Annotated in this window: 50 protein-coding genes and 1 pseudogene (1 of these 51 running past the window's edge); 40 read left to right on the plus strand and 11 right to left on the minus strand. The window is 71.7% G+C overall.

What is annotated here, in order from left to right:
- Positions 1 to 508: 508 nt before the first annotated feature.
- On the minus strand, positions 509 to 1,135 hold the full coding sequence (locus AC07C1_RS31310) for a TetR family transcriptional regulator (RefSeq protein ID WP_478944458.1): 627 nt from the start codon (positions 1,133 to 1,135) through the stop codon (positions 509 to 511).
- Positions 1,136 to 1,280: 145 nt separating this feature from the next.
- On the opposite strand from AC07C1_RS31310, the gene AC07C1_RS31315 reads away from it, so the two are divergent.
- The 3 genes from AC07C1_RS31315 to AC07C1_RS31325 all read left to right on the plus strand — a co-directional run bounded on the left by AC07C1_RS31315 (position 1,281) and on the right by AC07C1_RS31325 (position 3,266).
- Positions 1,281 to 1,448, plus strand: a complete 168-nt coding sequence (locus AC07C1_RS31315; protein WP_478944460.1) for a hypothetical protein — start codon at positions 1,281 to 1,283, stop codon at positions 1,446 to 1,448.
- A 31-nt stretch (positions 1,449 to 1,479) separates the two neighbouring features.
- Positions 1,480 to 1,773 (plus strand): DUF4190 domain-containing protein, encoded by a 294-nt coding sequence (locus AC07C1_RS31320; RefSeq protein WP_478944462.1) that lies wholly within the window; start codon positions 1,480 to 1,482, stop codon positions 1,771 to 1,773.
- Positions 1,774 to 2,096: 323 nt separating this feature from the next.
- Complete coding sequence (locus AC07C1_RS31325; RefSeq protein ID WP_478944464.1) at positions 2,097 to 3,266, plus strand: cysteine desulfurase family protein; 1,170 nt, start codon at positions 2,097 to 2,099, stop codon at positions 3,264 to 3,266.
- 259 nt (positions 3,267 to 3,525) lie between these two features.
- Here AC07C1_RS31325 and AC07C1_RS31330 read toward each other — a convergent pair whose 3' ends face one another.
- Positions 3,526 to 4,206 (minus strand): N-acetylmuramoyl-L-alanine amidase, encoded by a 681-nt coding sequence (locus tag AC07C1_RS31330; RefSeq protein WP_478944466.1) that lies wholly within the window; start codon positions 4,204 to 4,206, stop codon positions 3,526 to 3,528.
- A 59-nt stretch (positions 4,207 to 4,265) separates the two neighbouring features.
- Here AC07C1_RS31330 and mnmA point away from each other — a divergent pair, with 59 nt between their 5' ends.
- Entirely contained in the window at positions 4,266 to 5,396 is a 1,131-nt protein-coding gene (mnmA, locus tag AC07C1_RS31335; protein WP_478944468.1) for a tRNA 2-thiouridine(34) synthase MnmA, read from the plus strand.
- A gap of 413 nt (positions 5,397 to 5,809) precedes the next feature.
- On the opposite strand, the gene AC07C1_RS31340 is transcribed toward mnmA, so the two are convergent.
- Together AC07C1_RS31340 and AC07C1_RS31345 are read right to left on the minus strand one after the other, a co-directional pair.
- On the minus strand, positions 5,810 to 6,592 hold the full coding sequence (locus tag AC07C1_RS31340; RefSeq protein WP_478944470.1) for an alpha/beta fold hydrolase: 783 nt from the start codon (positions 6,590 to 6,592) through the stop codon (positions 5,810 to 5,812).
- A gap of 63 nt (positions 6,593 to 6,655) precedes the next feature.
- On the minus strand, positions 6,656 to 6,979 hold the full coding sequence (locus tag AC07C1_RS31345; protein ID WP_478944472.1) for a DUF427 domain-containing protein: 324 nt from the start codon (positions 6,977 to 6,979) through the stop codon (positions 6,656 to 6,658).
- Between the two features lie 65 nt (positions 6,980 to 7,044).
- On the opposite strand from AC07C1_RS31345, the gene AC07C1_RS31350 reads away from it, so the two are divergent.
- The 5 genes from AC07C1_RS31350 (at position 7,045) to AC07C1_RS31370 (ending at position 14,064) form a co-directional block, all read left to right on the plus strand.
- Positions 7,045 to 7,608 carry an LOG family protein gene (locus AC07C1_RS31350; protein WP_478944474.1) on the plus strand — a complete coding sequence of 188 codons (564 nt, stop codon included), beginning with the start codon at positions 7,045 to 7,047 and terminating at the stop codon, positions 7,606 to 7,608.
- Between the two features lie 7 nt (positions 7,609 to 7,615).
- Positions 7,616 to 8,314, plus strand: coding sequence for an SDR family oxidoreductase (locus tag AC07C1_RS31355; RefSeq protein WP_478944476.1), 699 nt, complete (start codon positions 7,616 to 7,618; stop codon positions 8,312 to 8,314).
- Between the two features lie 31 nt (positions 8,315 to 8,345).
- Entirely contained in the window at positions 8,346 to 9,353 is a 1,008-nt protein-coding gene (locus AC07C1_RS31360) for a methionine synthase (protein WP_478944478.1), read from the plus strand.
- A 15-nt stretch (positions 9,354 to 9,368) separates the two neighbouring features.
- Entirely contained in the window at positions 9,369 to 11,564 is a 2,196-nt protein-coding gene (gene ligA / locus AC07C1_RS31365; RefSeq protein ID WP_478944480.1) for an NAD-dependent DNA ligase LigA, read from the plus strand.
- A gap of 259 nt (positions 11,565 to 11,823) precedes the next feature.
- A complete protein-coding gene (locus AC07C1_RS31370; RefSeq protein WP_478944482.1) occupies positions 11,824 to 14,064 on the plus strand; it encodes a putative bifunctional diguanylate cyclase/phosphodiesterase in 2,241 nt (746 codons plus the stop codon).
- A gap of 65 nt (positions 14,065 to 14,129) precedes the next feature.
- Here AC07C1_RS31370 and AC07C1_RS31375 read toward each other — a convergent pair whose 3' ends face one another.
- Positions 14,130 to 14,708, minus strand: coding sequence for a TetR/AcrR family transcriptional regulator (locus AC07C1_RS31375; protein ID WP_478944484.1), 579 nt, complete (start codon positions 14,706 to 14,708; stop codon positions 14,130 to 14,132).
- A 97-nt stretch (positions 14,709 to 14,805) separates the two neighbouring features.
- Here AC07C1_RS31375 and AC07C1_RS31380 point away from each other — a divergent pair, with 97 nt between their 5' ends.
- The 6 genes from AC07C1_RS31380 (at position 14,806) to gatB (ending at position 19,305) form a co-directional block, all read left to right on the plus strand.
- Positions 14,806 to 15,117, plus strand: coding sequence for a DUF4267 domain-containing protein (locus tag AC07C1_RS31380; RefSeq protein WP_478944486.1), 312 nt, complete (start codon positions 14,806 to 14,808; stop codon positions 15,115 to 15,117).
- Between the two features lie 26 nt (positions 15,118 to 15,143).
- Positions 15,144 to 15,638 (plus strand): cupin domain-containing protein, encoded by a 495-nt coding sequence (locus AC07C1_RS31385; protein WP_478944488.1) that lies wholly within the window; start codon positions 15,144 to 15,146, stop codon positions 15,636 to 15,638.
- Positions 15,639 to 15,731: 93 nt separating this feature from the next.
- Entirely contained in the window at positions 15,732 to 16,028 is a 297-nt protein-coding gene (gene gatC, locus AC07C1_RS31390; RefSeq protein ID WP_031117542.1) for an Asp-tRNA(Asn)/Glu-tRNA(Gln) amidotransferase subunit GatC, read from the plus strand.
- Positions 16,029 to 16,033: 5 nt separating this feature from the next.
- The gene (gene gatA / locus AC07C1_RS31395; protein ID WP_478944490.1) at positions 16,034 to 17,536 is read left to right on the plus strand and encodes an Asp-tRNA(Asn)/Glu-tRNA(Gln) amidotransferase subunit GatA; all 1,503 of its coding nucleotides are present in this window, start codon (positions 16,034 to 16,036) and stop codon (positions 17,534 to 17,536) included.
- Positions 17,533 to 17,775: a hypothetical protein gene (locus AC07C1_RS31400; protein ID WP_478944492.1), complete on the plus strand. Its 243-nt coding sequence runs from the start codon at positions 17,533 to 17,535 to the stop codon at positions 17,773 to 17,775. The genes gatA and AC07C1_RS31400 overlap by 4 nt, the downstream gene beginning before the upstream one ends.
- 15 nt (positions 17,776 to 17,790) lie before the next feature.
- Positions 17,791 to 19,305, plus strand: a complete 1,515-nt coding sequence (gatB, locus tag AC07C1_RS31405; protein WP_478944493.1) for an Asp-tRNA(Asn)/Glu-tRNA(Gln) amidotransferase subunit GatB — start codon at positions 17,791 to 17,793, stop codon at positions 19,303 to 19,305.
- A 50-nt stretch (positions 19,306 to 19,355) separates the two neighbouring features.
- Here the strand turns inward: gatB and AC07C1_RS31410 are convergent, their stop codons facing one another.
- Entirely contained in the window at positions 19,356 to 20,153 is a 798-nt protein-coding gene (locus tag AC07C1_RS31410; RefSeq protein ID WP_478944495.1) for an SAM-dependent methyltransferase, read from the minus strand.
- 75 nt (positions 20,154 to 20,228) lie between these two features.
- Between AC07C1_RS31410 and AC07C1_RS31415 the strand changes: the two genes are divergently transcribed.
- The 6 genes from AC07C1_RS31415 (at position 20,229) to AC07C1_RS31440 (ending at position 25,854) form a co-directional block, all read left to right on the plus strand.
- On the plus strand, positions 20,229 to 20,543 hold the full coding sequence (locus tag AC07C1_RS31415; protein ID WP_478944496.1) for a hypothetical protein: 315 nt from the start codon (positions 20,229 to 20,231) through the stop codon (positions 20,541 to 20,543).
- A gap of 95 nt (positions 20,544 to 20,638) precedes the next feature.
- A complete protein-coding gene (locus tag AC07C1_RS31420; RefSeq protein WP_478944498.1) occupies positions 20,639 to 21,214 on the plus strand; it encodes a GNAT family N-acetyltransferase in 576 nt (191 codons plus the stop codon).
- A gap of 35 nt (positions 21,215 to 21,249) precedes the next feature.
- Positions 21,250 to 21,912, plus strand: coding sequence for a hypothetical protein (locus tag AC07C1_RS31425; protein WP_478944500.1), 663 nt, complete (start codon positions 21,250 to 21,252; stop codon positions 21,910 to 21,912).
- A 197-nt stretch (positions 21,913 to 22,109) separates the two neighbouring features.
- Complete coding sequence (locus AC07C1_RS31430; RefSeq protein ID WP_478944502.1) at positions 22,110 to 22,304, plus strand: hypothetical protein; 195 nt, start codon at positions 22,110 to 22,112, stop codon at positions 22,302 to 22,304.
- 218 nt (positions 22,305 to 22,522) lie between these two features.
- Positions 22,523 to 25,597, plus strand: a complete 3,075-nt coding sequence (locus AC07C1_RS31435; protein ID WP_478944504.1) for a helix-turn-helix transcriptional regulator — start codon at positions 22,523 to 22,525, stop codon at positions 25,595 to 25,597.
- Positions 25,598 to 25,635: 38 nt separating this feature from the next.
- Positions 25,636 to 25,854, plus strand: coding sequence for a DUF6191 domain-containing protein (locus tag AC07C1_RS31440; RefSeq protein WP_478944505.1), 219 nt, complete (start codon positions 25,636 to 25,638; stop codon positions 25,852 to 25,854).
- A 28-nt stretch (positions 25,855 to 25,882) separates the two neighbouring features.
- Here the strand turns inward: AC07C1_RS31440 and AC07C1_RS31445 are convergent, their stop codons facing one another.
- Positions 25,883 to 27,052 (minus strand): PQQ-dependent sugar dehydrogenase, encoded by a 1,170-nt coding sequence (locus AC07C1_RS31445; RefSeq protein WP_478944507.1) that lies wholly within the window; start codon positions 27,050 to 27,052, stop codon positions 25,883 to 25,885.
- 98 nt (positions 27,053 to 27,150) lie between these two features.
- Positions 27,151 to 28,149, minus strand: coding sequence for an aldo/keto reductase (locus AC07C1_RS31450; RefSeq protein ID WP_478944508.1), 999 nt, complete (start codon positions 28,147 to 28,149; stop codon positions 27,151 to 27,153).
- 76 nt (positions 28,150 to 28,225) lie between these two features.
- Between AC07C1_RS31450 and AC07C1_RS31455 the strand changes: the two genes are divergently transcribed.
- The 6 genes and pseudogenes from AC07C1_RS31455 to serA all read left to right on the plus strand — a co-directional run bounded on the left by AC07C1_RS31455 (position 28,226) and on the right by serA (position 38,216).
- The gene (locus AC07C1_RS31455; protein ID WP_478944510.1) at positions 28,226 to 29,188 is read left to right on the plus strand and encodes a 2-hydroxyacid dehydrogenase; all 963 of its coding nucleotides are present in this window, start codon (positions 28,226 to 28,228) and stop codon (positions 29,186 to 29,188) included.
- 386 nt (positions 29,189 to 29,574) lie between these two features.
- A pseudogene (locus AC07C1_RS31460) lies at positions 29,575 to 32,643 on the plus strand (putative bifunctional diguanylate cyclase/phosphodiesterase).
- Between the two features lie 243 nt (positions 32,644 to 32,886).
- Positions 32,887 to 34,737 carry an acetolactate synthase large subunit gene (locus AC07C1_RS31465; protein ID WP_478944512.1) on the plus strand — a complete coding sequence of 617 codons (1,851 nt, stop codon included), beginning with the start codon at positions 32,887 to 32,889 and terminating at the stop codon, positions 34,735 to 34,737.
- Between the two features lie 20 nt (positions 34,738 to 34,757).
- Positions 34,758 to 35,282, plus strand: a complete 525-nt coding sequence (gene ilvN, locus AC07C1_RS31470) for an acetolactate synthase small subunit (RefSeq protein ID WP_201843191.1) — start codon at positions 34,758 to 34,760, stop codon at positions 35,280 to 35,282.
- A gap of 120 nt (positions 35,283 to 35,402) precedes the next feature.
- Positions 35,403 to 36,401, plus strand: a complete 999-nt coding sequence (gene ilvC / locus AC07C1_RS31475; RefSeq protein ID WP_478944514.1) for a ketol-acid reductoisomerase — start codon at positions 35,403 to 35,405, stop codon at positions 36,399 to 36,401.
- 225 nt (positions 36,402 to 36,626) lie between these two features.
- Positions 36,627 to 38,216, plus strand: coding sequence for a phosphoglycerate dehydrogenase (gene serA / locus AC07C1_RS31480; RefSeq protein WP_478944516.1), 1,590 nt, complete (start codon positions 36,627 to 36,629; stop codon positions 38,214 to 38,216).
- A gap of 66 nt (positions 38,217 to 38,282) precedes the next feature.
- Here the strand turns inward: serA and AC07C1_RS31485 are convergent, their stop codons facing one another.
- Positions 38,283 to 39,812 (minus strand): MFS transporter, encoded by a 1,530-nt coding sequence (locus AC07C1_RS31485; protein WP_478944518.1) that lies wholly within the window; start codon positions 39,810 to 39,812, stop codon positions 38,283 to 38,285.
- A 97-nt stretch (positions 39,813 to 39,909) separates the two neighbouring features.
- Between AC07C1_RS31485 and AC07C1_RS31490 the strand changes: the two genes are divergently transcribed.
- The gene (locus tag AC07C1_RS31490) at positions 39,910 to 40,500 is read left to right on the plus strand and encodes a TetR/AcrR family transcriptional regulator (protein WP_478944520.1); all 591 of its coding nucleotides are present in this window, start codon (positions 39,910 to 39,912) and stop codon (positions 40,498 to 40,500) included.
- Positions 40,501 to 40,527: 27 nt separating this feature from the next.
- On the opposite strand, the gene AC07C1_RS31495 is transcribed toward AC07C1_RS31490, so the two are convergent.
- The gene (locus AC07C1_RS31495; RefSeq protein WP_478944522.1) at positions 40,528 to 41,817 is read right to left on the minus strand and encodes a PucR family transcriptional regulator; all 1,290 of its coding nucleotides are present in this window, start codon (positions 41,815 to 41,817) and stop codon (positions 40,528 to 40,530) included.
- Between the two features lie 163 nt (positions 41,818 to 41,980).
- Between AC07C1_RS31495 and AC07C1_RS31500 the strand changes: the two genes are divergently transcribed.
- From AC07C1_RS31500 to AC07C1_RS31525, 6 genes are all read left to right on the plus strand, one after another.
- Entirely contained in the window at positions 41,981 to 42,907 is a 927-nt protein-coding gene (locus AC07C1_RS31500) for a proline dehydrogenase family protein (RefSeq protein WP_478944524.1), read from the plus strand.
- Between the two features lie 39 nt (positions 42,908 to 42,946).
- The gene (gene pruA / locus AC07C1_RS31505; protein WP_478944526.1) at positions 42,947 to 44,578 is read left to right on the plus strand and encodes an L-glutamate gamma-semialdehyde dehydrogenase; all 1,632 of its coding nucleotides are present in this window, start codon (positions 42,947 to 42,949) and stop codon (positions 44,576 to 44,578) included.
- A gap of 132 nt (positions 44,579 to 44,710) precedes the next feature.
- Positions 44,711 to 45,283, plus strand: a complete 573-nt coding sequence (locus AC07C1_RS31510; RefSeq protein ID WP_478944528.1) for a GNAT family N-acetyltransferase — start codon at positions 44,711 to 44,713, stop codon at positions 45,281 to 45,283.
- Between the two features lie 323 nt (positions 45,284 to 45,606).
- A complete protein-coding gene (locus AC07C1_RS31515; RefSeq protein ID WP_015493350.1) occupies positions 45,607 to 45,738 on the plus strand; it encodes a hypothetical protein in 132 nt (43 codons plus the stop codon).
- A gap of 190 nt (positions 45,739 to 45,928) precedes the next feature.
- A complete protein-coding gene (locus AC07C1_RS31520) occupies positions 45,929 to 46,972 on the plus strand; it encodes a 3-isopropylmalate dehydrogenase (protein WP_478944529.1) in 1,044 nt (347 codons plus the stop codon).
- Between the two features lie 240 nt (positions 46,973 to 47,212).
- Positions 47,213 to 48,301, plus strand: coding sequence for a branched-chain amino acid aminotransferase (locus tag AC07C1_RS31525; RefSeq protein ID WP_478944531.1), 1,089 nt, complete (start codon positions 47,213 to 47,215; stop codon positions 48,299 to 48,301).
- Positions 48,302 to 48,503: 202 nt separating this feature from the next.
- Here AC07C1_RS31525 and AC07C1_RS31530 read toward each other — a convergent pair whose 3' ends face one another.
- Entirely contained in the window at positions 48,504 to 49,937 is a 1,434-nt protein-coding gene (locus tag AC07C1_RS31530; RefSeq protein ID WP_478944533.1) for a cytosine permease, read from the minus strand.
- Between the two features lie 144 nt (positions 49,938 to 50,081).
- Here AC07C1_RS31530 and ureA point away from each other — a divergent pair, with 144 nt between their 5' ends.
- From ureA to cimA, 6 genes are all read left to right on the plus strand, one after another.
- A complete protein-coding gene (ureA, locus tag AC07C1_RS31535; RefSeq protein WP_478944535.1) occupies positions 50,082 to 50,792 on the plus strand; it encodes an urease subunit gamma in 711 nt (236 codons plus the stop codon).
- Complete coding sequence (locus AC07C1_RS31540; protein WP_478944537.1) at positions 50,789 to 52,513, plus strand: urease subunit alpha; 1,725 nt, start codon at positions 50,789 to 50,791, stop codon at positions 52,511 to 52,513. Before ureA ends, AC07C1_RS31540 begins: the two co-directional genes overlap by 4 nt.
- 40 nt (positions 52,514 to 52,553) lie before the next feature.
- Positions 52,554 to 53,594, plus strand: a complete 1,041-nt coding sequence (locus AC07C1_RS31545) for an agmatine deiminase family protein (RefSeq protein ID WP_478944539.1) — start codon at positions 52,554 to 52,556, stop codon at positions 53,592 to 53,594.
- Positions 53,595 to 53,610: 16 nt separating this feature from the next.
- A complete protein-coding gene (locus tag AC07C1_RS31550) occupies positions 53,611 to 54,231 on the plus strand; it encodes a TetR/AcrR family transcriptional regulator (protein WP_478944541.1) in 621 nt (206 codons plus the stop codon).
- A 48-nt stretch (positions 54,232 to 54,279) separates the two neighbouring features.
- Positions 54,280 to 55,590, plus strand: a complete 1,311-nt coding sequence (locus AC07C1_RS31555; RefSeq protein ID WP_478944543.1) for an MFS transporter — start codon at positions 54,280 to 54,282, stop codon at positions 55,588 to 55,590.
- Between the two features lie 285 nt (positions 55,591 to 55,875).
- A protein-coding gene (gene cimA, locus AC07C1_RS31560) for a citramalate synthase (protein WP_478944545.1) crosses the window boundary here: on the plus strand, positions 55,876 to 57,154 show its 5' portion. 332 nt of this gene lie beyond the right edge of the window; the window shows 1,279 of its 1,611 coding nt (coding positions 1-1,279); it begins with the start codon at positions 55,876 to 55,878; the stop codon falls past the right edge of the window.

The following is a 57,154-nucleotide window of genomic DNA, read 5'->3' on the forward strand; positions in this document are numbered from 1 at the left end:
CGGGACGTCCGGCGGTTGTCCAGCGGGCTTCGGGCATGCGGGTGGTGCGTCCGGCCGGTCCGGTGGGCTCGCTCCGGTGCGCCCTGGGGAGCGCCGCGGCCGGGCCGATCGGCGCGCCGAGCACGTCCGGCGGCACGTCTGGCGGGACGTCCGGCGGTTGTCCAGCGGGCTTCGGGCATGCGGGTGGTGCGTCCGGCCGGTCCGGTGGGCTCGCTCCGGTGCGCCCTGGGGAGCGCCCACGGCCGGGCCGATCGGCGGTGTCGGCGGGGTATGGAGCGGGGATGCCTTCGGGCATGCGAGCGGTGCCCCCGGGGGCAGGGCGGGGATGGCGGGCAGGGTGGTCCCGAGGGGCGGTCAGGGCGGCGGCTGCGGGGGCCGGGTGGTGGGCCGGCCGGGGGTAGTCCGGGAGGCGGTCCGCGAGGCAGGCCCGGCAGGGCTGGGTGGAGGGTCGTACGAGCACGCGGGGCGGAGCGCCGGATGTGCGCCCCTGCCCGTGCGCCGTGGGGGCTCAGCCGAGCCAGTGGCTGCGGCCGATGCTGATGAGCCGCAGTTGCCGGGTGGCGAGCTGCGTCACCCGCTCCCGCTCCTCCTCCGGGGCCTCCAGCGCCTCGAGGAACAGGGAGGCGGTGATGAGCATCTGGTCGACGTAGAGGTGCGCGAGCATCAGCAGGTCGTCGTCGGTCCAGCCCGCGGCCTCCCGGTCCTTGGCCAGTTCGGCCTTCACCTCCTCGGCGAACCGGGCCAGTTGGTCCCGGATGGCCTCGCGCACCGGCTGCACCCCGCCGTGCCGCTCGCGGGCGATGAACCGGACGTGCGCCGGGTACGCGTCGACGTGGTGGGCGATCAACTCGACGGCACGCGCGATGCGTTCCTCGCTGTCGCCCGTGGTGGACACCGTCGTCCGCACCATCGGGTGCAGGCTGCCCAGCGCTTCGTCGACCAGGGCGACACCGAGGTCGGCGGTCGAGCGGAAGTGCCGGTAGAAGGCGGTCGGGGCGACGCCGACGGCCCGGGTGACCTCGCGCAGGCCCAGGCTGCTCAGGCTCTGCTCCTCCAGCAGGGTGAGCGCCGCGTCGAGGAACGCCTGGCGGGTCTTCTGCTTCTGGGCCTGCCGGATGCCGAGGGTGTGACTCATGTCATCCAGTTAACAACTGTTCTCTGGAATTGGAAAGCCGTGGGAGGCGCTAGACTCGAAATCAGTGAACAACTGTTACTACAACTGTTCACCCAAACTTCACACCGGCCGAACACGAGGCACCCCGGAGGGGGGATTCGATCCCATGCTGTTCCTCGTCGCCGCACTCATGCTGTTTGGCGTCGTGCTGGGCACCGTGGCCCACGCACCGCTGACCGTCACCGCCGTGATGGCCGCCGTCATCGCCGTCTGGCTCGGCGTCTTCGCGATCCGTGAACGCCACGGCCGCCGTCGCCGCACAACCGCCAACTGACCGCCGGAAAGGACTTCAGGAGCTGAGCATCATGCAACTCACCGCACCGGCCACCAGCAGCACCGACACCAGCCTCACCGACACCCGTCCGCGTACACGCGACGCCGACGGCATGGCCGTCGCGTCCTTCATCCTCGGCCTCCTCGGCCTGCTCGTCCTCAACCTCTTCCTCGGCCCGATCGCCATCGTCCTGTCCGCCGTCGCCCTCTGGCGCGGGACGGCCCGCCGCGGCCGTGCGTACCTGGGCCTGGCCCTGGGCGTGGCCGACCTGGCGGTCCTGGTGACCTCGATGCAGCTGTCCCACACCGTTTCGTGGAGCCTGTGACCAACGGCTGAGCGGCCCCGAGGACGACGGGGCAGCCAGGCGAGGCCCGGGCAGCCGATCCGCCATCGTGTGCCGGGCCGGGGCAGCCGATCCCCCACCGGGCGCCGGGCCGCAGCCGGTCTGCGCCGCCGTGGGCGGCAGTTCCGCCGGCGTGACGCGGGCCCTGTTCCAGCCCCTTCGAGAACGTGGCGGAGAGCGGGCGCGGCCGACCTAGCCGTCGAGGCCACGGGGCTCAGGCGCGGCCCACACAAGACGCCCGCCGGCCAACGGCAGCCACGCGCGGCCGGGGCCGACCGCGAGGGCCCCGTAGAATCGGGCTCACCATGGCTTACCTCGACCACGCCGCCACGACCCCGATGCTCCCGGAGGCGGCAGAGGCACTGACCGCCCAGCTGAGCATCACCGGCAACGCGTCCTCCCTGCACGCCTCCGGCCGCCGGGCCCGCCGCACGGTCGAGGAGTCCCGCGAAACCCTCGCGGAAGCGCTGGGCGCCCGGCCCAGTGAGGTCGTCTTCACCTCGGGCGGCACCGAGGCCGACAACCTCGCGGTGAAGGGCCTGTACTGGTCCCGCCGCGACGCCGACCCGGCCCGCACCCGCGTCCTGGCCAGCCCCGTCGAGCACCACGCCGTCCTCGACGCCGTGCACTGGCTCGGCGAACACGAGGGCGCCACCGTCGAGTACCTCCCCGTCGACTCCCACGGCCGCGTCCACCCCGAGGCGTTGCGCGAGGCCATCGCCCGTAACCCCGATGATGTCGCCCTGGCCACCGTGATGTGGGCCAACAACGAGATCGGCACCGTCCTGCCGGTCCGTGAACTCGCCGACGTGGCCGCCGAGTTCGGTATTCCGCTGCACTCCGACGCGGTCCAGGCCTTCGGGCAGGTCCCGGTCGACTTCGCCGCCTCCGGTCTCGCCGCGATGACCGTCTCCGGCCACAAGGTCGGCGGCCCGTACGGCATCGGCGCCCTGCTCCTCGGCCGCGAGTACACCCCCGTTCCCGTGCTGCACGGCGGCGGTCAGGAGCGGCACGTCCGCTCCGGCACCCTCGACGTCCCGGTCATCGCGTCCTTCGCCGTCGCCGGCCGCCTCGCCGCCGAGCAGCGCGGGTGGTTCGCGCGCGAGATCGGCGCCCTGCGGGACCAGCTGATCGACGCCGTCCGCGGCGCCGTACCGGACGCGATTCTCGGCGGCGACCCGGCACCCGAGGGCCGTCTTCCGGCCAACGCGCACTTCACCTTCCCGGGCTGCGAGGGCGACTCCCTGCTGCTCCTGCTGGACGCCCAGGGCATCGAGTGCTCCACCGGCTCCGCCTGCACCGCGGGTGTCGCCCAGCCCAGCCATGTCCTGCTCGCCACCGGCACCGACCCGGACCTGGCCCGGGGCACCCTGCGCTTCTCCCTCGGCCACACCTCGACGGAGGCGGATGTCGAGGCGGTCGCCAAGGCGATCGGCCCGGCGGTGGAGCGTGCCCGGGCGGCGGGGCTGAGCTGACGCACGAAGCGACCTACGAGGCGGGTTCCCTTCGCCGGCATTGCCCGGATCAGGTATCTGGGGGTCGCCGTCCGGTGCTGTCCCAGCCACTTTTCGGCCTCTCAGTCCGAGCGTCGACGTCGGCACCAGCGGAGGCGTCTGCCTCTCGCTGAAGTCGGCTACTCCGCTTGAACTCCCTCACTCGTCCCGTAGGTCTGGTATCAGCATAGAACGCCCAATACCGGACCAAAAGGGCTCTTTTCTTGATTTTTTGGCCGGTTCAGGCTCCGGCTCGGCGCGCCTGTCGCACCAGCCTCAGATAGCGACCCCAGTCCCAGTGCGGTCCCGGATCCGTGTGGTCCGTACCCGGCACCTCCACGTGGCCGATGATGTGCTCCCGGTCCACGGGTATGCCGTACCGCCCGCATACCGCCGCCGTCAGCCGCGCCGAGGCCGCGTACATGGCGTCCGTGAAGGAGGAGGCGGCCTCCACGAAGCCCTCGTGCTCGATGCCGACACTGCGCTCGTTGTACTCCCGGTTGCCCGCGTGGAAGGCCACGTCCAGTTCCCGGATCAGCTGGGTGACGTGCCCGTCCTCGCGCACGATGTAGTGCGCCGCCGCCGCGTGCGCCGGGTCCTGGAAGACCTTGACCGCCGACGCGTAGCCGCCCTGGGTGACATGGATGACCACCCGGTCGACCGGATAGTCGTCCGGCCGGTCCGCCCGCCGGTAGTTCGCGGCCGAGGCCGCCACCCAGCGCGCGCCCCGGAAGTCCACCGCGCCCACCACCCGCGGCTTCTCCACGCCGGGCAGCCGCCACCACAGCCGGGACAGCTCCTCCCGGGCCAGCACGGCCGTGCCCACGGCGGCCGCGGCCCCGCCGGCCAGCAGGGCCCGCCGCCCCAGCCGGCGGTCGGTGTCGTCCTTCGCCGCCCTCGCGCGGTCCTCGCTCGCCCCCATGTGCTCTCCAACGGATATCCGGCGGCCCCGGTTCCCGCGCCCCGTACTCTGGAAGGGCTATGACTGACACCCCGCCGCGCACCCGCCCCCTCCGCGTCCTCGCCGCCATGTCCGGTGGAGTCGACTCCGCCGTCGCCGCCGCCCGTGCCGCGGAAGCCGGCCACGACGTCACCGGCGTCCACCTCGCGCTCTCCGCGAACCCGCAGTCCTTCCGCACCGGCGCGCGGGGCTGTTGCACCATCGAGGACTCGCGTGACGCCCGCCGCGCGGCCGACGTCATCGGCATCCCGTTCTACGTCTGGGACCTCGCCGACCGCTTCCGCGAGGACGTCGTCGAGGACTTCGTCGCCGAGTACGAGGCCGGCCGCACCCCGAACCCGTGCCTGCGCTGCAACGAGAAGATCAAGTTCGCCGCGCTGCTGGACAAGGCGCTGGCCCTCGGCTTCGACGCCGTCTGCACCGGCCACTACGCCAAGGTGATCGTGGGCGAGGACGGCTCCCGCGAGCTGCACCGCGCCTCCGACATGGCCAAGGACCAGTCGTACGTCCTCGGGGTCCTGGACGACAAGCAGCTCGCCCACGCGATGTTCCCGCTCGGCGACACCGTCACCACCAAGGAGGAGATCCGCGCCGAGGCCGAGCGCCGGGGCCTGGCGGTGGCCAAGAAGCCCGACTCGCACGACATCTGCTTCATCGCCGACGGTGACACCCAGGGCTTCCTGGCCAAGCGGCTCGGCAAGGCCGAGGGCGACATCGTGGACGAGGACGGAAACCGCGTGGGCTCGCACGAGGGCGCGTACGGATTCACCATCGGCCAGCGCAAGGGCCTGCGCATCGGCACCCCGGCCTCCGACGGCAAGCCGCGCTACGTCCTCGACATCTCCCCGGTCACCAACACGGTCACCGTCGGCCCCGCGTCCGCCCTGGACGTCACGGCTCTCACCGCGATCAAGCCCCGCTGGTGCGGCACCGCCCCGGCCGGGCCGGGCACCTACACCGCCCAGCTGCGCGCCCACGGTGGCGAGACCGAGGTCACCGCGGAACCCGTCGACGGCGAACTGCGCGTCACCTTCACCGAGCCGGTCCGCGGCGTGGCCCCCGGCCAGGCGATCGTCCTGTACGACGGCACCCGCGTGGTCGGCTCGGCAACGATCGCATCGACCACGCGCGCGACAGCGGCGGCGGTGTAACCGCGCGGGCTCGCACGACGACGGCGGCGGCGGCGGTGATGTGATCCGGTGAGCGTGTCTGGCCGCCCCGCTCCGGCGCCAGGCCACCCCGTTCCGGCTTTGGGCAGCCCGGCTCCAGTGCCTGGCCGGCAGCCCTGCCCCGGCGTCAGGCAGCCCTGCCCCGGCGCTGCGGCCGCGCCAGGCCGCCCCCCGTCCCGGCGCCAGGCAGCCCCCATTCGGCCCCCGGCCACCCCGGCTCCCATGCCCAGGCGGCTGGGCCACCCCGGCTCCCATGCCCAGGCGGCTGGGCCACCCCGGCTCCCATGCCCAGGCGGCTGGGCCACCCCGGCTCCCATGCCCAGCCGCCCAGCCGCCCAGCCGCCTCGCTCCGGCCGCCTGGGTTCCGTCCGTCCGCCTCGGTTCCGTCCGTCCGGCTACCCGGTGAAGAACTCCGCCAGCACCGGTCCCAGTACGTCCGGCTCTACCATGTGGGTCTGCCCCTCCAGGATCCGGTACGTGCCCTGCGGCACTGCCTTCGCGACGGCCTGGCTCGCCCGGTGCATCCACTCCGGGCTCGCCCCGCCCGCGACGGACAGCACGGGCACGGAGATCGCGGCCAGCCGTTCCCGGGGGAGCAGGCCGTCGCCCATGACCGCGTCGTCGTAGGCGAGGCTCGGTGCCACCGCCTCCATGCCGGGCCACATCGGCGACTGTCGGGCGCCTTGGATCATCTCCTCGGCCAGGCCCGTCAGGCGCAGGAACAACTCCACCGCGTCGCCGCGCCGGCCCTCGGCGAGTGCCTTGTTCAGCTGCTCCTTGTACGTGGCCTCGCGCTCGGCGCCGCCCGCCAGGAAGTCGGCGAACGGCACCTCGTAGACGGCCACCTGACGCACCGGCAGACCGCTCGCCGCCGCCTCCAGGACCAGCGCGCCACCCGAGGAGACCCCGAAGAGCGCCGCGTCGCCGCCCACCGCGTCGATCAGCGCCGCCAGGTCCTCGATCTCTCGGGCGACCTCGTAGGGCGGGGTGTCACCGCTGGCGCCGCGGCCCCGGCGATCGTGGACGACGGCCGTGCAGCGGTCCGCGAGCCGCTGGGCCAGGGGCGCCACGGTGCCGCCGGTGGACATCGCGCCGCTCACCAGGATCACCGTGGGCCCCTGGCCGGTCACTTCGTACGCCAGGGAGGTGCCGTCGCGGGAAGTCGTCATCTTGTCCATGGCCGTGCAGACTGCCGCACGGCACGGGACTCATCGGTCACGACACGGCGATGCCACCGCCGTTCATGACACGTCGACCTCGTAGAAGCACAGGTGATCCTTGATCTGCGCCACCTCCGGCTTCGGGTCCGGGTACCCCCAGACGAGATCCGGCGCGCCCGGCCGCGACCAGTAGGACGCCGTGCCCTTGAACGGGCAGACGCTGTGCGTGTCGGAGGGGGTCAGGAGGTCGAGGCGTACGTCCTCGGCGGGGATGTAGTACCGCGCCGGACAGCCCGTCTCGCGCAGCACCAGGGGGCGGTCGCTGTCCGCGAGTACCTGGTCACCGTGCACCACGCGCACGTGCCGTTCGCTCTGCTCGATGGTGATCGTGTGTCCTTGGCTCATATGGGATGAGCACCGGGCGGGCCGCTCTTCTTCCCGTGCACGGCACGGGCCGTACGGTAGAGGCCATGAACATCTGCGTCTTCCTGTCCGCCGCCGACCTCGACGACCGTTACACGCGCCCCGCGCGCGAGTTCGCGGAACTGATCGGCAAGGCCGGTCACACCCTGGTCTGGGGCGGCTCCAACGTCGGCCTGATGAAGGTGGTCGCCGACGGTGTGCAGGAAGCGGGCGGCAGGCTGCTGGGTGTGTCCGTGGAGTTCCTGGCGAACAAGGCGCGGCCCGGCGCGGACGAGATGGTCATCGCCGGCGACCTCGCCGAACGCAAGAAGCTGCTGCTGGAGAAGGCCGACGCCGTGGTGATCATGGTGGGCGGCACCGGCACGCTGGACGAGGCCACCGAGATCCTGGAACTGAAGAAGCACGGCCGTACCGAGAAGCCGGTCGTGCTGCTCAACACCGCCGGTTTCTACGACGGACTCCAGCAGCAGTTCCGCCGCATGGAGGACGAGGGCTTCCTGCCGCGCCCGCTGTCCGAGCTGGTCTTCTTCGCCGAGGAGCCCGCCGGGGCCCTGGCCCACCTGGAGGCCGCGGCGTCGGCGGCCACCGCCGCGCAGCCCGACCGCCACTGATGCGAGCATGGCGGGCATGGCTACTCATGTGATCACCGGGGCCGGGTCCGGCATCGGCGCGGCCGTGACCCGCCGGCTGCACGCGCGCGGGGACGAACTCGTGCTGCACGCGCGGGACGCGGGCCGGGCGAAGGAACTGGCCGCCGAGTTCCCGGGGGCGCGCACCCTGGTCGGCGACCTCGCGGACCCGGACAAGCTCTCCTGGGCGTTCTCCCACCAGACGCTCCCGGACCGCGTGGACTCGCTGCTGCACATCGCCGGAGTCGTGGACCTGGGCGCGGTCGGCGACCTGACCCCGAAGTCCTGGCGTCACCAGCTCAACGTCAACCTGATCGCCCCCGCCGAGCTGACCCGGCACTTCCTGCCCCAGCTCCGCGCGGCCCACGGGCATGTGATCTTCGTCAACTCCGGCTCCGGACTCAACGCGCACGCCGGCTGGTCCGCGTACGCCGCCTCCAAGCACGGCCTGAAGGCCCTCGCCGACTCCCTGCGCCACGAGGAGCACGGCAACGGCGTCCGCGTCACCTCCGTCTACCCCGGCCGCACGGCGAGCCCCATGCAGGCCAAGGTCCACCAGCAGGAGGGCAAGGAGTACGACCCCGCGCGGTGGATCGACCCCGAGTCGGTCGCCACGACGATCCTGATGGCGCTGGATCTGCCGCAGGACGCGGAGGTCAACGACCTGACGGTACGGCCGGGACGCTGACCCCGGCCGGAGGGTTCCGTAGGCTTCCCTGGTGAGCGAAAACAGCGTGTTCAGGTTCGGTGGTGCCACCGGCGTCGGGTCCCTGCCCGGTGGCGATGCCCGCGAGGCGGCCAAGGCCGCCACCGGGTCCTTCGAGGACTTCCCCTTCCTCGCGGAGCTGCCCGCTCGTGGCCCCGGCGCCGACATGATCGGCCGTACCGCGGGCCTGCTGGTCGAGCTGTACGCGCGCGTGGAGCCCAGCGGCTGGCGGATCGGGGACCGGCCGGGCCGGGACACCGGGCGGGCCCGCTCCTGGCTGCGGGAGGATCTCGACGCACTGGAGGAGTTCACCCAGGGCTACCAGGGCGACCTGAAAGTCCAGGCGGCCGGGCCGTGGACGCTGGCCGCGGCCCTGGAGCTGAAGAACGGCGAGGCAGCGCTGTCGGACCCCGGTGCCTGCCGCGACCTCGCCGCCTCACTGGGGGAGGGGCTGCGCCTCCACCTCGCCGATGTGCAGCGGCGCGTGCCGGGCGCCCGGCTCGTGCTGCAGCTCGACGAGCCCTCCCTCACCGCCGTCCTGCGCGGACAGGTGAGGACCGCCAGCGGCTACCGCACACACCGGGCCGTGGACCGGCAGGTGGTCGAGTCCACACTGCGGGAGACGATCGAGGTGCACGGCGGCGGCCCCGTCGTGGTGCACTCCTGCGCGCCCGACGTCCCCTTCGCGCTGCTGCGCCGCGCGGGGGCGGCCGCCGTCTCCTTCGACTTCGCGCTGCTCACCGAGCGTGACGACGACATGATCGGTGAGGCCGTCGAGGCCGGCACCCGGCTGTTCGCCGGTGTCGTCCCGGGCACGGACGGCCCATTGTCAGACCCTGCCGGTAGCGTCATGGGTGTCAGAACGTTGTGGCGCAGGCTGGGCCTCAATCCGGGGCTGCTCGCGGAGGCGGTCACGGTCACCCCGGCGTGCGGTCTGGCGGGGGCCTCCCCCGCCTACGCGCGCCAGGCGCTCGCCCACTGCGTCCTGGCGGCGAGATCCCTCGCTGACAACCCAGAGTAACGGGAGGACGACACGGTGGCCGGCGACAAGCAGGCGGAGACGACGGCGGTGCCCGCCGAGGCCCGCGAGAAGCACGCGCAGCTGGCGGAGCAGATCGAGGAGCACCGCTTCCGGTACTACGTGAAGGACGCTCCCGTCATCAGCGACGCGGAGTTCGACAAGCTCCTGAAGACTCTGGAGGCCCTGGAGGCGGAGTTCCCGGAGCTGCGCACCCCGGACTCGCCGACCCAGAAGGTCGCGGGGTCGTACGAGACGGAGTTCACCTCGGTCGAGCACCGCCAGCGGATGCTCTCGCTCGACAACACCTTCAACGACGACGACCTCGCCGCCTGGGCCGACCGCATCGCCAGGGAACTGGGCGACCAGGAGTACCACTTCCTGTGCGAGCTGAAGGTGGACGGCCTCGCGGTCAACCTCACCTACGAGAACGGCCGCCTCACGCGCGCGGCGACGCGGGGCGACGGCCGCACCGGCGAGGACATCACGCCGAACGTCCGTACGATCGCGGAGATCCCCGACCGGCTGCACGGCGACGAGGTCCCCGGCCTCGTGGAGATCCGCGGCGAGGTCTACTTCCCGATGGAGAAGTTCCTCGAACTCAACGAACGTCTGGTCGCGGCCGGTGACAAGCCCTTCGCCAACCCCCGCAACGCCGCCGCCGGTTCGCTGCGCCAGAAGGACCCGCGGGTCACCGCCACCCGCCCGCTGCACATGGTCGTCCACGGCATCGGCGCCCTGCAGGGCTTCACGGGCATGACCCGTCTCTCCCAGGCCTACGACCTGCTGCAGACCTGGGGCCTGCCCACCTCCCGGCACAACCGCGTGGTCGAAGACCTCGACGGCGTACGGGAGTTCATCGCGTACTACGGAGAGAACCGCCACTCCGTCGAACACGAGATCGACGGCGTGGTCGTCAAGCTGGACGAGATCCGTCTCCAGGGCCGCCTCGGCTCCACCGCGCGGGCGCCGCGCTGGGCGATCGCGTACAAGTACGCGCCGGAAGAGGTCAACACCAAGCTCATCGACATCAAGGTGGGCGTCGGCCGCACCGGCCGCGTCACGCCGTACGCGCAGGTCGAGCCGGTCACGGTGGCGGGCAGCGAGGTCGAGTTCGCCACCCTGCACAACCAGGAGGTCGTCAAGGCCAAGGGTGTGCTGATCGGGGACACCGTGGTCATCCGCAAGGCCGGTGACGTCATCCCGGAGATCCTCGGCCCGGTGGTCGACCTGCGGGATGGCGGCGAACGTGAGTTCGTGATGCCGGGCGAGTGCCCGGAGTGCGGGACGCCGCTGCGGCCCATGAAGGAGGGCGACATCGACCTCCGCTGCCCGAACGCCCGCACCTGCCCGGCCCAGTTGCGGGAGCGCGTCGCCTACCTCGCGGGCCGTGAGTGCCTGGACATCGAGCACTTCGGCCAGGTGGCCGCCGCCGCGCTCACCCGCCCGCTGGAGCCGGCCGACCCGCCGCTGGTGGACGAGGGCGACCTGTTCGACCTGACGGTGGAGAAGCTGCTGCCCATCAAGGCCCATGTCCTGGACCCGGACAGCGGTCTGCCCAAGCGCGACCCCAAGACGGGCGAGGAGAAGGTCGTCACGGTCTTCGCCAACCAGAAGGGCGAGCCGAAGAAGAACACCCTCGCCCTGCTGGAGAACATCGAGGCGGCCAAGGGTCGCCCGCTGGCCCGGTTCCTCAACGGGCTGTCGATCCGGCACGTGGGACCGGTGGCGGCCCAGGCGCTGGCCCGTGAGTTCCGTTCCATCGACCGCATCGAGCAGGCCGGCGAGCAGGAGCTGGCGGCCACCGACGGCGTCGGCCCGATCATCGCCGCCGCGCTCAAGGAGTGGTTCGCCGAGGACTGGCACCGCGAGATCGTCCGCAAGTGGAAGGCCGCCGGAGTCCCGCTCGAGGACCAGTCGACCGGCGAGGACGAGGGTCCGCGCCCGCTGGAGGGGCTCACGGTCGTCGTGACCGGCACTCTGGAGAACTTCACCCGGGACGGCGCCAAGGAGGCCCTGCAGAGCCGGGGCGCGAAGGTGACCGGTTCGGTTTCCAAAAAGACCTCGTTCGTCGTTGTGGGTGACAACCCTGGATCGAAATACGACAAGGCCATGCAACTCAAGGTTCCTGTTCTGAACGAGGACGGTTTCGGCGTCCTTTTGGAGCAGGGCCCCGAAGCGGCGGCCGAAGTCGCGCTTCCGACCGGGGAGTAGCGGTTGAAGGCCACCCGATCGGCGCATATCAGATGCATACGGGTGGCCCGGGCGCATTCGGGCAACCGCCGGCGACCGCTGCCCGAGGAAGCCTTCTGCGGCCTACTGTTGAGAGGTGCGCCTGCCGTGCCCAGCTGCGGTTGGGGCATCACCGTGTCCGACGAGGGCGCGGGAAAGGTTTCTTCGGCGCGGAGCCGCTGATGGTTGTCGGGCATCGGACCGCGTGGCGTGGGCACCGCCGGCTGTGAGAGGGACGGGAATGGAACCGACCGAGAGCGTCGCCCCGGACTCATGGCTGCGCCTGCGCCGCCGTGCGGGCGCGTGGCGCGGGAACCGGTGGACGGGGCGGGGCGACGGGCGGACGGGCGGGCAGCCGCGCCCGTCCGGACCGGGCACCGCCACCGAACCGCACCCCCCGATACCCCTGGCCGCCGAGCCCGCCTCCGGCCTCCCCGGCGCCGACGCCGAACGGCACCTGTCCTGGCCCGCGCTGCCCGCGGCCGTCGTGGCCGCCGCCGGAGTGGTCCTCGGCGCCGGCTTCTACCGGGCCTACACCGGCCATCACGCCCTCTTCCCGTGCGGCACGGTCGGCTGGTCACTGGCCCTGCTCACCGGCATCATCGTCGGCCACCTGGTCATGCTGGGCCGCGCCCGCTGGTGGGGCGCCACCGCCTCCGGCGCCGCCCTCACCCTCGCCGTCCTGCTGCTGTACGGCTGGGTGTCCGCGGGCATGGTCAGCCTCACCGTCGTCGTCCTCGTCGGCATCGCCCGACGCAACCGCTGGCGTCAGGGCGTGCTGCACGGCGCGGTGGACCTCCTCGGTATCGGTGCCGGCGCCCTGCTGCTCGGCGCGTTCGGCCGGGTGCCGAGCGTCGAGGAGCCGTGGCGTCCCGACAGTTGGAGCGTCACCACCGTGCCCGAGTTCGCCCTCGTCGCGGTCGCCTACCTCGCCGTCAGTCGCGGCCTGCTGTGGTACCTGCACGCACCGCGCGGCGGCGGACTGCCCACCATCGCCCGTACCGCCGTGGTCAGACAGGGCCTGGTCGCCGTCGCGCTGCTCGGCATCGCGCCCCTGCTGTGTGTCGTCGCCGACGCCCAGCCGATCCTGCTCCCGCTGTTCGCGATCCCCCTCATAGCCCTCGACTCCACCCTGTGGATGGCCCGCGCCCGCGCCGAGGAGCAGCTGCGCGACCCGCTGACCGGGCTGCCCAACCGGCAGTGGCTGCTGGAGCGGATCTGGACGGCGCTCGACGACGCCGAACGCATCGGCGCCCGTGCCGCCCTCATGCTGATCGACCTCGACCGGTTCCGGTCGGTGAACGACACTCTCGGTCATCTCGCCGGTGACCGGCTGCTGCTCCAGATAGCCGACCGGCTGCGGCTGGCCCTGCCGCGCGGCGCCGAGGCCGCCCGGCTCGGCGGCGACGAGTTCGCCGTCTTACTGCCCGTGGCCGACTCCACCACGTCGGCCATGCGCGTCGCCCGCGGTCTCGTCACCGCCCTCAGCTCCCCGCTCGACCTCGACGGGCTCACCCTCGTCCTGGAGGCCAGCGCCGGCGTAGCCGTCTTCCCCGACCACGCCCTGGACGCCGAGGGGCTGCTGCGGCGGGCGGATGTGGCGATGTACCAGGCGAAGCGGGACCGTACGGGCGTCGAGGTGTACGAGTCCAAGCGCGACTCCAACACCCCGGACCGCCTCGGCCTGCTGGGCGATCTGCGCCGCGCGCTGGACGCGCACGAGGTGCAGCTGCACTACCAGCCCAAGGTCCGCTTCGACGGGCAGGTCGCCGGCCTGGAGGCGCTGGTGCGCTGGGTGCATCCCGAGCGCGGGAAGGTTCCGCCGGACGAGTTCATAGCGATCGCCGAATCCTCCGGGCTGATGCCCCATCTGACGGAGTACGTCCTGGACACCGCGCTCGCGCAGGTCGCCCGCTGGCGGGCCCAGGGGCTGCGGGTCCCGGTCGCGGTGAACGTCTCGCCGCGTGATGTCCACACACCTGGTTTCGCGGGGTCCGTCGCCGCGCGGCTGGCCCGGCACGGGGTGCCTGCCGGGGCGTTGCAGCTGGAGATAACGGAACACGTCCTGCTGGAGGACCCGCAGCGGGCCGCCGACACCCTCGCCGGGCTCCACGCGCACGGCGTGAAGATGTCCCTCGACGACTTCGGCACCGGGTACTCGTCCCTGGTCCATCTGCGGCGGCTGCCCGTCAGCGAGCTGAAGATCGACCGTTCCTTCGTGGCCCGGCTGGCCGTCGACGCCCAGGACGCGGAGATCGTGCGCTGCACCCTCGACCTGGCGCATTCGCTGGGCCTCCTCGTCGTCGCCGAGGGCGTGGAGGACGACGAGACATGGGAACGGCTGCGGGACCTGGGCTGTGACGCGGTGCAGGGGTGGCTCGTCGCCGCCGCGATGCCTCCGGAGGAGACGACGGCGTGGCTGCTGGCGAGGGGCTCGCGGGGCTGGCAACGCCCTCGCGCCGCGCTTCCGGCCGCCGAGTAGGCTCCCCGCCTCGCCCCCTGTTTCCGCTCGGCTGGAGCGGCGCCCTCTCGCGCGGCGCCGAGCGGTCAGCCCCCCGCGAAGTGCCCGATCAGCAGCGCCAGCCGTTGCTCGTGCCCGCCTTCCGGAAGCCGTCCGCTGCGCATCAGCGTCACCAACCCGTGCAGCCCCGCCCAGAACGTCTCGACGAGCAGGCCGGGATCGTCGCCCTCGGCGGCGATCGGGTCCACCGCCAGCAGCAGCTCGCCGAAGGCCTCCCACAACGGCGCCGGAGCCTCCTCCGTAGCGAACGGCAGTGCCACCCGGTGGGTGAACATCGCGTCGTAGAGGGCGGGCCGGCGCCGTGCGAAGGATGTGTACGTCTCCGCCACCGCCGCGAGCGCCTCCCGCGTGCCCCGTGCCGCCGTCCGCGCCGCCCGCAGCTCCACCGCCAGGTCGGCGAAACCCTGCACCGCGACCGCCGCCATGATCGCGTCCTTGCCCTTGAAGTGGCTGTACAGCACCGGCTGGCTGTACTCGATCTCGGCGGCCAGCCGGCGGGTGGTCACCGCGTCCCAGCCCTCGGCCTCCGCCAGTTCCCGTGCGGCCGTCACGATCAGCCGCGCGCGTTCCGCTCGTTCGCGCTCCCGGCGCGTCTGGATCGACATGACTGTGATTCTAGCACCGCTAGCGTTTCTGTCGGCGCTCTGCTAGCTTCGCTCTTACATCTAGCGACGCTAGAAAATTGGGGAGGGGAGGAGAGACATGACCGTCACCGCCTACAGCCTGGCCGTCCTGCTCAACCTGTTCTGTGTGTTCCTCGGCTACCGGTTCCTGTTCCAGCCGGGCCCCGCCGCGGCCGGCTACGGCGTGCCCGCGGACCCCGCCGGCGACGCCCGTGCCTACCTGTCGATCAAGGGGCTCCGGGACGGCACCTTCGGACTGCTCGGGCTGGTCCTGCTGGCCTTCGCCGGCGCCCGGGCCGAGGCCTGGTTCATGGTCGCCGTGGCGCTCGGGATCCACCTCGCCACGGCGATCGTTGTGCTGATCAGTGCCGGACTGCTCTTCGCGGTCTGACGACGTCTCGCAGGGGGAGAAGAACCATGTCGCTGTTCGTGCCGAAGTTCGACGAGACCGTCCTGGTCCGGGACGCGGAGGCCGAGGTGGTCGGCCAGGCGCCCACCACGGTCAGGCTGCTGGCCGACAGCAGCGCCAGCGGGGGCGCGCTGTCCACCGTGCGCGTCACCCTCGCGGAGGGCGCCGACGGTGCCCGCCCGCACGTGCACCACAACTCCGCCGAGATGTTCTACGTACTCGACGGCGCCGCCGAGGTCCTGTCCGGCGACGACATCGTCACCGCGGAGCGCGGCGACCTGATCATCGTCCCGCCGGACCGGCCGCACGCCTTCGCCGCCGCTCCCGGCACCACGGCGGACCTCCTCATCGTCATCGCCCCGGGCGTCGAGCGCTTCGAGTACTTCCGCCACCTCCAGCGCATCCGCCTCGGCGAGGTCACCCCGGAGAGCCTGCTGGAGGTCCAGGAGCGGTACGACAACCACTTCCTGAAGAGCGAGTCCTGGGACGGCCGGCGCCGCTGAGCGCGCTGCCCCGGTCGACCGTTTCACGGTCACGGTGCGTCGCCCCATAGGATTGGGCTCAAACCACACACACTCACCCCAGAGGATCGCTGCATGCCTGGCATCACGCGCGAGGAGGTCGCCCACCTCGCCCGGCTGGCGCGTCTGGAGCTGAAGCCCGAAGAGCTCGACCACTTCGCGGGACAGCTGGACGACATCATCGGCGCGGTCGCCCGCGTCAGCGAGGTCGCCGACCAAGACGTACCGCCGACCTCGCACCCGCTGCCGCTGACGAACGTCATGCGGCCGGACGAGGTCCGTCCCTCGCTCACCCCCGAGCAGGCGCTCTCCGGCGCCCCGGCCCAGGAGCAGCAGCGTTTCAAGGTGCCGCAGATCCTGGGGGAGGACTAACCGCTATGACGGACAACGTCACCATCATCAAGCTCACGGCCGCCGAGACCGCCGCGAAGATCGCCTCCGGCGAGCTGACGGCCGTCGAGGTGACCGAGGCCCATCTCGCCCGCATCGAGGCCGTCGACGAGAAGGTCCACGCCTTCCTGCACGTCGACCGCGAGGGCGCCCTCGCCCAGGCCCGCGCCGTGGACGAGAAGCGCGCGCGCGGCGAGAAGCTCGGCCCGCTGGCCGGCGTCCCGCTCGCGCTCAAGGACATCTTCACCACCGAGGGCGTGCCCACGACCGTGGGCTCCAAGATCCTCGAGGGCTGGATCCCGCCGTACGACGCGACGCTCACCAAGCGCCTGAAGGACGCCGACGTCGTCATCCTCGGCAAGACCAACATGGACGAGTTCGCCATGGGGTCCTCCACCGAGAACAGCGCCTACGGCCCGACCGGCAACCCCTGGGACCTGACCAGGATCCCCGGCGGCTCCGGTGGCGGTTCCTCCGCCGCGCTCGCCTCCTTCCAGGCCCCGCTCGCCATCGGCACCGACACCGGCGGCTCCATCCGCCAGCCGGCCTCCGTCACCGGCACGGTCGGCGTGAAGCCGACGTACGGCGCGGTGTCCCGCTACGGCATGGTCGCCTTCTCCTCCTCCCTCGACCAGGGCGGCCCCTGCGCCCGTACGGTCCTGGACGCGGCCCTGCTGCACGAGGTCATCGCCGGGCACGACCCGCTCGACTCCACCTCCATCGACGCCCCGGTCCCGCCGGTGGTCGAGGCCGCGCGCAACGGCAGCGTCGAGGGCATGCGGGTCGGCGTGGTCAAGCAGTTCCGCGGTGAGGGCTACCAGGCCGGCGTCATCCAGCGCTTCGACGAGTCCGTCGCCCTCCTCAAGGAGCTGGGTGCCGAGATCGTCGAGCTGGACTGCCCGTCCTTCGACCTCGCCCTGTCGGCGTACTACCTGATCGCCCCCTCCGAGTGCTCCTCCAACCTCGCCCGCTTCGACGGCCTGCGCTACGGCCTGCGGACCGGCGACGACGGCAGCCACTCGGCCGAGGAGGTCACCTCCCTCACTCGCGAGGCCGGCTTCGGCCCCGAGGTCAAGCGGCGCATCATGCTCGGCACGTACGCCCTGTCGAGCGGCTACTACGACGCGTACTACGGCTCCGCGCAGAAGGTCCGCACGCTCATCACGCAGGACTTCGAGAAGGCCTTCGAGCAGGTCGACGTGATCGTCTCCCCGACGACCCCGACCACCGCCTTCGCGATCGGCGAGCGCGCCGACGACCCGATGGCGATGTACCTCGCGGACCTGTGCACCATCCCGACCAACCTGGCGGGCAACGCGGCCATGTCCCTGCCCTGCGGCCTCGCCCCGGAGGACAACCTCCCGGTGGGCCTGCAGATCATCGCTCCGGCGATGAAGGACGACCGGCTGTACAAGGTGGGTGCCGCCGTCGAGGCCGCCTTCGTGGAAAAGTGGGGACACCCGCTGCTGGAGGAGGCTCCGTCACTGTGAGCAAGGCACTGTCCAAGGCCAAGGGCTTCAAGAAGTCCAAGTCCGGTACGTACCTGTCGATGGCCACCACCGCGTTCGGCGCGGTCAGCGTCGTCAAGCAGATCAAGAAGGCGCGGCTGGAGAGCGACACGCTGCGCCTGATCGACGCCACCGTGTCCGCCGCCGCCATCGTCACCGGCCTCGCCATCCTCTACCGCGAGCTGAAGCGGCTGGGCGACGACGACGTCCTGCTGGGCTGAGAGGGAAGTTTCACCGTGACCACCACGACCGACCTGGAGTCGTACGAGGACGCGCTGGCGTCGTACGACCCCGTCATGGGCCTTGAGGTCCATGTCGAACTCGGCACCAAGACCAAGATGTTCTGTGGCTGTTCGACCGAGCTGGGCGCCGAGCCCAACTCGCAGACCTGCCCCGTCTGCCTCGGCCTGCCCGGCGCGCTCCCGGTCGTCAACGCGACCGGCGTCGAGTCCGCGATCAAGATCGGTCTCGCGCTCAACTGCGAGATCGCCGAGTGGTGCCGCTTCGCCCGGAAGAACTACTTCTATCCGGACATGCCGAAGAACTTCCAGACCTCCCAGTACGACGAGCCGATCGCCTTCAACGGCTACCTCGACGTGCAGCTGGAGGACGGCGAGACCTTCCGCGTGGAGATCGAGCGCGCCCACATGGAGGAGGACACCGGCAAGTCGACCCATGTCGGCGGCGCCACCGGCCGTATCCACGGCGCGTCCCACTCCCTGCTGGACTACAACCGCGCGGGCATCCCGCTCATCGAGATCGTCACCAAGCCGATCGTCGGTGCCGGCGAGCGCGCGCCGGAGGTGGCCAAGGCGTACGTCCGTGAGCTGCGCGAGGTCATCCGTGCCCTCGGTGTGTCCGAGGCCCGCATGGAGATGGGCCAGATGCGCTGCGACGTGAACCTGTCGCTGATGCCCAAGGGCGCCGACAAGTTCGGTACGCGCTCCGAGACGAAGAACGTCAACTCGCTGCGGTCAGTGGAGCGCGCGGCCCGCTTCGAGATCCAGCGGCACGCGGCCGTGCTGAACAGCGGCGGCACGATCGTGCAGGAGACCCGCCACTTCCACGAGGACACCGGGTCCACGACCTCGGGCCGTGTGAAGGAGGAGGCCGAGGACTACCGGTACTTCCCGGAGCCCGACCTCGTCCCCGTGGCGCCCTCACGCGCGTGGGTCGAGGAGATCCGCGCGGCCCTGCCCGAGCTGCCGCTGGCCCGTCGCAACCGGCTGCTGGCCGACTGGGGCATCTCGGCCACCGACATGCAGGCGATCCTCAACGCCGGCGCGCTGGAGCCGATCGTCGCCACCATCGACGCCGGTGCCGACGCGGCCTCCGCCCGCAAGTGGTGGATGGGCGAACTGGCGCGCAGCGCCAACGAGTCCGGCAAGAACCTGGACGAGCTGGCGATCACGCCGCAGCAGGTGGCCCGGGTCACCGAGCTGGTCGCGAAGGGTGACCTGAACGACAAGCTGGCCCGTCAGGTCATCGAGGGCGTCCTCGCGGGCGAGGGCACCCCGGACGAGGTCGTCGACAAGCGCGGTCTGAAGGTCGTCTCCGACGAGGGCGCGCTCACCACGGCCGTCGAGGAGGCCATCGCCGGCAACCCGGGCATCGCGGACAAGATCCGCGGTGGCAAGGTGGCCGCGGCCGGCGCCCTGGTCGGCGCGGTCATGAAGGCGACCCGGGGGCAGGCCGACGCGGCCCGCGTCAAGGAACTGATCCTGGAGAAGCTGGGCGTCAGCGAAGGCTGAGCCCGCACTCCGCCGTACGGCCCCGGAGGCATGCCTCCGGGGCCGTACCGTCAGTCACGGCGTCCCACGACCCGCGTGAACCCCAGGACCCGCCCCTGATCCGCCGTCAGCAGTTCCACCGACTGGCGCGCCAGGCCCGCCATGAACTCGCTCGGGCTCTCCTCGGCACACACCTCGCTCCACAGCAGCCAGTCGCGCCAGCCGTCCTGGAGCCAGTCGGCCGTCTCCACGGTCACGGCCTTGCTGCGCGTCCAGTTCCGCCGCCACCAGGCGGGGGAGTGGAACGCCCAGAACCCCGGATCCCAGTACGGCTCGAGATGCCCGGGCGGCTCGACCCCGTCGATCTCCTCCCGCACCGACGGCACCACGACCCCGATCCGCCCGCCCGGCTTCAGCAGGCGGGTCAGCGTGGGCAGATACAGGTCGTTCGTGCCGAAGTACTGGTAGGCGTCGATCGACACGATCGCGTCGAAGGTGCCCTCTCCGAAGGGCAGGTCGTGCGCTTCGGCGAACACCGGCAGCACGCGGTCGGCGACACCCGCCTCCGCGATCCGTACGGCGTTGTCGTCGGGCCGCACCCACAGGTCGGCCGAGGTGACCTGGACGCCGTACTCACGGGCCAGGAAGACGGAGGTCATCGCGCGCCCGCAGCCCAGGTCGAGCACGCGGGCGTCCGGCGGCAGCGCGTCGAGGCCGAGCGCGGGCGCCAGCCACTCCAGCAGCCACAGCGCGTGCGGGCCCATCTGGTTCTCGATGGTCCAGCGGAGGTCGTAGCGGTTGCTGCGGGCGTAGCGCGGGTGGGTGAGGCGTCCGGTGAGTTCATCGGTCGTTGCGGTTCTCTCGGTCACAAACGACCATGCCTAGCAGCCCGGGCCACCGCCGCGCACCGGATTTTCCGGCCGGAGGCGATACGCTCGACCGCCATGAGCGGACGCACCGATTCCGATCCCGGGCCCGGCATAGCCGAGGCACCCGAACAGGACGAACACCCCGAGGACGCCCGGCGGGCCCGCTGGATCGCCGCCGGCACGGGGGGCCTGCTGTGCCTGGCCGGGCTGGCCGCCGCGCTGCTCAGGATCACCACGTCCGCCCCGGTGCTGGTGCCCGCCGCCTACGCGCTCGGCGCCGCCGTGTGCGCCCTCGCCGCGGTCCTCGGATCCAGGGGCCGTACCCGCAGGGCCCTGTGGCTGCTGGTCGGGGGGACGATGGTCATGGCGCTCGGGGACCAGTTCGACTGAAGTCCCCCTCGCTGTCGAGCCGCCCGGGAGCCGCGTCGCGCATGAGAGGCTCGGCCGGGTCCCGGTCGACGAACTGCGGAAGGAAGAGCGACAGGATGTACGCGATATCCCTGGGTGACGACGGCGCCGAACTGCGGCCGCTGGAGGTCTGGCACGCCGAGGAGCTTCTTGCCGACATCGACCGGGGACGCGACTTCATCGGCCGGCACATCGGCCTGCCGGACGTGGTGACCGACCTGGACGCCGCCCGCGCCTACCTCACGTCCTACGCCGACAAGCGCGGCGCCGACGCCGGCAGCCTGCACGGGATATGGCTGGACGGGAAGCTCGTCGGCGGGCTGCTGTTCCGCGTCTGGGACACCCCGAGCGGGGTGTGCGAGGCCGGCTGCTGGCTGGAACCGGCGGCGGCCGGGCGCGGGCTCGTCACCCGCGGCATGCGGGTGCTGTTCGACTGGGCCTTCGACGAGCGCGGCATGCACCGCGTGGAGTGGCACGTGTCCGCGGCGAACGAGCCCAGCATCAACGTGGCGCGGCGGCTCGGCATGACCCGCGAGGGCCTGCTCCGCGAGAACTACCCGCACCGGGGCGTGCGCACCAGCACCGAGATCTGGGCGGTGCTCGCCCCCGAGTGGCGTGCGCTCCGCGCGCGTACCGTGCGCAACGATCATTAAGGCGCCTCTCAGACAGCGTCCGTACGGTGCCGGGCATGGCAACGAAGACAGAGGAAGGCGCCGAGGCCGGCATCCAGGCGCGCAACGACGGGACGACGGCTCGGGACACGGCCGCCGAGATGGACCGGGCACCCGGGACGAAGGGGGCCGCGGCGGCGGAAGCCCCGGCCACCGGCGAGACCGTTGACGTGGCGGCCGCCGGGGAGAAGGCCGCCGAGGCCGAGACCGCCGAGGAGGAGACCGCCGAGGAGGAGGCCGTCGAGGAGGAGGCCGTCGATGCCGCGGAGCCGGAGGGCAGGGTTCCGTCCGGAGTCGGGCAGGGCGCCGGTGCCGTCGTGTCCGCCGCGCTCGGCCTCGTCTCGCTCAGCGGCGGCTGGATCGGCACCCTCGCCGGCGCCCGCGAGCAGCTCGTCGGCCAGCTGCGGACCTCCTCCACGGCGAGCGTCGCCACGCAGCTCAAGGAGGTCTACGGTGACTCCTGGCACACCACCGCCCTCTGGGCCGGTCTGTTCGCGCTGGCCGCGCTGCTCACCGGCGTGGTCGTGCTCGCGCGGCCCGCGTTCGGCGCACCCGGCCGCCCACAGGCCGCCTGGACCAGGTCGGTCGCCTGGGCGGGTGTCTCGCTCGGCGTCATCGGCCTGCTCCTGGCCGTCCTGAAGTACTCCGACGCGCTGCTCGGCCTGCCCTCGGCCGGCTGAGAACCCCGCCGGTCCCAGGGGCCTTAGGGGATCCGTGAGCGTCTTACGGACTCCCTAAGGCCCCTTACGCGCGCGTGCGGCCCGCCGGCGGCGCGAAGATGCGGAACTCTCCCGATGTGGCGCACCCCCCTGGCAGACGAAGGTGGAGGCATCGCAGAAAGCGAAGCACCACACCGTCTCTCCTTGAAGGACACGCCATGTTCGAGCTCGACTACCACCGGGTGCGTTCGGCCCAGCTGATCCGCGAGGCCGAGCAGGACCGCCTCGCCCGCGAGGCCGTACGGGCCAGGCGCGCGGCCCGCCATGAGGGGGCCGCCACCCGCGACGGCGGCCCGGCCGCCGAGTCCCATACCGACCGCCCCCGCCGGCAACGGCAGCCCCGCACCGCGTGACCGCCCGTCCGGCGGGGCCCGGCACCGGCCCCGGCGGCACGAGCACGGACGGGGCGGAGGGCCGCACGGGGGTCGGCCCTCACCTGCCCCAGGGTCGTACAACTCTCCAGCGGAGTCGTACGACCCTTCCGTCTGTCGATACGACCCGCCCGGTCATCGGTACGACGATCGCACCGGAGCTGTGGAAAACCGGTGCCCCGCAGACCGGACCTCGTGCGATGCTCGGGCCCGTGGAGACCAGGTCCGTCAGCCCCGTGTTCGTCGGTCGTACCGACGAGTTGACCACTCTGAACGACGCGCTCGCCCGTGCCGCCGCCGGGGGTGCCGCCCAGGCTTTCGGCACCGGGGGAGAGCCGCAGGCACTGCTGCTCGGCGGTGAGGCGGGCGTCGGCAAGACCCGCCTCGTCGAGGAGTTCACCATGGCCGCGGGCCGCCGGGAAGCGGTCGTCGCGCTCGGCGGCTGTGTGGAGATCGGCGCCGACGGGCTGCCGTTCGCCCCCTTCTCCACCGCACTGCGGGCCCTGCGCGAGGCCCTGCCGGAGGAGTTCGCCGCCGCGGCCGCCGGACAGGAGGAGGAACTGGCGCGGTTGCTGCCCGAACTGGGCGAGGCCCGTGCCGGACGCCATGACGAGCAGGGCATGGCCCGCCTGTTCGAACTGACCGTGCGGCTGCTGGAGCGGGTCGCCGCCGCGCACCCGGTCGTGCTCGTCCTGGAGGACCTGCACTGGGCCGACGCCTCCACCCGCCACCTGCTCGCCTACCTCTTCCGCACCCTGCGCACCGGCCGCCTCCTCGTCCTCGCCACCTACCGCTCCGACGACATCCACCGCCGCCACCCGCTGCGCCCCCTGCTCGCCGAACTCGAACGGCTGCGCACCGTCCGCCGTATCGAACTCGCCCGCTTCACCCGCGAGGAGGTCGGGCGCCAGATCGCCGGTATCCTCGCCGCCGAACCCGACCCCGCCCAGGTCGACGAGATCTTCGAACGCTCCGACGGCAACGCCTTCTTCGTCGAGGAACTCGCCGTCGCCGCCTGTCAGGGCAGCTGCACCGGCCTCACCGACTCCCTGCGTGATCTGCTCCTGGTCCGGGTGGAGGCGCTGCCCGAGAGCGCCCAACGGGTCGCCCGGGTCGTCGCCGAGGGCGGCTCCACCGTTGAGTACCGGCTGATCGCCGCCGTCGCCCAGCTCACCGAGGACGACCTCATCGAGGCCCTGCGGGCCGCCGTCGGCGCCAACATCCTCACCGTCACCCCGGCCGGCGACGGCTACCGCTTCCGGCACTCCCTGGTCCGCGAGGCCGTCGCCGACGACCTGCTGCCCGGCGAACGCTCCCGCCTCAACCGCCGCTACGCCCAGGCCCTGGAGGCCGACCCCACGCTCGTCCCGTCCGACGCGCGCGTGATGCGCCTGGCCAGCTACTGGTACCACGCCCACGACGCCGCCAAGGCCCTGCCCGCCGTCCTGGACGCCTCCGTCGTGGCCCGCCGCCGGCACGCCTACACCGAGCAGCTCCGGCTTCTGGAACGGGCGATGGAGCTGTGGGACAACGCGGCGGAGGAGGTGCGCTCCGCCCTGCGCCCGGTCGACTACACCGAGGGCTACCCGCCGTGCGGCTGCGACCCGGCCACCACCCCCCTGCGCTACCTCGACCTGATGGCCGAGGCGGCCGTCGCGGGGCGCTTCGGCGGCGAACGCGAACGCGCCCTGAAGATCACCAAGCGCGCGCTGCGCCTCCTGGAGGACGAGCCGGATCCGCTGCGCGCCGCCTGGTTCTGGGTGCAGCGCTCCCGTCTGGTCCAGGCCCAGGCCCGCGGCGACGGCTGGCAGGAACTCGCCACCGCCAAGGACCTGGTACGCGGCCTGCCGCCCTCCGAGGTGCACGCCGAGGTGCTGGCCCTGGCCGCCAACTGGTCCATGCTGCACCGGCCCGGTCCCGAGGCCATCGCCGCCGCCGAACAGGCCGTCGAGTACGCGCGCATGGTCGGCACCCGGGACATCGAACTCCATGCCCGCCTCACCCTGAGCGGCCTGAAGGTGGACTCCGGCGACCCGGATACCGGCCTCGCGGAGATGCGCCAGGTCCTGCGGGACACCCTGGCGGAGGGCGTGCACCATGTCGCGGGGCGCGCCTATGTGAACATGCCGTCCGTGATGCAGACCGTCGGCCGCGACCGGGAGGCGGCCCCCCTGCTGCGGGAAGGCATCGCCTTCACCCGCAAGTACGGACTGCTGGACGCCGAGGCCTGGGCCTGGGGCAACCTGTCCGACGCGCTCTACTCCCTCGGCCAGTGGCAGGAGGCCGCCGAGGCCGCCGCACACGCGACCCGGGTCGGCCACAGCGCCAAGCCCCGCGGCGCGGGCGCCCTGCGCCTGGCCCACCTCGCCCTGGCCCGCGGCGACCTCGCCGACGCCGGACGGCAACTCGCCGCCGCCCGCGCCCACTACGGCACCCACGACCCCATGCCCCAGCAGTCCCTGCCCCTGGCGCGCATCGCCCTCGGTGTCGCCGCCGCGGAGGGACGCGTCGCCGACGCCCGCGCCGAACTGCTCCAGGCCCTGGAGGTCGGCTTCCCGCCCGGCACCCACCGCTACGGCTGGCCACTGCTGCTGGCCGCCGCCACCGCCGAGGCCGACGCCCGCACCCTGCCCGCCGCCCAGCCCGGCCGCGCCGATTTCCTCGACCGCCTCGAGGGCGCCGTACGGAAACTCACCACCGGCGCCCCCCTCTGGCAGGCCTACGACCACTGGACGCGCGCCGAACTGCTGCGCGCCCAGGGCCAGGAGAGCGCCGACGCCTGGTCGCCCGTGGTCACCGCCTTCGAGTGCCTGGACCGCCCCTACGACCTCGCCCGGGTACGCCACCGCCTCGCCGGAGCACTGCTTACCGAAGGCGGCGACGACGAACGTGACCGCGCGGTGGAACTGCTCCGGCTGGCCGCCGCGGTCGCCGCCCACCTCGACGCCCGACCCCTCGCCGACGCCGTCACCCGGCTCGCCCAGCGTGCGCGCCTGTCCCTGGCCCGTGTCCCACGCCAGGCCCTCGCCCCCGCCGACCCGGCAGCGGCCCTCGGCCTCACCAGCAGGGAGCGGGACGTCCTGCGGCTGGTCGCGGCGGGCCGCACCAACCGCCAGATAGCCGAGGAGCTGTTCATCTCCCCGAAGACCGCGAGCGTCCACGTCTCCAACATCCTCGGCAAGCTCGGCGTGTCGGGCCGGGGCGAGGCGGCGGCGGTGGCCCACCGGCTCGAGCTCTTCACCACCGAGACGATCACTGCCGGAACGACGGGCTGAGACCTACGCTGGGAGAAAACCGGCAAAGGGGAGTAGCCGTGTTCAACGCCTTCGAGGAACTGTTCGCACCCGGCCGCAAACACACCCGGGACGAGCAGAACCGGCTCGAGCTGACCCGCGAGGACGTCGGGGACAGCGACCCCGGCCGCGGACCCATCGACCTGGCGTCCGGGAAGGCCGTCGTCCGGCTGCCCGAACCGCAGCCGGACGCGGCCGAGCCGGACGAGGACCCGAAGGAGGAGCCGGCAGAGCGGTGAGCGGGGGAGTGGGGGCGCGGGGTCGGGGCTACTTCACCTCCACCTCCAGCACCCGGTCGTCACCCTTCTTCGGCGTCCCCCGGCCGTCCGTGTTGCTCGTCACCAGCCAGATCTTGCCGCCGCCCGCCGGGATCACCGTACGAAGGCGGCCGTAGGTGCCCTTGAGGAACGCCTGCGGGGCGGCCGATGCCCGCGTGCCGCTCAGCGGGACGCGCCACAGGCGCTGCCCCTTCAGGCCCGCCATCCAGATCACGCCGTCGACATAGGCGATGCCGCTGGGAGAGGCGTCGTCGGTGTGCCACTGGGCTATGGGGTTGTGGAACTGGGCCTCGGAGGACTTCCCCTCGGCCTCGGGCCAGCCGTAGTCGTCGCCGGGCTTGATCGCGTTCAGCTCGTCCCACGTGTCCTGCCCGAACTCCGAGGCGAACAGCCGCTGTTTGTCGTCCCAGGCCAGCCCCTGGACGTTCCGGTGGCCGTACGAGTACACCGGGGAGTCCGGGAAGGGGTTGCCCGGAGCCGGCTCGCCCTCCGGGGTCAGCCGCAGGATCTTGCCGCCCAGGGACTTCCTGTCCTGCGCCAGGCCCTTCTGGCCGCTCTCGCCGGTGCCCGCGTACAGCATTCCGTCGGGGCCGAACTCGATCCGGCCGCCGTTGTGGATGTAGCCCTTCGGGATGCCCTTGAACACCGTGTCGGGAGCGCCCAGTTGCTCACCGGCCGGCCTCTGCTCGTCGTAGAGCACGCGGACGATGCGGTTGTCCGAGGCCGAGGTGAAGTAGGCGTAGATCATGTGGTCCGAGGCGTAGTCCGGGGAGAGGGCGATGCCCAGCAGACCGCCCTCGCCGGCCGGGGAGACCCCGGAGACCGCGCCCAGCTCGGTCTTCTGGCCCGTCTCCTCGTCGATCCGGGTGATCGTCCCGTCGTCCCGGGAGGAGACCAGCAGGCCACCGCCGGGCAGCGCGGCCAGTCCCCACGGTGTCTTCAGGCCCTCGGCGACCGTGCGCAGCACCTTCACCGAGCCCTTGGCCGCAGGGGCCGACTCGGTGGCCCTGCCGGAGGGCGCGGTGCCGGTCGCCGTACCCCTCGGCGCCGTACTCCCGCCTCGGTCCGGGGGCCCTCCTCCGTCGGAGGAGCAGCCGGCCGACAGCAGGAGGGCGGCCGCGGCCAATACGGCCGACACAGCTCGATGTTGCACGATCATGTCCCTTCGAGGCGGTGATCCGATCTCAGGTTCTACCTCTCATACACCGCTCGCCCCGTCCGGGTTCCCGATCCACGGCAACCGATCGCGGGAAGACCTCAGTCCCACGATCCCAGAGCCGGTGGCAGCCCGGACACCTCCGCCAGATCCTCCTCGGTTAGCCGGAGCCCGGCCGCGGCCGCGTTCTGCGTGGCCCAGCGTTCCCGTTTGGTGCCCGGCACGGCGATCACGTGCCTGCCCTGGGCCAGCACCCAGGCCAGGGCCACCTGGGCCGGGGTGACGTCCTCACCGTGGCGCCGCGCGATCCTGCGCAGGCCCGCGACGATGGGCTGGTTGGCCGCCATCATCTCGGCCGTGAACCGGGGGTGGCGGGCCCGCACGTCGTCCGGTTCGAAGCCCTCGCCGGGCCTCAGCGTGCCGGTCAGGAAGCCGTTGCCCAGCGGCATCGCCGCGAGGAAGCCCACGCCCCGCGTCTCGCACCACGGCAGCAGCGCGGCCAGCGCCTCCGGCGACCACACCGACAGCTCCGCCTGCACCGCGCTCACCGGGAACACCTGCTGCACCCGCCGCAGTTGGCGCAGGGTCGTGTCGTGCAGCCCGGCACCCGAGCGGCGCCCGCCGCGCGCCCCCACCGCGCACAGGCCCAGCGCCCGTACCTTCCCGGCCCGCACCAGCTCGGCCATCGCACCCCACGTCTCCTCCACCGGCACCTCGGGGTCGGCGCGGTGCAGCTGGTAGAGGTCGATCACGTCCGTCTGCAGACGGCGCAGCGAGGCGTCGCAGGCTCGCTTCACATATCCCGGGCGGCCGTTGGCCACGATGTGCTGCTCGCCCACCAGCAGCCCCACCTTCGTGGACACGAAGGCGTCCCGGCGCCGCTCCTTGAGCACCCGGCCCAGCAGCAGCTCGTTGGTGAACGGGCCGTACATGTCCGCGGTGTCCAGCAGGGTCGAGCCCGCGTCCAGCGCCCGGTGCACGGTTCTCAGCGACTCGTCGCCACGTTGCCGTGACCCGCTGTACGCCCAGCTCATCGGCATGCACCCGAGTCCGACGGCCCCCACCGCGAGCGCCCCCGCGCCGATCGTCCTGCGCTCCACCTGCTCGTGAACCTCCCTCTGCCCGGCCCCCAACCTAACCTCTGCGCCCCAGGGCCCCTGACATAGCCTCCGTGCCATGAGTACAGACGTATGGCTTCCCATCCCGCCGGCGGAGATCGAGGGGCTCCCCGAGGGGCCCCGGTACCTGTTCTGGGACGGGGGTGAGGACGGTGACCAGGCATTTCCCGGCGACCCCGCGGACTGCGCCGTGTATGTGGTGCCGTACATGAAGCGAGGGCCGGTCAAGGTCCGCCCGCTGGAGCGGCTGACCGGGGTTCGGGTCATCCAGACACTCACCGCGGGCGTCGACGACATCACCGCGCGGCTGTCGTCGATCGTGCCGGGCGTGCAGCTGTGCAACGCACGCGGAGTGCACGAGACGAGCACCGCCGAACTCGCGCTCACCCTGACCCTCGCCGCCCTGCGCGGCATCCCCGGGTTCGTCCGGGCCCAGCAACAGGAGCGCTGGCGGAGCGAGTTCCACCCGTCCCTCGCCGACAAGAGCGTCCTCATCGTCGGCTACGGCTCCATCGGCGCCGCCATCGAGGACCGGCTCGCGCCCTTTGAGGTCGCGCGGGTGGCGCGCATCGCGCGCTCCAGGCGCACCACGGCGCGCGGTCTTGTGCACCCGATCACCGATGTGCTCTCAATGCTCCCTGACGCGGACGTCGTGATCCTCTGCACGCCGCTCACGGAGGCCACGCGGGGCCTGGTCGACGCCGGCTTCCTGGCGCGGATGAAGGACGGGGCGCTGCTCGTGAACGTCTCCCGAGGACCCGTCGTCGACACCGAGGCGCTGCTCGCCGAGCTGGAGAGAGGCCGGATCACCGCCGCCCTGGACGTGACGGATCCTGAGCCGCTGCCGCCGGGACATCCCTTGTGGCAGGCTCCCGGCGTGCTGATCAGCCCGCATGTGGGCGGCCCTTCCTCTGCCTTCCTGCCGCGCGCCAAGCGGCTGCTCGCCGACCAGCTGACCCGCTTCGTGAACCACGAGCCGCTGCGCAACGTGATCCTTACGACGGGAGCGAACGGGCGGTAATCCGCTTTTGGCACCCTCCGCAACCTTCCGGACGCGGCCCGTGCCCGCATCGCCGCTGATCGTCACGGAGCGTAGAGAAGCTATGTCCCTGAGTGACGATCCTGGTGTATCGTCCCGACAGGGGCTGCGCCGCTGACCGTTCGGCGCCGGGGATGGACATTTCAGATTTTGTGAGGGGGGCGACGGGCGATGCACGGCCTATGGACGAACGATCCGACGCGGCGGAGCCGCCGGCGGCGACCCTGGCGCACGGCCACGCGCAGACGCGGCAGCCACACCGGCCACCACAGTCACCACCAGCGCAGGAACAGCGGCCGCAGGAGGCAGGCCCACCCAGCGCACCGGGACCGTCGGGACCCGGGAGCGGCGCTCACCGGGAGGCCCCGGTGAGCGCGCCGCACTCTGTGACGAGCACCCTCGACGGAGCCGTGCGCGCGCCGCACCCGCACCACGTGCCACCGCCCCGCCGGCCGGCCGGCCGCGAGAGTGCGCGACTGACGGAGCAGCTCGTCCTCGCCCTGGTCTGCGCGGCCTACGCCGTCGGAGCCGCGTCCGGCTGGGGAGCCGAGGAAGTCGCACTGTTCATGGGCGACTTCGGGCTGAGCGCCGCGGCGGGCAGCGCCGCCGTCTCGTGCTTCCTGTACGCCCGCAGCGCGCGCGTGCGCTTCCGGTCCGCCTGGCTGCTGTTCGCCCTCTCCTCGGCGATGGCGGCGCTGGGCAACGCGGTCTGGGGCTGGTACGAGGTCGTCCTGGCCCAGCCCGTGCCCAGCCCCAGCTACGCCGACCTGTTCTTCCTGTGCTTCGCGCCGCCCGCCATCGTGGGCCTGCTGGTCCTCGCCAAGCGCCCGGTGACGAGGGCGGGCTGGATCTGCCTGACGCTGGACGCCTGGCTGATCGGCGGCTCGCTGCTCACCCTGTCATGGAGCCTCGCGCTCGCCCAGGCGGCCCGCTTCGACGGGCCGAGCGTGGCACACACCGCGCTGTCGCTGGCGTACCCGCTGCTCGACATCGCGCTCGTCAGCATGGTCCTCGCGCTGCACTTCCGCCGCGCCCCGGGCAACCGCACGGCGGTGAACACGGCGATCGGCGCGCTCGCACTGACCGTGATGTGCGACGCGCTGTTCACCTCCCCGCTGCTGCACAGCAGCTACCGCTCCGGGCAGCTGCTCGACGCGGGCTGGTTCGCCGGTTCGCTGCTGCTCGCCTACGCCCCCTGGGTCGCTCGCCGGCACCAGAGCGCGCAGGAGCAACGCGTGTCCGACGGGCACACGCGCGTGGTCCACGAGCACCTGCCCGGCCAGCGCGGCACCGGCCGCCCCCACCCGTCCGCACCCGCCCCGGCGGGCGACCACAGCCGGTACCCGGCCGGACGGCCGATCACCGGCTCCCTCGCCGCGCTCACCCCGTACCTCGCCGCCGCCGTGTGCACCCTGGGCATCCTGTACAACGTCCTCAACGGCCGCAGACCCGATCACGTGGTGCTGATCACCGCGGGCGCCGTCGTGCTCGCGCTCGTCATCCGCCAGGGCATCATGCTGCTGGACAACATCACCCTCACCCAGGAGCTGGCGCAGAAGGAGAACCACTTCCGCTCCCTGGTGCAGGGCTCCAGCGACGTGATCATGATCGCCGCGCCCAACGGCATCCTGCGGTACGTCTCGCCGGCCGCCGCCGGGGTCTACGGACGGCCCGCCGAGGAACTGGTGGGCACGGAGCTGGCCGCGCTCATCCACCCGGAGGACCTGGGCTGTGTGGTGCACGAGGTGCGCCGGTTCCTCGCCAGCCCGCTGGAGGAGTCCACCACGCGCATCGAGTGCCGGTTCCGCTCCGGCGAGGGCGGCTGGCTCAACGTCGAGTCCACCGTCAACCGCCACCACGGCGGCCTGATCTTCAACAGCCGGGACGTGACCGAGAGAGTGCGGCTGCAGGCGCAGTTGCAGCACAACGCCGAGCACGACCCGCTGACCGACCTGCCCAACCGCGCGCTGTTCACCAAGCGCGTCCAGCAGGCCCTGTCCGGCCGCCGTGCCACCGACCGGGGCGCCGCCCTGCGCGGCACCGCCGTGCTCTTCATCGACCTGGACGGTTTCAAGGCCGTCAACGACACGATCGGGCACCAGGCCGGGGACGAACTGCTGGTCCAGGCCGCCCGCAGACTCCAGGACGCGGTACGGCAGGGAGACACCGCGTCCCGGCTGGGCGGCGACGAGTTCGCGGCCCTGATCGTCGGGGACGGCAGCCGTGACCTCGCCGCCCGGGAGCGCAACATCGTGGAGCTCGCCGACCGCCTCAGGGCGACCCTCTCCCAGCCGTACGCCATCGACGGCAACGATGTCCGGGTCAACGCCTCCATCGGCGTCGCCTTCGCCGAACCGGGACTCGGCGCCGGAGAGTTGCTGCGCAACGCCGATCTCGCGATGTACCGCGCCAAGTCGGCCGGGAAGGGCCGGGTCGAGCTGTACAAGCCGCAGATGCAGCAGGACGTCGTACGCAAGGCGGAGCTGGCCACGCGACTGCGTGCCGCGCTGCACGACGGCGAGTTCGCCCTGCTGCACCAGCCGGTGGTGTGCCTGGAGAACGGCCGGATCGCGGCCGTCTCCGCGCAGGCCCGCTGGCGCTCCTCCCAAGGCGTGCTGTTCACACCGGCCGAGTTCATGCGGGTCGCCGAGGACGGTGACAAGACCGCCGAACTGGACCGCTGGATCCTCCAGGAGGCCGTGGAGCAGGGCGCCGAACGGGCCGCCGCCGGGATAGTGGTCCCCGTGGCGGTACGGACGAGCGCCCGGCGGCTGCTGGACCGCTCGACGCCGCTGGGCTCCGTGGAGGCGCTGCTGACCCGGCACGGGCTGCCGCCCGGCGCGCTGGTCATCGAGTTGTCCGACACCGATCCGCGCCTCTCTCTGGACGAGCTGGAGCGGCGGCTGACCGCGCTCAGCAGGCTCGGGGTGCGGATCGCGCTGGACGGCTTCGGCAGCGGCTACGCGGCCATCACCGCCCTCAGGCGGCTGCCCGTGGACATCCTCAAGCTCGACCGCGGCCTGGTCGAGGGTGTCGTGGAGTCCGCGCGCCTGCGCAAGATCACCGGTGGGCTGCTGCGGATCGCCGGCGATCTCGGGCTGCAGTCCGTCGCCGAGGGCGTGGACCTGCCCGAGCAGGTGGTCGCACTGCGGGCGATGGGCTGCACGCACGGGCAGGGCATGGCGTTCGCCGGGCCGCTGGACGAGTACCGGCTGCGCCGGGCGCTCGGATCCGGCCACTATCCGGTGCCCCACGCATCGGCCGAACCGGCCTTCGCGGGCGGCGCGAGAGAGCCGCAGGGAACACCGACCGTGGCGCCCCGGAGGTGAACGAGCCATGGCAGGGGCGTGGGGATGTACTGAGGAGGTGTCCCCGCTGTCTTCGGAGGCGGCAGCGCCCTTCGTTCACATAATGAGACTCCCGTCCCACCTACTTGACACGTGGTGCGTGCCGGGGGGAGGGTCAGTTCCATGCGCACCCGAATTCTCGTACTTGGACAGCGCGTCGGCTGACCTGGGACCCACCGGAGGACGTCCGGAAACGCCCAGCGACCTCACCGGCGCGCTCCCCTCGCTTGCCTTTCGGCACGAGGGGTTTTTTGTTGCACGAGCACCGTTCGTGCAGCGCTTGAACTCCGCCCGAACCTCGCAAAAACCCTCAGCATCGAGAAGAGAATGCCGATGACCGAGCAGGCCACCGGGGCCCACCATCCGCAGCCGCGGCCCCGTTCCGGAGGACAGCACTCCGCCCCCGTCGAGCACGTCACGGGTGCGCAGTCCCTCATCCGTTCCCTCGAGGAGGTCGGCGCGGACACGGTATTCGGCATTCCCGGCGGCGCGATCCTCCCGGCGTACGACCCGCTGATGGACTCCACCCGGGTGCGGCACGTCCTGGTCCGTCACGAGCAGGGCGCCGGCCACGCGGCCACGGGTTACGCGCAGGCAACCGGCAAGGTGGGCGTCTGCATGGCCACGTCCGGTCCGGGCGCGACCAACCTGGTGACGCCGATCGCCGACGCGCACATGGACTCGGTGCCGATGGTCGCGATCACCGGCCAGGTCGCCTCGAAGGCGATCGGCACGGACGCCTTCCAGGAGGCGGACATCGTCGGCATCACCATGCCGATCACCAAGCACAACTTCCTGGTCACCAAGGCCGCGGACATCCCGCGGATCATCGCGCAGGCGTTCCACATCGCCTCCACCGGCCGCCCCGGCCCGGTCCTGGTCGACATCGCCAAGGACGCCCTGCAGGCGAAGACCACCTTCTCCTGGCCGCCCACCATGGACCTGCCCGGCTACCGCCCGGTGACCAAGCCGCACGCCAAGCAGATCCGCGAGGCGGCCAAGCTGATCACCTCCGCCCGGCGGCCCGTCCTCTACGTCGGCGGCGGCGTCCTCAAGGCGCAGGCCACCGCCGAGCTGAAGGTCCTCGCCGAACTCACCGGTGCGCCCGTCACCACCACCCTGATGGCGCTCGGCGCGTTTCCCGACAGCCACCCGCTGCACGTGGGAATGCCGGGCATGCACGGTGCGGTCACCGCCGTCACCGCGCTGCAGAAGGCCGACCTGATCGTCGCCCTCGGAGCCCGCTTCGACGACCGCGTCACCGGCAAGCTGGACAGCTTCGCCCCGTACGCCAAGATCGTCCACGCCGACATCGACCCCGCCGAGATCGGCAAGAACCGCACCGCGGACGTGCCGATCGTCGGTGACGCCCGGGAGGTCATCGCCGACCTGGTCCAGGCCGTGCAGAAGGAGCACAGCGAGGGCCACCAGGGCGACTACACCGCATGGTGGAGCGACCTCAACCGCTGGCGCGAGACCTACCCGCTCGGCTACGACCAGCCGGAGGACGGCTCGCTCTCCCCGCAGCAGGTCATCGAGCGCATCGGGCAGCTCGCCCCCGAGGGCACGGTCTTCGCGGCGGGCGTCGGCCAGCACCAGATGTGGTCCGCGCACTTCATCCAGTACGACAAGCCCGCCACCTGGCTGAACTCCGGCGGCGCCGGAACCATGGGGTACGCGGTCCCGGCCGCGATGGGCGCCAAGGCCGGGCGGCCGGACCGTACGGTCTGGGCGATCGACGGCGACGGCTGCTTCCAGATGACCAATCAGGAACTGACCACCTGCGCGCTGAACAACATCCCGATCAAGGTCGCCATCATCAACAACGGCGCCCTCGGCATGGTCCGCCAGTGGCAGACCCTCTTCTACAACCAGCGCTACTCCAACACCGTGCTGCACAGCGGCCCGGAGGACATCAACCCGGAGGCCAAGGGCACGCGCGTGCCGGACTTCGTGAAGCTGTCCGAGGCGATGGGCTGCGTGGGCCTGCGGTGCGAGCGCCCGGAGGACCTGGACAAGGTCATCGCCGAGGCGAACTCCATCAACGACCGCCCGGTCGTCATCGACTTCATCGTCCACGAGGACGCGATGGTGTGGCCGATGGTCGCCGCCGGCACCTCCAACGACGAGATCATGGCCGCTCGGGACGTCCGCCCCGACTTCGGCGACAACGAAGACGACTGAGCGAGGAAGAGCAACCAGACATGTCCAAGCACACGCTCTCCGTCCTGGTGGAGAACACGCCGGGCATCCTCGCCCGGATCGCCGCCCTGTTCTCCCGCCGTGGCTTCAACATCGACTCGCTCGCGGTCGGTGTCACCGAGCACCCCGACATCTCCCGCATCACCATCGTCGTGGGCGTCGAGGACCTGCCGCTCGAGCAGGTGACCAAGCAGCTCAACAAGCTCGTCAACGTACTGAAGATCGTCGAGCTGGAGCCGGGCCAGGCCGTTCAGCGCGAACTCGTCCTGGTGAAGGTCCGCGCCGACAACGAGACCCGCTCCCAGATCGTGGAGATCGTCCAGCTGTTCCGCGCCAAGACCGTCGACGTCTCCCCGGAGGCCGTCACCATCGAGGCCACCGGCTCCGGCGAGAAGCTGTCCGCCATGCTCAAGATGCTCGAGCCGTACGGCATCAAGGAGCTGGTGCAGTCCGGCACGATCGCGATCGGCCGCGGCGCCCGCTCGATCACGGACCGGTCGCTGCGCGCTCTCGACCGATCTGCGTAAGGCTGGGAACGGGCGGTGGGCGCAGCGCCGGCCGCCCGTATGCCGAGACCCCCGAACTTCCCCTCCCCCCACCCGCATACGGTGGGACGCACAACCTGCACACCAAGGAGAGAACCCAAAGTGGCCGAGCTGTTCTACGACGCTGACGCCGACCTGTCCATCATCCAGGGCCGCAAGGTCGCGGTCATCGGCTACGGCAGCCAGGGCCACGCCCACGCGCTGTCGCTGCGTGACTCCGGTGTCGACGTCCGCGTCGGTCTGCACGAGGGCTCCAAGTCCAAGGCCAAGGCCGAGGAGCAGGGCCTGCGCGTGGTGACCCCGGCCGAGGCCGCCGCCGAGGCCGACGTCATCATGATCCTCATCCCGGACCCGATCCAGGCCCAGGTCTACGAGGAGTCCATCGCCCCGAACCTGCAGGACGGCGACGCGCTCTTCTTCGCCCACGGCTTCAACATCCGCTTCGGCTTCATCAAGCCCCCGGCCGGCGTCGACGTCGCCCTGGTCGCCCCGAAGGGCCCGGGCCACCTGGTGCGCCGTCAGTACGAGGAGGGCCGCGGCGTCCCCGCGATCGCCGCCGTCGAGCAGGACGCCACGGGCAACGCCTTCCCGCTGGCCCTGTCGTACGCCAAGGCCATCGGCGGCACCCGCGCCGGTGTCATCAAGACGACCTTCACCGAGGAGACCGAGACCGACCTGTTCGGCGAGCAGGCCGTGCTGTGCGGCGGCACCTCCGCCCTGGTCAAGGCCGGCTTCGAGACCCTGGTCGAGGCGGGCTACCAGCCCGAGATCGCCTACTTCGAGTGCCTGCACGAGCTGAAGCTGATCGTCGACCTCATGTACGAGGGCGGCCTGGAGAAGATGCGCTGGTCCGTCTCCGAGACCGCCGAGTGGGGCGACTACGTCACCGGCCCGCGCATCATCACGGACGCCACCAAGGCCGAGATGAAGCAGGTCCTCGCCGAGATCCAGGACGGCACCTTCGCCCAGACCTGGATGGACGAGTACCACGGCGGTCTGAAGAAGTACAACGAGTACAAGCAGCAGGACTCCGAGCACCTGCTGGAGACCACCGGCAAGCAGCTGCGCCAGCTGATGAGCTGGGTGAACGAGGAGGCGTAAGCCTCATGACGGGGGCCGGGGCGGACTGCCCCGGCCCCTGTTGTCCACCCCGTCCAGCCACGGACGGGTGATCCTTCCGCAGAGGCGCAATACGACCCCCGTCGCGCCACTAGACTGCTGCACAACACGCGTCAGGCCCACAGCGTCGTGCGTCTTCCGCGGCTAGCCCCTCCACCGCCTGCGGCCGTCGGGACGGCCGTCCGCATTGGACTTGTGAGGACTCACGTGAGCTCGAAACCCGTCGTACTCATCGCTGAAGAGCTGTCGCCCGCCACCGTCGACGCGCTTGGGCCGGACTTCGAGATCCGGCACTGCAACGGAGCCGACCGAGCCGAACTGCTCCCCGCCATCGCCGACGTCGACGCGATCCTGATCCGTTCCGCGACCAAGGTCGACGCCGAGGCGATCGCCGCCGCGAAGAAGCTGAAGGTCGTCGCGCGCGCCGGCGTCGGCCTGGACAACGTCGACGTCTCCGCCGCCACCAAGGCCGGCGTGATGGTCGTCAACGCCCCGACCTCCAACATCGTGACCGCCGCCGAGCTGGCATGCGGTCTCCTCCTCGCCACCGCGCGCCACATCCCGCAGGCCAACACCGCGCTGAAGAACGGCGAGTGGAAGCGCAGCAAGTACACGGGCGTGGAGCTGGCCGAGAAGACCCTCGGTGTCGTGGGCCTCGGCCGCATCGGTGCCCTGGTCGCCCAGCGCATGTCCGCCTTCGGCATGAAGGTCGTCGCCTACGACCCCTATGTGCAGCCCGCGCGGGCCGCGCAGATGGGCGTCAAGGTGCTGTCGCTGGACGAGCTGCTCGAGGTCTCCGACTTCATCACCGTCCACCTGCCCAAGACTCCCGAGACCCTCGGCCTGATCGGCGACGAGGCGCTGCGCAAGGTCAAGCCCAGCGTGCGCGTCGTCAACGCCGCGCGTGGCGGCATCGTCGACGAGGCGGCGCTGTACGCGGCGCTGAAGGAGGGCCGGGTCGCCGGCGCCGGCCTCGACGTGTACGCCAAGGAGCCGTGCACCGACTCCCCGCTCTTCGAGCTGGACCAGGTCGTGTGCACCCCGCACCTCGGCGCGTCCACCGACGAGGCCCAGGAGAAAGCGGGCATCGCGGTCGCCCGGTCCGTCCGCCTCGCCCTCGCCGGTGAGCTGGTGCCGGACGCGGTGAACGTCCAGGGCGGTGTCATCGCCGAGGACGTCAAACCCGGTCTGCCGCTCGCCGAGCGCCTCGGTCGCATCTTCACCGCGCTCGCCGGTGAGGTCGCGGTCCGCCTCGATGTCGAGGTCTACGGCGAGATCACCCAGCACGACGTGAAGGTGCTGGAGCTGTCCGCGCTCAAGGGCGTCTTCGAGGACGTCGTCGACGAGACGGTGTCCTACGTCAACGCCCCGCTGTTCGCGCAGGAGCGTGGTGTCGAGGTCCGCCTGACCACCAGCTCGGAGTCGGCCGACCACCGCAACGTGGTGACCGTGCGCGGCACGCTGGGCACCGGCGAGGAGGTGTCGGTCTCCGGCACGCTGGCCGGCCCCAAGCACGTCCAGAAGATCGTCGCGGTCGGTGACTACGACGTCGACCTCGCGCTCGCCGACCACATGGTCGTCCTGCGCTACGAGGACCGTCCGGGTGTCGTGGGCACCGTCGGCCGCATCCTCGGCGAGGCGGGCATCAACATCGCCGGCATGCAGGTCGCCCGTGCGGCGGCGGGCGGCGAGGCGCTGGCCGTGCTGACCGTGGACGACACCGTGGCCGCCGGCGTGCTGGCCGAGCTCGCCGCGGAGATCGGGGCCACGTCGGCCCGGTCGGTGAACCTGGTCTGACCCACCCGTGCCGAAACGCCGGACGGGCTGAGGGAAACCTCGGCCCGTCCGGCGTTCTGCCGTTCCCTACTTGTCGCCGGCCCCGATCTTCCGCAGCGTCACCGCCGCTCCCACCGCCGCCAGGGCGAGCAGCACCGCCCCGGCGATCGCCGCCCCGTGCATCCCGGTGGTGAACGCCTCCCGGGCCGTGGCGAGCAGGGTCTCACCGGTGCTGCCCGGCAGGTGGGCCGCCGTGGTGAGGGCGCCGCCCAGGGTCTCGCGGGCCTCGGCCGGGGCCGTGGCCGGCATCTCGTGGCGGTAGAGGGCGGTACCGATGGAGCCCAGGACCGCCATACCGAGCGCGCCGCCGAACTCGGTGCCGGTCTCCATGAGCGAGGACGCCGTGCCCGCACGCTCCACCGGGGCGCCGCTCATGGCCAGGTCGGTCAGCTGGGACATCACCGCGACCACCCCGCAGGCGAGGACGCCGGCCGCGGCCAGCACCAGCCACAGGGAGCCGGTGCCGGGGAAGGCGAGCAGTGCGTAACCGGCCGCGGCGACCGCGAAGCCGCCGGCGACGACGTAGGCGCGGTTGACGCCCCGCTGGACCAGCTGGGTGGTGAGCGGTGCGGCGACACCGATGAACACCGACGGGAGCAGGCTCCACAGCGCGGCCGACAGCGGGCTCCTGCCGAGGACCGACTGCAGGTACTGCGTGGTGAAGATGGCCGAGCCCATCATCCCGAACGTGCAGACGAGGGTCAGGACGAGCGACGGGGTGAAGCCGTGGCCCCGGAAGAGGGCCGGCGGGATCAGCGGGGAGCCGGCGGTGCGCTGGCGGCGGACGAACAGGGCCGCGAAGAGCAGGCCGACGGTGATCGAGACGACGTACTGGGGGTGCCAGCCCTCGGAGGGCAACTCCTTCAGGCCGTAGATCACGGGGAGCACGGCGGCCATGGACAGCGGGACGCTCACCCAGTCGAACCGGCCGGGCTCGGGGTTCTTCGACTCCGGCAGCAGTACCGGGCCGAGGACCAGCAGCAGCGCCATCGCGGGCAGGTTGACCAGGAAGACCGAGCCCCACCAGAAGTGCTCGACGAGGATGCCGCTCATCACCGAGCCCAGCGCGATACCGCCGGTCATCACGCCCGACCACATACCGATCGCCTTCGCCCGCTGGGCGGGGTCGGTGAACATCGTGCGCAACAGGGCCATCGTGGAGGGCATCAGGGTCGCGCCGCCGATGCCGAGGACCGCCCGGGCCGCGATCAGGGTCCCGGCGCTGTCCGCGTAGGCCGCGAGGAGCGAGGCGGAGCCGAAGGCCGCGGCGCCCATGAGGAGGAGCTTGCGGCGGCCGATGCGGTCGCCGAGGGAGCCCATCGTCATCAGCAGGCCGGCCAGGACGAATCCGTAGATGTCGAAGATCCACAGCTGCTGGGTGCCGCTCGGCCGCAGGTCGGCGCTGATCGCGGGGGTCGCGAAGTAGAGGACCGAGACGTCCATCGAGACCAGCATCAGCGGCAGCATCAGCACTGCGAGAGCGGTCCACTCACGGCGTCCGGCGCGGGTGGGGGAGGTCGGCGGTGCGGTCGGGGTGGTGCTCGTCGCGTTCGTCATGCCAGGAAACGTACAGCCGTCTTAAACGCTTGTCTAGAACGCTTGTATAGGTCACTCGTCTAGGACGGCTGTATGGATCCCGGGTAGGCTGGCCGGCATGGGACACCGTGAGGATCTGCTCGAAGGCGCCAAGCGCTGCCTGCTGGAGAAGGGGTTCGCGCGCACGACGGCGCGCGACATCGTGAAGGAGTCGGGCACCAACCTGGCGTCCATCGGCTACCACTACGGCTCGAAGGACGCGCTCCTGGCGCAGGCCTACGTGTCGCTGGTGGAAGGCATGTCCGATGCCTTCACCGGCGAGGCCAACTCGGGGATCAGTGCCGCGCCGGGCTCCCTGGAGCGCTTCCGGGAAGTGTGGTCCAACGTCATCGCCACCATGCGGGAACCCGGCTCGCTCTGGCGGCTCAGCGCCGAGATCGCGGTCCTGGGCGACCAGTTGCCCGACGTGCGCGACCACCTCGCGCAGGCCCAGCGGGAAGGTTCGCGCGGATTCGTCGCCCTCATGACGGGGGTGCCGGAGGAGGAGGTCACGGAGGACGCCGTGGACACGCTCGGCAGCTTCTACACCATCCTGATGACGGGCCTCATCTTCCAGTGGTCCTTCGCCCCGAAGACCGCCCCGGACGCCGAGCAGCTGACCGAGGGACTGCGCCGGGCCGTCGAGGCCGCCGGCTCGGCCGGCCGCTGACGTACCGCCCGAGCGCCCGGGGGCAGGTCACAGCCGGGCCCGCTTCAACGTCATGTGCAGCAGCAGCCGGTCCTCGCCGTCGTCCAGGTCCAGGCCGGTCAGTTGCTCCACCCGGGAGAGCCGGTAGTACAGCGTCTGCCGGTGGATGCCGAGTTCGGCGGCCGTGCGCCCGGCCTGCCCGGCGCAGTCGAGGTAGACCTCCGCGGTGTGGGCCAGCTCGCGGTGGACGGGGGAGAGCAGCGGGCCGGCCACCGGGTCGTGCGCGGACCCCGGGGGCAGCGCGGTCAGCAGCCGGTACGGCCCGATCCGCGCCCACTCCGCGACCGGCCCGAACCGCGGCTCGGCCAGCGCGGCGCGTGCGGCGGCGGTGGCCTCCTGCCAAACCGTCCCCAGGTCGGCGAGACCGATGCGGGGATCCCCGACCCCCGCGGCGCATCCGGCGCCCGCGGCGGCCCGGGCCGCTCCGGTGAGTCCCGCGGCGGCCGCCGCGGCGGCCTGGGCCCCGGCGCCGCGTGGCGTGCCGGCCGACGCGCCGCGCGCCCCCTCCGCCTCCTTCAGCAGCCGCGCGGCCGCAGCCAGCGCGGATGTCCTCACCTCGGTGCTCCGCAGTCGCACCAGCAGCGCGAGGCTCTGCCCCGACGCCCCCCACGGCAGCGTGCACAGCGCGGTGGCATGCGGGATCGTGCGGGCGGCGGGGGCGTCGTCCGGGTCGGCCGACGGCCAGGGTGCGACGCACACCAGGGTGAGGGGGCCGTCGGCACGCGACCCGAGGGCGGTGCGCAGTTCGGCCACCGCCATGTCCCGCTGCCAGCCGCGTTCCGCGGTGAGCACCGCCCGCAGCTCGCGGCTCAGCTCGGCCCCGGCCTCCGCCTCGTCCGCGAGCAGCGCGCCGATCCGGTCCGCCACCCGCATGGCGGCGGCCAGCTGTGGGTCCGTGGGCCCCGGGTCGCCGTCCAGCAGCCAGACGTAGCCGAGCACGACCCCCCGATGGCGTACCGGCAGACAGATACGGCCGCGATACACCCCGGCCTCCGGGCCGGCCGGAATCCGCACCGGCCCGGTCGCGCGCGTGATGCCGAAGCCCTCGAACCAGGCCCGGACGGTCGCCGTGGAGCGCCGCGTCAGGATCGAGCGGGTGCGCACCGGGTCCAGCGCGGAGGCGTCCAGCTCGTCCTCGCTGTCGTACGCGCCGAAGGCGATCAGCTCGAAGTCACGGTTCTCCAGGGTCGCCGGTACGCCCAGCAGCTCCGAGATCTCGTCCACCAGCTCCTGGTAGTCACCCTTGTAGGCCGCCGTCACCCGGGCATTCTCCCGCATTCCCCGCCGCTGTCATACATCTGTCTGAGATCCCGTACACGGATGCGTGACAGCTGTCGATGGCTGACGATCGGAGAGTTCCTTAGGTTTCACGGTGGTTCTCCGTGCCGTACCCGAATCGTCGGGTGTCGGCCGCTTCGGTGCTTGTCTGTGGAGGTGCCCCGTGCTGGGTCCCGTGATTCTCGCCGCGTCGCGCAGCGACCGGATGCGACGCCTGATCTCGGCGGCCCCGGTGACCAAGCAGGTCGTCGACCGCTTCATCCCCGGCGAGAGCGTCGACGACATCGTGCCGATCATCCAGGAACTGACGGCCAGGGGCCTGGAGCTGACGATGGACGTCGTCGGCGAGGACATCACCACCCCCGAGCAGGCCGCCCACGCCCGGGACGCCTACCTGGCGCTGATCGACCACCTCAAGCAGCTGGAGCTGGGCGAGAAGGTCGAGATGTCCGTCAAGCTGTCCATGTTCGGGCAGGCGCTGGACAACGGCCACGAGCTGGCGCTCGCGAACGTCCGCCCGGTCGTCGAGGCAGCCGCCGCCATCGGTACGACGGTCACCCTGGACGCCGAGGACCACACCACCCTGGACTCGATGTTCGCCATCCACGAGGAGCTGCGGAAGGACTTCCCGCAGACCGGCTGCGTCATCCAGGCCTACCTCTTCCGCACCGAGACCGACGCCCGCCGCCTGGCAGAGTCCGGCAGCCGCGTGCGTCTGGTGAAGGGCGCCTACAAGGAGCCCGCCGAGGTCGCCTACCAGCAGAAGCGCGAGATCGACAAGGCCTACGTCCGTGTCCTCAGGACGCTGATGGAGGGCGAGGGCTACCCGATGATCGGGTCCCACGACCCGCGCCTGATCGCCATCGCCCAGGAACTGGCCCACAAGGCCGGCCGTAAGCTCGACGAGTACGAGTTCCAGATGCTGTACGGCATTCGCAGCGAGGAGCACCTGCGGCTGGCCGCCGAGGGCCACCGTATGCGCGTCTACACCGCCTACGGAACCGACTGGTACGGCTACTTCATGCGCCGCCTGGCGGAGAAGCCGGCCAACCTGCGCTTCTTCGTCCGCAGCATGATCAGCAAGGGCTGAGCCCGAACACCCGCTCACGTACAAGGAGTTACGGATCTCATGGACGCTGTGACCCAGGTCCCCACCCCGGTCAACGAGCCGGTGCACGGTTACGCCCCCGGCTCGCCCGAGCGGGCCCGCCTCGAGGCCAAGCTCAAGGAGCTGGCCGAGAACCCGATCGACCTGCCGATGACCATCGGCGGCGAGAAGCGGATGGGCGGCGGCGAGCGGTTCGAGGTGGTTCAGCCGCACAACCACAAGGCCGTCATCGGCACCCTGCGCAACGCCACCCAGCAGGACGCGAAGGACGCGATCGACGCGGCCCTCGCCGCCGCGCCGGCCTGGCGCGCGATGGCGTTCGACGACCGCGCCGCGATCATCCTGCGCGCCGCCGAGCTGCTGGCCGGCCCGTGGCGCGAGACGATCGCCGCCTCCACCATGCTCGGCCAGTCGAAGACCGCCCAGCAGGCGGAGATCGACACCCCCTGTGAACTGGTCGACTTCTGGCGCTTCAACGTCCACTACGCCCGCCAGATCCTCGCCGAGCAGCCCCCGGCGAACTCCCCGGGCGTCTGGAACCGCCTCGACCACCGCCCGCTGGAGGGCTTCGTCTACGCGATCACGCCGTTCAACTTCAGCGCGATCGCGGGCAACCTGCCGACGGCCCCCGCCCTGATGGGCAACGTCGTGGTCTGGAAGCCGTCCCCGACCCAGACCCACGCGGCCGTCCTCCTCATGCGGCTGCTGGAGGAGGCGGGCCTGCCCAAGGGCGTCATCAACCTCGTCACCGGCGACGGCATCGAGGTCTCCAAGGTCGCGCTGGTCCACCGCGACCTCGCGGGCATCCACTTCACCGGTTCGACCAAGACCTTCCAGTACCTGTGGAAGACGGTCGGCAACAACATCGAGAAGTACCGCTCCTACCCGCGTCTGGTCGGCGAGACCGGCGGCAAGGACTTCCTGGTCGCCCACCCGAGCGCCGACCGCGCGATCCTCAAGACCGCCCTCACCCGGGGTGCCTTCGAGTACCAGGGCCAGAAGTGCAGCGCCACCTCCCGCGCCTACATCCCGGCCTCCATCTGGAACTCGGGCTTCAAGGAGGAGTTCGCGGCCGAGGTCGACTACCTGACCATGGGTGACGTCACCGACCTGTCGAACTTCGTCGGCGCCGTGATCGACGAGCGTTCCTTCGCCAAGAACAAGGCCGCCATCGACCGCGCCAAGCAGGACCCGACCTGCACGATCGTCGCGGGCGGCAGCTACGACGACTCGGTCGGCTACTTCGTCCGCCCGACCGTCATCGAGTCCTCCGACCCGGAGAACGAGATCTTCCGCACCGAGTACTTCGGTCCGGTCCTCGGTGTGTACGTCTATGAGGACGACAAGTACGACGAGATGCTGACCCAGATGGAGTCGGTGTCGGACTACGCCCTCACGGGTTCGGTCATCGCCAATGACCGCGCCGCGGCCGCGTACACGATGGAGAGGCTCCGCTTCGCCGCGGGCAACTTCTACATCAACGACAAGTCGACCGGCGCCGTCGTCGGCCAGCAGCCCTTCGGCGGCGGCCGCGCGTCCGGCACCAACGACAAGGCCGGTGCCCCCCAGAACCTCCAGCGCTGGACGCTGACCCGCGCCATCAAGGAGACCCTGGTCCCGCCGACCGACTACGCGTACCCGCACATGGGCTGATCGGCCCCACCGACCCCGGGCCGGGAAGCCTGACATCCGAGCAGGCTTCCCGGCCCGTCGCCATGCGCGGACTCGTATCGTCGGCGGCCCATGTGCGAGCTGCTCGGAAACCCGGCGTGCTGGACTACCCCCATGCCTACGCACCGGGTTCATCACCGCACCCCCATGGCCATCGACTTCCGTCTCGCCCACACCGCCGACCTGGAACCCGCCGAACTCCACCTAGTCCGCGCCTTGTTGGACGATGCTTTCGACGGGGACTTCTCCGACGAGGACTGGGAGCACGGACTCGGCGGAATGCATGTGCTCCTGCGTGACGGTGCCGGACTCGCCGCCCACGGGTCCGTCGTGCAGCGCCGCGTCCGGCACCGCGGGCGCTGGCTGCGCGCCGGGTACGCGGAAGCCGTCGCCGTGCGGGCCGACGTGCGGCGGACCGGGCTCGGCGGGCAGGTCATGGCCGAGCTGGAGCGGGTGATCGACCGGGCCTACGACCTCGGCGCGCTGTCCGCGAGCGACCAGGGCGCCGCGCTGTACACCGCCCGGGGCTGGCAGCAGTGGAGCGGCCAGGTGCACGCCCTCTCCCCGCACGGCGTCGTGCGGCTGCCGGAGGAGGAGGGGGGCGTGTACGTGCGGCCCGCGCTCGCCGGGCCCCTCGACCCCGCCCATGAGCTGGTCCTGGACTGGCGGGACGGAGACATCACCTGACGGGCGTGCCCCGGTGCGTCCGATGGTCCGATTCACCCCTTCTGCTCCGCCGGCCGGGTTCCCCCGAACGCATGAACGCGCAGCTCAGGGCGGGGGTGGGGCAGGCCACCGTCTCAGATAGTAGGAAGTCCGAGTAATTGTGCAGACAGATACGGCCGGCTCGCTTAGTTTTGTAGGAGCCGAACGTCTCGCTCGATCCAGCGAATGGCGGTCGTGAGCCGGGCCCCGTGCAGGCAACCCCTGCGGCCGACGCTCCCCGCCCCTTCCGGCGTCTCGAAACCCCTCCATCCCGCGCTCCGCGTTTGCCGAAGGAGTCGATTTCCATGGCCGAGACGACCGTCCGCCGCCGGGTCCGCCACGTGTCCCGCACGAGCGAGTCCGACCGCAAGAACGCCGCCGCCGCCCTCCAGCGCGCCCTCGACCGCCGGGACAACGGCGGCGAGACCGGCCACTGAGCCGCGCTGCCGGGGCGCCACTGATCCGGGAGCCGCACCCGAACGGGGCGCGGCGCGACCTCACCCGTCGCGCCGCGCCCCGGAGCGGTCGATCCGCCGTCCGTCAGGGGGCCGGATACCGCCCGGGCGACACCTGTCCGCATGGCGGACAGCGCATGTCATCAGCTGGGACGAGGAGTAGGGTGCCCGCATGTCTCGCAGCCTCAATCTCGCAGTGATCCCCGGTGACGGCATCGGCCAGGAGGTCGTGGCCGAGGGTCTCAAGGTCCTCTCCGCCGTCCTGCCGCAGGATGTGAAGCTGGAGACCAAGGACTACGACTTCGGCGCCAAGCGCTACCACGCCACCGGTGAGACCCTCACCGACGCCGACCTCGACGCCCTCAAGCAGCACGACGCCATCCTGCTCGGTGCGATCGGCGACCCGTCGGTGCCGTCCGGCGTCCTGGAGCGCGGCTTCCTGCTCAAGCTCCGCTTCGCCTTCGACCACCACGTCAACCTGCGCCCGTCGAAGCTGCTCCCGGGTGTCGCCACGCCGCTGGCGGGCCAGCCGGAGATCGACTTCGTCGTCGTCCGCGAGGGCACCGAGGGCCCGTACACCGGCAACGGCGGCACCATCCGCAAGGGCACCGAGCACGAGGTCGCCACCGAGGTCTCCGTCAACACGGCCTACGGTGTCGAGCGTGTGGTCCGCGACGCCTTCACCCGCGCCCAGGGCCGCCCGCGCAAGAAGCTCACGCTGGTCCACAAGAACAACGTGCTGACCTTCGCCGGGCACCTGTGGACGAACATCTTCAACAAGGTGGCCGCGGAGTACCCCGAGGTCACCACGGACTACATCCACGTCGACGCGGCCACCATCTACCTGGTCACCGACCCGGCCCGGTTCGACGTCATCGTCACCGACAACCTCTTCGGCGACATCATCACCGACCTCGCCGCGGCCGTCTCCGGCGGCATCGGCGTGGCCGCCTCCGGCAACATCAACCCCGGCGGCGAGTTCCCGTCCATGTTCGAGCCGGTCCACGGCTCGGCCCCGGACATCGCCGGCCAGGGCAAGGCCGACCCCACCGCCACGGTGCTGTCCGTCGCCCTGCTGCTGCGCCACCTCGGCTACGACGCCGAGGCCGAGCGCATCGACGCGGCGGTCGCCGCCGACCTCACCGAGCGTTCCGCGCTCGGCGCCCGCAGCACCGCGCAGATCGGCGACGCGCTCGCCGCCCGAGTAGCCGGCTGACCCGGCGCTCCATCACCAGAAGCCGCCGGGTCACCACACCCGGCGGTTTCCTCATGTCCCCGCCGGGTGCCACCATCGACCCCGGACCGCTCTCACCCCGACTCCGTCCGCCACGAGCCCCGCGCCATAATCGAACGCGGAGCCGCGGTATGAGGGAAAGCTCGGACGTCCTAGCACTGACGACTGGCAGTATGGGCGTGAGCGCGGCCCGTCACTACAACCGGTGAAGGACAACCACTCATGACCACGCCCACGATCGAGCTCAAGCCGTCCGCCAACCCGCTCGCCGCCGCGGAGCGCGAGGCGATCCTGGCCAGCCCCGGATTCGGCCGCCACTTCACCGACCACATGGTGACGATCAAGTGGACCGAGGGCCGCGGCTGGCACGACGCGCAGCTCGTCCCGTACGGCCCGATCTCCCTCGACCCCTCCACTCACGTCCTGCACTACGGCCAGGAGATCTTCGAGGGGCTGAAGGCGTACCGGCAGCCCGACGGCTCGATCGCGGTGTTCCGCCCCGAGGCCAACGCCCGCCGCTTCCGCAACTCCGCCCGCCGCATGGCCATGGCGGAGCTGCCCGAGGAGCTGTTCATCGGCGCGCTGGACGCCCTGCTGACCCAGGACGCCGACTGGGTCCCGCCGCACGGCGGCGAGGAGTCCCTCTACCTGCGTCCGTTCATGTTCGCCACGGAGGCCGCGCTCGGCGTGCACCCGGCGAACGAGTACCTGTTCATGCTGATCGCCTCCCCGTCCGGCGCGTACTTCGCCGGGGGCGTCAAGCCGGTCACCATCTGGGTCTCCGAGGACCACGTCCGCGCCGTCCCGGGCGGCACCGGTGACGCCAAGACCGGCGGCAACTACGCCGCGTCCCTGCTGCCGCAGGCCGAGGCCGCCGCGCACGGCTGCGACCAGGTCGTCTACCTCGACGCGGTGACCCGCACCAAGGTCGAGGAGAGCGGCAGCATGAACGTCGCCTTCGTCTACGGCGACCGGATCGTCACCCCCGCCCTCACGGGCTCGATCCTGGAAGGCATCACCCGCGACTCCCTCCTCCAGGTCGCCCGGGACCTCGGCTACACCGCCGAGGAGGGCGTGATCACCCTGGAGCAGTGGCGCGAGGACGCCGCCTCCGGTGCCCTCACCGAGGTCTTCGCCTGCGGCACCGCCGCCGTGGTCACCCCGATCGGGCACGTCAGGACCAAGACGGACGGCTGGACCCACGGCGACGGCAACCCCGGCAAGGTCACCCTCCGCCTGCGCGAGGCCCTGCTCGGCCTCCAGCGCGGCATGACGGAGGACAAGCACAACTGGATGCACCGCATCGGCTGATCCCCGTCCGGGTCGATGACCGCCGCGACGCCCATGGGCAGTTCGCTCTGTCCGTCCGCGCCGGCGGTCAGCGGGTTCCCTCGGTCCGCCGCGACGGCGCTCCGCCGCACGGCGCCAAGCGGCGGTGCCCGACCGGCCTCAGGCGAGTCGGGCACCGCCGCTTGGCGCCGTCATGGCCGAGCGTCGTCGCGGCGGGATGCTCCTAGACCCCGCTCCCGGTGCGCACCGGTTCCTTCCCGGCCTTGAGGCGGGCCGGCAGGGGCCGGGGCCAGAGCGCCAGATACACCGCCCCGCCGACCGCACCCGACAGCAGGAAGCTGCAGTCCACGCCGCCGGTCAGGGCCAGCAGCGGACCCTCGTACGACGGCAGCGACACCGCCAGCACGCCGACCAGCGCACCGGCCGCCCAGGAGGCGGTGGCGCGCGGGTTCCAGCCGGCCCGGTACCAGTAGATCCCGCCCCGGGAACGGCGGTTGAAGACCTGCAGGGCGTCGGCGTCGTACACGCCCCGGCAGCGGACGAAGCCGATGAGGGTGATGACCGCCCACGGCGTGCCGATGGCGGTGAGCAGGAGGACGAAGGAGGTCATCGCGGACTGCGCGTTCCAGGCGTAGTGGCCGACGAAGACGCAGGCCGTGGCGACGACGGCGACCGTGTAGGTCGCGCGGGCACGCGAGGCCCGGGGCAGGATCGCGTCCAGGTCCAGGCCCATGGAGTACAGCATCAGGCCCGCGTTGCCGACCGAGCCGGCGGAGGCGGACAGCAGCAGCGGGACCAGGTACCAGGTGGGGGAGGCCGCGACCAGCGGACCCGCGTAGTCGCCGGCCGCGTGGGCCGCGTACGCCGTGAAGGTGCCGAACAGCTGCGGCACCAGCAGGCCGAGGATCAGGCCGAGCCAGGTGGCGTGCAGCACGCGGCGGCTGGAGTGGCGGGCGGGGGAGACGTAGCGGGTGTAGTCGCCCAGGAGGGTGATGAAGGCGATGGGGCCGGACAGGCCCGCCGCCACCGCCGCGAGGCACCAGGTCGGCCAGAAGGAGCCCAGCAGATACCCGCCCGCGTCCGGCAGCGCCGCGGTGGTGAAGTGCGGGGCGTAGGCGAGGATGCCGAGGGCCAGCAGGGCCGTCATGCCGACGGCCAGCACCCGGGACATGGCGAGCAGCACCCGGTAGCCGTAGACCGCGCCCGCGACGGTCGCCGCGGCGAGCACCGCGTAGACGAGGGAGTACGACACCCCGTCGGCAGGCACTCCGAAGAGCCGGCCGAGGACGCTCAGCATCACGTCCCCGCCGATCCACACCGTCAGCGCGGTGTAGCCGAGGGCCAGCAGCAGGCCCACCACCGAGCCGACCAGCCGGCCCCGCACCCCGAACTGGGCGCCGGAGGAGGTGGACAGGTTGGTCGCCGTGCGCAGGGAGACCAGCGCGAGCGGGGCCGTGAACAGCGTGCCGACCAGGGTGCCCGCGACGATCGCGCTGACCGACGCCCACCAGCCGAGCCCGAAGGACGGCGGCAGCCAGCCGAAGATGATCACTCCGAGGCAGAGGTTGGAGCCGAGCAGGATCGAGACGAGGTCACGCGGACCGCTGGTCCGCTCCTCGTCCGGGATGGTGTCGACTCCGTGCTGTTCTATCGGCATGGCTGGGTCTCCTTCGACGGCCGCCTTGAGTTTGAGCGACGTTCAATGTGACGCGTAGCCCGGCCGTCGGTCAATGCTTCTGTTTAACCGACATTGCGTTTAGAGTGGTGCTCTAACTGATGGAAGGCAAGGAGGCGCCGCGTCGTGAGACTGACCCCCACGGAACGTGACCGGCTGCTGCTCTTCGGGGCCGCCGAGCTGGCCCGGGCCCGCCGTGCGCGCGGCCTGCGGCTGAACGTGCCGGAGGCGACCGCGCTGATCGCGGACACCGTCTGCGAGGCCGCCCGGGACGGCAAGCGGCTCACGGAGGCCATCGAGGCGGCCCGGTCGCTGCTCGGCCCCGAGGACGTGCTGCCGGGCGTCGCCGACGTCGTCACCGAGGTGATGGTCGAGGCCGTCTTCGACGACGGTTCCCGGCTCGCGGTGGTCTCCGACCCCATCGGCGGCGGTCTGGGCGAGGACGCTCCCGGTGCGCTGCTCCCCGGCCCCGAGCACGCCGACCCCGAGCCGGTCGTCCGGCTCCGCGTCACCAACACCGCTACCGTGCCGGTCTCCGTCACCTCCCACTTCCACTTCTTCGAGGCCAACCCGCGCCTGGACTTCGACCGCTCGGCCGGCTACGGCATGCGGCTCGCGGTACCCGCCGGGTCCTCGGTCCGCTTCGGGCCGGGCGAGAGCGAGGAGGTCGGGCTCGTCCCGATCGGCGGCGAGCGGATCGCGATCGGCTTCGCCGGACTCGTCGACGGGCCGCTGGACGCGCCCGGAGCGAAGGAGGAGGCCCTGCGCAGGGCGGCGGCCTGCGGATATCTCGGAGTCGCACCAGCGGGTGCGCCGGAAGGAGGCGAACAGCGATGAGCCGCTCGAGGGGACGAGAGATCAGCCGGGCGATCCACGTCGACCCGCACGCCTACGCGGCCACCCACGGTCCCCGCGCCGGCGACCGCATCCGCCTCGGCGACTCGGGCCTCACCGTCCGAGTCGGGTCCGACTCCCAGCGCTACGGCGACGAGTTCCTGGCCGGATTCGGCAAGACGGCCCGCGACGGACTGCACCTCAAGGCCGCCGCCGTCCGCGAGACCTGTGACGTCGTGATCAGTAACGTCGTCGTGATCGACGCGGCCCAGGGCATCCGGAAGGTCTCCATCGGCATCCGGGAAGGCCGGATCTGCGCCATCGGGCGGGCGGGCAACCCGGACACCCTCGACGGAGTGGACGTCGTCGTCGGTACCGGCACCTCCATCGTGTCCGGCGAGGGGCTGATCGCCACCGCCGGGGCTGTCGACACGCACGTCCACCTGCTGTCACCGCGGATCATGGAGGCCTCCCTCGCCTCCGGCGTGACGACGATCATCGGGCAGGAGTTCGGCCCGGTGTGGGGCGTCGGCGTCAACTCCCCCTGGGCGCTGCGCCACGCCTTCAACGCCTTCGACGCCTGGCCGGTCAACATCGGCTTCCTCGGCCGTGGTTCGTCCTCCTCGGACGCGCCGCTGATCGAGGCGCTCGCCGAGGGCGGTGCCTCCGGCTTCAAGGTGCACGAGGACATGGGCGCCCACACCCGGGCGCTGGACACCGCCCTGCGTGTCGCGGAGGAACACGACGTCCAGGTGGCCCTGCACAGCGACGGGCTGAACGAGTGCCTGTCGGTCGAGGACACCCTGCGGGTCCTCGAGGGCCGCACGATCCACGCCTTCCACATCGAGGGCTGCGGCGGCGGACACGTGCCCAACGTGCTGAAGATGGCCGGCGTCCCGAACGTCATCGGCTCCTCCACCAACCCGACCCTGCCCTTCGGCCGGGACGCGGTCGCCGAGCACTACGGCATGATCGTCTCCGTCCACGACCTCAAGCCCGACCTGCCCGGCGACGCGGCGATGGCCCGCGACCGGATCCGCGCCGGCACGATGGGCGCCGAGGACGTGCTGCACGACCTGGGCGCGATCGGCATCACCTCCTCCGACGCGCAGGGCATGGGCCGCGCGGGCGAGACGGTCCGCCGTACGTTCGCCATGGCCGGGAAGATGAAGGCCGAGCTGGGCCCGATGGAGGGCGACGGCGAGGGCGACGACAACGCCCGTGTGCTGCGCTACCTGGCCAAGCTGACCATCAACCCGGCCATCGCGCACGGCCTCTCCCACGAGGTCGGCTCGATCGAGGCGGGCAAGCTCGCCGACATCGTGCTGTGGCGCCCGGAGTACTTCGGCGCCAAGCCGCAGCTCGTCCTCAAGGCCGGCTTCCCGGCGTACGGCGTGGTCGGCGACCCCAACGCGGCCACCGACACCTGCGAACCGCTCGTACTGGGCCCGCAGTTCGGCTCGTACGGCGCCACCGCCGCCGACCTCTCGGTCGCCTTCGTGGCCCAGGCCGCCGTGGACCAGGGCAACGACACGATGCCCACCCGGCGCCGGAGGGTCGCCGTGCGCGGTACGCGCGGCATCGGCCCCGCCGACCTGCGGCTGAACGCCCGCATCGGAGCCGTCGACGTCGACCGGCGCACCGGCCTGGTCACCCTCGACGGCGACCCGCTCAGTTCCGCGCCCGCCGACTCCGTCTCCCTCAACCGCCTCTACTTCCTCTGACCCCGGCCCCATGGCCTCCCGGACCCAAGGACCCCGACAGATGACCACTCCCGCCGCCGACGGCTTCCGCATGCCCGCCGAGTGGATCCCGCACGAGCGCACCTGGATGGCGTGGCCGGGCCCCAACCCCACCTTCGACGACCCGGACGACCTCGCCGCCTCCCGCAGCGCCTGGGCCTCGGTCGCCCGCGCCGTCCGCCGCTTCGAGCCGGTGACGGTCGTGTGCGGCCCCGGCCGGTCCACCGAGGCGCGGGCGCTGCTCGGCCCGGACATCGACACCGTGGAGCGGGACCTGGACGACGCCTGGATGCGGGACATCGGCCCCACCTTCCTCACCGACGGCAAGGGCGGACTGGCCGCCGTCGACTGGACGTTCAACGGCTGGGGTGCCCAGGACTGGGCCCGCTGGGAGCACGACGCCAAGATCGCCGCGTACGTCTCGGACCTCGCGGGCGCGCAGACGTACGCCTCGAGGCTGGTCAACGAGGGCGGTGCGATCCACGTCGACGGCGAGGGCACCGTCCTGCTCACCGAGACCGTGCAGCTCGGCCCCGAGCGCAACCCGCACTGGTCGAAGGAGGAGGTCGAGGCCGAGATCCACGCCCACCTCGGCACCAGCAAGGCGATCTGGCTGCCGCGCGGCCTGACCGGCGACTACCCGCCCTACGGCTTCGGCACCCTCGGCCACGTCGACATCGTCGCCGCCTTCGCCCGCCCCGGTGTCGTGGTCGCGCACCACCAGCCGGACCCGGCCCACCCCGACCACGAGGTCAGCAAGGAGGTCATCGGCCTCCTGAAGTCCGCGACCGACGCGCGCGGCCGCGCCCTGGAGGTCGTCGAGGTGCCCGCCCCGACCGCCCTGGAGGCCGACGGTCACTGGGCCGACTACTCCTACATCAACCACTACATCTGCAACGGCGGCCTCGTGCTGTGCGGCTTCGACGACCCCCGCGACGAGATCGCCGCCGGGATCTTCCGCCGCCTGTTCCCGGAGCGCACGGTGACGCTGGTGGATGCACGTACGATCTTTGCGGGTGGGGGCGGCATCCACTGCATCACCCAGCAGCAGCCGAAGGCATGAGTACGTAGGAGTCGGGATGGCCGGTGCGGCACGGACGCGGAAGAACGCGCCGCCGCGCGAGGAGGTCCTCGCCGCCGCCATGGACATGATCGCCGAGCGCGGTCTGGAGAAGCTCACCATGGCGGCGCTCGGCCGCGAGGTCGGGATGAGCAGCGGCCATCTGCTCTACTACTTCCACTCCAAGGACGAGCTGCTGCTGCAGACCCTGGAGTGGAGCGAGGGCCGGCTCGGCGCCGAGCGCGGCCGGCTGCTCACCCGGGCCGAACCGGCCCGCGACCGGCTGGCCGTCTACGTCGACCTGTACGTCCCCGACGGTCACCGCGACCCGCACTGGACGCTCTGGCTGGAGGTCTGGAACCGCTCGCAGAACGCCGACGACGACGCCCGCGCCCGGCAGGCCGCCATCGAGGGCGCCTGGCACCGCGACCTGGTCGCGCTGATCGCCGAGGGCGTCTCGCGCGGCGAGTTCCGCCGGGTCGACGCCGACCGCTTCGCGGCACGGCTGCGTGCGCTGCTCGACGGCTTCTCCATCCACGTGGCGATCGGTTTGCGCGGCACCGACCGCGACCAAGTGCTCGCACACGTACGGGAGTTCATCGCCGACGCACTCCTGCCCGACCGCACGGCAGCTCCCTAGGGGCGCCCAGAGGAATCGTTCACTCCGGCGCCGGGCAGGTAACGGCGCATGGGACGACAACACTGGAAGAAGATCTGGGTCGGCTCGGCGGGCAACATGGTCGAGTGGTTCGACTGGTTCGTGTACGCGAGCTTCGCCACCTACTTCGCCGGCGCCTTCTTCCCGAGCGGCAACCCCAGCGCCCAGCTCATGAACACCGCGGGGATCTTCGCCGTCGGGTTCTTCATGCGCCCCGTGGGCGGCTGGCTGCTGGGCAGGGTCGGCGACCGCAAGGGCCGCAAGGCGGCGCTGACCCTGACCGTCACGCTCATGTCGGCCTCGGCCGTGCTCATCGCCGTCGCCCCGACCTACGCGGTGGCCGGCTACGGCGGCGCGCTCGTGCTGCTCGTCGCACGCCTGCTGCAGGGCCTGTCGGTGGGTGGCGAGTACGCGGCCAGCGCCACCTACCTCACCGAGGCCTCCGACCCCCGCAACCGCGGCTTCGCCTCCAGCTTCCAGTACGTCTCCATGACCGCCGGCCAGATCGTCGGCCTGGGCCTGCAGATCATCCTCCAGCGCACCATGTCCGACGACGCCCTGCACAGCTACGGCTGGCGCATCCCCTTCGTCGTCGGCGCGCTCGGGGCGGCCGTGATCTTCTATCTGCGCCGGAACATGCTGGAGACCGAGGTCTACGAGGAGGACACCTCGCACGCCGGGGAGCGCGGCACCCTGCGCGCCCTGTGGCAGCACAAGCGGGAGGCGTTCCTGGTCATCGCCCTCACCATGGGCGGCACGGTCGCCTACTACACGTACACGACCTACCTGACGAAGTACCTCTCCAACTCGGCGGGCCTGCCCAAGAAGACCGCGACCCTGGTCTCGTTCACGGCGCTGATCGTCTTCGCCTGCCTCCAGCCGCTCGCGGGCCGCCTCTCGGACCGCATCGGCCGCCGCCCGCTGCTGATCACCTTCGCGGTCGGCTCCACCTTCCTCACGGTGCCGATCATGACGCTGCTGAGGCACGCGAACGGCTACTGGTCCGCCCTCGGCCTCGCTCTCCTCGCGCTGATCGTGGTCACCGGCTACACGTCCATCAACGCCTGCGTGAAGGCCGAACTCTTCCCGACCGGTGTGCGCGCGCTCGGTGTCGCCCTGCCGTACGCCATCGCCAACGCCCTCTTCGGCGGCACCGCCGAATACGTCGCCCTCTGGTTCAAGAACGCCGGCGCCGAGTCCGGCTTCTACTGGTACGTGGCGGGCTGTGCCGCGGTATCCCTTGTGGTCTACGTCACCATGCGGGAGACGAAGGACCTGGATCTGGCCAGGGTGCGGGCGGCGGAGGCCTCCGGGGAGTCCAGCGTGGCGACCGCATCCTGAGACGGGCGGTGAGCCGGGGGCGGGGCTGTGCCAGACTTCCCCCGTGCTCTCGTTCGCCATGATTATTGGCAGCAGGCGCGCCGGTCCGCAGTGACCACCTCGTACGAACAGATGCGGGTGGCCACCGTCGTCCTCGACCCGCGCGCAGACCTCTCGCACCCGCGAGGGGTTTTTTCGTTTTCCGGCCCACCTGCAGCCGGCAGCGGAGCGCGAGGGAGTATTGGGGGGACGGTGGAGCCGGTCATTCCGGTAAGACCGAAGATCCACAACAGGAGTCTTGAGACCATGACCGAGACGGCAACCAACGAGCTCGACGACTCGTTCCACGTCTTCGACACCACGCTGCGCGACGGCGCGCAGCGCGAGGGCATCAACCTCACCGTCGCGGACAAGCTCGCCATCGCACGGCACCTGGACGACTTCGGCGTGGGCTTCATCGAGGGCGGCTGGCCCGGCGCGAACCCCCGCGACACCGAGTTCTTCGCCCGCGCGCAGGCGGAGATCGACTTCAAGCACGCCCAGCTGGTCGCCTTCGGCGCCACCCGCCGCGCCGGCGCCAAGGCCGCCGACGACCCCCAGGTCAGGGCGCTCCTGGAGTCCGGTGCCCCGGTGATCACCCTGGTCGCCAAGTCGCACGACCGGCATGTGGAACTGGCGCTGCGCACCACCCTCGAGGAGAACCTCGAGATGGTCCGCGACACCGTGTCGTACCTGAAGGACCAGGGCCGCCGCGTGTTCGTCGACTGCGAGCACTTCTTCGACGGCTACCGCGCCAACCCCGAGTACGCCAAGGCGGTCGTCCGCACGGCCTCGGGGGCCGGCGCCGATGTCGTCATCCTCTGCGACACCAACGGCGGCATGCTGCCCGCCCAGGTCCACGCGGTCGTCTCCACGGTCCTCGCCGACACCGGCGCCCGGCTCGGCATCCACGCCCAGGACGACACCGGCTGCGCGGTCGCCAACACCCTGGCCGCCGTCGACGGGGGCGCGACCCACGTGCAGTGCACCGCCAACGGCTACGGCGAGCGGGTCGGCAACGCCAACCTCTTCCCGGTCGTCGCGGCCCTGGAGCTGAAGTACGGCAAGAAGGTGCTGCCCGAGGGCCGGCTGCGCGAGATGACCCGCATCTCCCACGCCATCGCCGAGGTCGTCAACCTCAGCCCCTCCACCCACCAGCCCTACGTCGGCGTCTCCGCCTTCGCGCACAAGGCCGGCCTGCACGCCTCCGCGATCAAGGTCGACCCGGACCTGTACCAGCACATCGACCCCGAACTGGTCGGCAACACCATGCGCATGCTGGTCTCCGACATGGCCGGCCGTGCCTCGGTCGAGCTGAAGGGCAAGGAACTCGGCATCGACCTGGGCGGCGACCGCGAGCTGGTCGGCCGGGTCGTCGAGCGCGTGAAGGAGCGCGAACTCAAGGGCTACACCTACGAGGCCGCCGACGCCTCCTTCGAACTGCTGCTGCGCGCCGAGGCCGAGGGCAGGCCGCTGAAGTACTTCGACGTCGAGTCCTGGCGGGCCATCGTCGAGGACCGCCCCGACGGCACCCACGCCAACGAGG

Source organism: Streptomyces sp. NPDC045022 (genome assembly GCF_056432605.1).

Bases quoted from the DNA above. Each gene is read 5' to 3' on its own strand.
- AC07C1_RS31310 (WP_478944458.1), bottom strand. From the start codon at position 1,135: ATGAGTCACACCCTCGGCATCCGGCAGGCCCAGAAGCAGAAGACCCGC.
- AC07C1_RS31315 (WP_478944460.1), top strand. From the start codon at position 1,281: ATGCTGTTCCTCGTCGCCGCACTCATGCTGTTTGGCGTCGTGCTGGGC.
- AC07C1_RS31320 (WP_478944462.1), top strand. From the start codon at position 1,480: ATGCAACTCACCGCACCGGCCACCAGCAGCACCGACACCAGCCTCACC.
- AC07C1_RS31325 (WP_478944464.1), top strand. From the start codon at position 2,097: ATGGCTTACCTCGACCACGCCGCCACGACCCCGATGCTCCCGGAGGCG.
- AC07C1_RS31330 (WP_478944466.1), bottom strand. From the start codon at position 4,206: ATGGGGGCGAGCGAGGACCGCGCGAGGGCGGCGAAGGACGACACCGAC.
- mnmA (WP_478944468.1), top strand. From the start codon at position 4,266: ATGACTGACACCCCGCCGCGCACCCGCCCCCTCCGCGTCCTCGCCGCC.
- AC07C1_RS31340 (WP_478944470.1), bottom strand. From the start codon at position 6,592: ATGGACAAGATGACGACTTCCCGCGACGGCACCTCCCTGGCGTACGAA.
- AC07C1_RS31345 (WP_478944472.1), bottom strand. From the start codon at position 6,979: ATGAGCCAAGGACACACGATCACCATCGAGCAGAGCGAACGGCACGTG.
- AC07C1_RS31350 (WP_478944474.1), top strand. From the start codon at position 7,045: ATGAACATCTGCGTCTTCCTGTCCGCCGCCGACCTCGACGACCGTTAC.
- AC07C1_RS31355 (WP_478944476.1), top strand. From the start codon at position 7,616: ATGGCGGGCATGGCTACTCATGTGATCACCGGGGCCGGGTCCGGCATC.
- AC07C1_RS31370 (WP_478944482.1), top strand. From the start codon at position 11,824: ATGGAACCGACCGAGAGCGTCGCCCCGGACTCATGGCTGCGCCTGCGC.
- AC07C1_RS31375 (WP_478944484.1), bottom strand. From the start codon at position 14,708: ATGTCGATCCAGACGCGCCGGGAGCGCGAACGAGCGGAACGCGCGCGG.
- AC07C1_RS31380 (WP_478944486.1), top strand. From the start codon at position 14,806: ATGACCGTCACCGCCTACAGCCTGGCCGTCCTGCTCAACCTGTTCTGT.
- AC07C1_RS31385 (WP_478944488.1), top strand. From the start codon at position 15,144: ATGTCGCTGTTCGTGCCGAAGTTCGACGAGACCGTCCTGGTCCGGGAC.
- gatC (WP_031117542.1), top strand. From the start codon at position 15,732: ATGCCTGGCATCACGCGCGAGGAGGTCGCCCACCTCGCCCGGCTGGCG.
- gatA (WP_478944490.1), top strand. From the start codon at position 16,034: ATGACGGACAACGTCACCATCATCAAGCTCACGGCCGCCGAGACCGCC.
- AC07C1_RS31415 (WP_478944496.1), top strand. From the start codon at position 20,229: ATGAGCGGACGCACCGATTCCGATCCCGGGCCCGGCATAGCCGAGGCA.
- AC07C1_RS31420 (WP_478944498.1), top strand. From the start codon at position 20,639: ATGTACGCGATATCCCTGGGTGACGACGGCGCCGAACTGCGGCCGCTG.
- AC07C1_RS31425 (WP_478944500.1), top strand. From the start codon at position 21,250: ATGGCAACGAAGACAGAGGAAGGCGCCGAGGCCGGCATCCAGGCGCGC.
- AC07C1_RS31430 (WP_478944502.1), top strand. From the start codon at position 22,110: ATGTTCGAGCTCGACTACCACCGGGTGCGTTCGGCCCAGCTGATCCGC.
- AC07C1_RS31435 (WP_478944504.1), top strand. From the start codon at position 22,523: ATGCTCGGGCCCGTGGAGACCAGGTCCGTCAGCCCCGTGTTCGTCGGT.
- AC07C1_RS31445 (WP_478944507.1), bottom strand. From the start codon at position 27,052: ATGATCGTGCAACATCGAGCTGTGTCGGCCGTATTGGCCGCGGCCGCC.
- AC07C1_RS31455 (WP_478944510.1), top strand. From the start codon at position 28,226: ATGAGTACAGACGTATGGCTTCCCATCCCGCCGGCGGAGATCGAGGGG.
- AC07C1_RS31465 (WP_478944512.1), top strand. From the start codon at position 32,887: ATGACCGAGCAGGCCACCGGGGCCCACCATCCGCAGCCGCGGCCCCGT.
- ilvN (WP_201843191.1), top strand. From the start codon at position 34,758: ATGTCCAAGCACACGCTCTCCGTCCTGGTGGAGAACACGCCGGGCATC.
- AC07C1_RS31485 (WP_478944518.1), bottom strand. From the start codon at position 39,812: ATGACGAACGCGACGAGCACCACCCCGACCGCACCGCCGACCTCCCCC.
- AC07C1_RS31490 (WP_478944520.1), top strand. From the start codon at position 39,910: ATGGGACACCGTGAGGATCTGCTCGAAGGCGCCAAGCGCTGCCTGCTG.
- AC07C1_RS31495 (WP_478944522.1), bottom strand. From the start codon at position 41,817: ATGCGGGAGAATGCCCGGGTGACGGCGGCCTACAAGGGTGACTACCAG.
- pruA (WP_478944526.1), top strand. From the start codon at position 42,947: ATGGACGCTGTGACCCAGGTCCCCACCCCGGTCAACGAGCCGGTGCAC.
- AC07C1_RS31510 (WP_478944528.1), top strand. From the start codon at position 44,711: ATGCCTACGCACCGGGTTCATCACCGCACCCCCATGGCCATCGACTTC.
- AC07C1_RS31515 (WP_015493350.1), top strand. From the start codon at position 45,607: ATGGCCGAGACGACCGTCCGCCGCCGGGTCCGCCACGTGTCCCGCACG.
- AC07C1_RS31520 (WP_478944529.1), top strand. From the start codon at position 45,929: ATGTCTCGCAGCCTCAATCTCGCAGTGATCCCCGGTGACGGCATCGGC.
- AC07C1_RS31525 (WP_478944531.1), top strand. From the start codon at position 47,213: ATGACCACGCCCACGATCGAGCTCAAGCCGTCCGCCAACCCGCTCGCC.
- AC07C1_RS31530 (WP_478944533.1), bottom strand. From the start codon at position 49,937: ATGCCGATAGAACAGCACGGAGTCGACACCATCCCGGACGAGGAGCGG.
- AC07C1_RS31540 (WP_478944537.1), top strand. From the start codon at position 50,789: ATGAGCCGCTCGAGGGGACGAGAGATCAGCCGGGCGATCCACGTCGAC.
- AC07C1_RS31545 (WP_478944539.1), top strand. From the start codon at position 52,554: ATGACCACTCCCGCCGCCGACGGCTTCCGCATGCCCGCCGAGTGGATC.
- AC07C1_RS31550 (WP_478944541.1), top strand. From the start codon at position 53,611: ATGGCCGGTGCGGCACGGACGCGGAAGAACGCGCCGCCGCGCGAGGAG.
- AC07C1_RS31555 (WP_478944543.1), top strand. From the start codon at position 54,280: ATGGGACGACAACACTGGAAGAAGATCTGGGTCGGCTCGGCGGGCAAC.